The following is a 48094-nucleotide window of genomic DNA, read 5'->3' on the forward strand; positions in this document are numbered from 1 at the left end:
GTCGCGCAGGGGGTTCCAGTCCCTCGCCCGGGCGCGGCGCGCGCTCATGTGGGCAGCCGAGGCGAGTCGCGCACCTCGGCCACCACGCCCCCCATGAATGCGCCCACGATGACGCCCACGCCAGACACGGCGCTCACCACGCCCAGCGCCAGGACGGGCACGCTGTCGCCGCGCAGCAGGGAGAACAGCATCAACAGGAGCCACATCCCCAGCGCCACCCACAGCGCGGGCGCAATGGCCACGCTGCCGGCCCGCGAAGAGGACCCGACGCGATAGCCGCCGATGATGCCGCCGACGAGGCCGTTCACGGTGGGCAGGAAGAAGAGCAGCAGGCTCCACGCCACCATCCACGCCGCGCCCTCTCGGGCGGGGTCACCGGGTCTCTTTGGACTGACCATGCGCGTGCCCTCCTCTTCAGGAGGTTGCTCACCTGTCCGGGCGCGTTGAGTCCGCGTGGGGACCGGCGCCTGGTGTCTCCCTCGTGCGGCGAGCAGGCGGGACTGTTGGCCAAGCCATGCTTGGGCCGGGGGGCTTGCGGGGAGGGTGTGCGGGGCAGGTAGGCTCGGGGCGTGATTGCCTCGGTCCATTTCGAGCACTTCCGTGGCTTGCTCGGCGTGGAGCTGACGCTGGAGCCGCTCACCGTGTTGGTGGGGGTCACGGCCTCGGGGAAGACGTCGGTGCTGGACGGGCTGCAACACCAGCTCGCCTACGAGCCCACGGACTTCTGGCGGATGGACGGCTCGCGGCGCATCGCCATCGAGTGGACGTATGCCCATGGCGACCGCACCCGCGTGGAGTACCCCTTCTCCGTCATGGACACCCTGCCCGGGCAGGGCCACGCGACGCAGCAGCTCGCGCTCAACATGAGCGCCCTGCGCGCGGGGGCGCCGGCGGGGCGGGCCACGTGGCTGGAGCGCTCCGGGGGAAACCTCGCCAGCGTCTTCGCCGCGCTGCCCACGCCCACGCGCGCCGCCATCTCCCGAGAGCTGTCGCGGTGCCTCCCCTCGCTGAGCGAGGTGGACGTGGCGCAGGACGTGGATGGCAAGACGTACCGCCTGCGCTTCCGGGACCGCTGGAGCCCGGATGTCTGGTACGCGCCCGAGCAGGTGTCGGACGGCGCGCTGTGGCTGATGGCCTTCCTGGTGGTGCCGCACCAGCGCCCGTTGCCGGAGTTGCTGACGCTCGACGAGCCCGAGCGCGCCCTCCATCCCGCCCTGATGCGCGAGGTGATGGCGCAACTGCGGGCGCTGGCGCGCGGCGAGTCCACGGGGCAGCCGGTGCAGGTGGTGCTGGCCACGCACTCGCCGGACCTGCTGGAGCTGGTACGCCCCGAGGAGGTGCGGCTCCTGTCGCGCTCCGCGACGGACGGCTCGGTGAGCGTGCGCGCGGTGCAGGGCGGCAGGTCCGACTGGCGCCGCGAGTGCAGGGCCGTGCTCGACGCGCTGTGAGCCACGGGCCCGCGCGGGCTCAGGTGGGCGAGGTGTACTTCGTGGCCCGCCAGGCCAGCAGGTTGCGCTCGGCCGAGACGAGCGAGAAGCACACCACCAGGGCCCCCACGATGACGTCGTTCGCGGTGGCGCGCGTGATGTCGCCGTAGCCCAGCACGGGCGGAGACAGCACGAGCCACGCGCCCAACAGCGTGTTGACGAAGCGCAGCCCCATGACGAGCGACGAGAGCAGCGCGACCGTGGCAATCAACAGCCCGACGATGGCGTCATTCATTCGCGGCACGGGGTGGGGATAGTCGAGCACGACCGGGGCGATGATGAGCCAGACCCCCAGGAACAGATTGCACCAGCGAGCCCACATGGCGGACACCTCCACGCGCGTACCACCGCAAGGTGCGGCACGCTCCACCCGCCCCTCAAGCGGGGGCGGCGGACGGAGCGAGGGCTCGGTGCGTCAGCCTCGCCACAGCTGATGCCAGAGGAAGCGCAGGTTGGCGGGGCGCTCGGCCAGCCGGCGCATGAGATACGGATACCAGGCGCGGCCATACGGCACATACACCCGCACCGGATGGCCCTCGAGCGCCAGGGCGAGCTGCAGGTCGCGGCGGATGCCGAGGAGCATCTGGAACTCGAAGGCGTCCTTGGGCAGTCCGCGCGCCTCGGCGTGCGCGCGCGTGGCGTCAATCATTCGCTCGTCATGCGTGGCGATGCCATGGCGCACGCCGCTGTCGAGCAACACGCGCATGCAGCGCACGAAGTTCGCGTCCACGTCTGCCTTGTCCGGGAAGGCCACGTCGGAACGCTCCAGGTAGGCTCCCTTGCACAAGCGGATCCGCACCCCTTCGGCGCACAGGGCTCGGGCATCCGCCTCCGTGCGGCGCAGGGCGCTTTGAAGCACCGCGCCCACGTGGGTTTCGCCAGACTCCGCGCGCAGCGCGCGCACGATGTCCAACGTCACCTGCGTCACCGCCGCGTGTTCCATGTCCACGCGGACGAAGGAGTCGCGCGCGGTCGCCTCGGCCACCACCTCGCGCGCGTTGGCCAGCGCCAGCGCGGGGGAGAGCAGCAGACCGCACTGCGTGAGCTTCAACGACACGTGTGCCTTCACTCCGGACTCGTCGATCCGCCGCAGCAGGCGTTTGTATTCAACGACCTCCTCGTGGGCTTCGGCCTCGCTGCGCACCGCTTCGTTGAGGTGGTCCACGCTGGCCCGCAACCCTTGCTCCGCCAGGGCGCGCGCGGTGTCCACCGCGTCCTCCCAGGTCTCACCCGCGACGAAGCGCCGGGCCAGCTCCCGCAGGGGCCGCAGCTTGAGGGCGGCGCCCTTCAAACGCTGTCTCCGCGAGAGGAAGAGCAGGGTGGCGCGGGGCAGGGCGTGGGCGGTCATGGTGGAGCGCTCGGCTTCATTCCAGGTGCTGGGTGAGGAAGTCTCCAACGCAGGCGTTGAGGGCCTGCGGATGGCTCATGTACGGCAGGTGGCTGGCATGGGGGAGCAACTCCATGCGCGCGCCAGGGATTCGCGCCGCCACCTCGCGCGCGGCCCAGGTGGGCACGAGCAGGTCTCGCTGTCCTTGGATGATGAGCGTGGGCGCTTGGATTTCGGAGAGCCGGTCCCTGAGGTCCGCGGCCAGCACGTCCCGCAGCCGACGGAGCAGCTCCGTGGGAGACATCCGTCGCGACTCGCGGACAATCTCCGCTCGCGCCTCGGCGGGCAGCGCGGCCCCCCCGAGCGCCCGCGCGACCAGCGGCGCGAAGACATACGCCAGCGGCCGAGGCGCCCGGACCAGCGTGGACAACGTCAACGCCAGCCGCCGCACCCGCCGCACCCCACCCACCGGTGATACCAGCACCAGCGCCTTGACGCGCGAGGGGTGGCGCAGCGCGAAGGTCATGGCCAGCAGGCTTCCATAGGAAGACCCCAGCAGGGCGAAGCGCTCCGGAAGGCGCGCATCGGGATGGGCCAGGAGCTCCTGGTTCCATTGCAGCGGTGTCTGCCCCGTCGGTGTGCGCAGGGGTGGGGTCCACAACAGCAGCCGCAGGGTGCTCGCCAGCGGCGCCAGGGGGGCGAAGGAGCGGCCACTGGCGCCCAGGCCGGGCAGACACACCACGGTGCGCGCCGTGTCCTCGCAGCCCCCGGGGAAGGTGAACAGCCGCACAGGTGAGCCCCGCACCTCGCGCAGCTCGCAGGGCAAGGCATAGCCGTGCTGGATGTCTTCGACATCCGGGACCCAGTGCGGCCGCGTGACCAGGTCAGTCATGGCGGGCTCTCAATAGCAGCAGCCGCGAGCAGCAGCCGCACGCTGGTCGCCAAGCGTTCGCGAAAGGCTCGCAAGCGCGGCTCGGGGGCATTCTCCGGCGGCGGCGCGTGGGGGGCGCCCACTGCGAAGGTCAGTCTCACGGGCCGGGGCAGGGGGCCCAGCCCCAGGAGGAGCGGCACCCGATACTTCTCGCCTGGCGCCAGCCTCACGCGCAGGCGCTCCGCCGCGGGCGGCCACCAGAAGGTGTCATCCACGCCGAATCCCGCGAAAGGAATGACGGGCACCCCCGCTCGCGCGGCCAGCCGGACAAAGCCCAGCGCCCGGTCCCAGCGCAATCGGTACCGGGCGCGTGGCAGCTTGAACGTCTCATGCGCCCCGCCGGGATAGCAGACCACCAACTGGCCCTGGCGCAGCGCCGCCAGTCCATTCTCACGCGTGCCTTCCACGCCCCCCAGCCAGGGGAGGACCGTGCGCACCACGGGAATGCGGAAGAAGCCTCGCTCGGCCAATCCCTGCGCATGGCGACCTGTGGCGGCATGTAGCAAATGAAAGAAGGCCGGCGTCTCGTACCCCCACACGCCATGGTTTCCCACCAGGAGCGCCGCCCCCTGCTTGGGCAGGTGTTCCACGCCCATCAACCTGGCGCGGTGATAGCTCGCGGACAGGGCGGCCCCCCACTCCGCGAGGCGGAAGACGGCGCGGCGCAGGGGCGGAAGTGTGGCGTCCACGGGCCATCATGATGGGGACGCTCCACACCCTTCGCATCCCGGAGCGACCAACGAGACGGGCGCACCACCCCCCTGCGCCACCCCTCACCACCCCACCCCCCCGGTTGTTTGACTCCGCCTGCCTCGCGGCGGCGCACGGCCTCACCCCTCACATTGATGGCATTGCGAGAGGAGTTGGCCCAAGCCCTGGCCTCGTGTTGGAAACCCGGCGTTGGACTGGCGCCCCAGGCCTTCCCAGTCGCCAATATCCCCAGAATTCCCGGAAGTTCCCGAGACGACAGAACGGGTGATACGTCGCTCAGTCACAACTTTTTATCGCTTCCTTCGACAAATCCTTTTTTGGAAGGTATTGGTAGGGGCGGCAGTAATTGATGCCTCCCCCCTCCCTCTAGACGAGGAAAAGTCGAATATGTCGGTTGACAAGGCGTTCCGAGAGATGATTCGTAACGAGATCGAGGTCCAACTCAAGCCGCTGCGCGATGTGGTTTCGCGCCTGGAGGCTGGGACCTCGGACCTGGACGCGCTGCGCAGCGTGGCCGAGCGGCTGGCGCCCCTGGCGCAGGTCGTGGGCCCCCTGTTCGGCGGCAACGCCTCGGCGGCGGCCGCGGCCAAGCCGGTGAAGCGTGGCCCGGGTCGTCCGGCTCGCACGGCGGCTCCGGCTCCGGTCGCGGTGTCGGGCAAGCGGCGCGGCCGCAAGCCGGCGACGGCGGACGGCGCTCGCTCGTGCGCCATCATGGGCTGCGGCAAGCCCAGCCGGACCAAGGGCTACTGCGCGGCCCACTACCAGAAGCTCCGGATGCTGGAGAAGACCAACCGCCGCCCGTCCGCGTGGGTGGACTACGCGCCGGCGGACAGCGTGGAAGACATCAAGCTGCCGCGGGGTCGGGCCGCCTCCAAGGCGCTGGCCGCGGCCGCTCAGGGTAACGGTTAGTCTTCGGACTGCCCTGGCCCGGGCAGACCTGGCGGTGGACCGCGGCTCCCCTCCGGGAGTCCGCGGCAGGTACACCCGCGCGGAGGCGCTTGCGCCGCGAGGGAGTGGCGGGCATGAATGCCCGGGCCATGAACAAACGCGAATTGGAACCAGGCATCATCACCGACCTGGCCGGCCGGACGACGTACGGCGACTATCTTCAGCTCGACCGGCTGTTGTCCGCGCAGGTGCCGCGCTCACAGCCGCCGCATCACGACGAGCTGTTGTTCATCGTTCAGCACCAGACAAGCGAGCTGTGGATGAAGCTGCTCATCCACGAGCTGAGCGCCTGCATTCGCTATATCCAGGCGGACCGCCTGGAGCCGTCGTTCAAGATTTTCGCGCGCGTGGCGCACATCCAGCGGATGCTTTTCGAGCAGTGGAGCGTGTTGGAAACGCTCACGCCCAATGAGTACCTGGAGTTTCGCGACACGTTGGGCAGCGCCTCGGGCTTCCAGAGTTTTCAGTACCGTGCGCTGGAGTTCCTCCTGGGCAACAAGGACCCGCATGCGCTGGGGCCCTTCCGTCACGTCCCGAGCGTGCATGGGGAGCTGGAGCGGCTGCTCGTGTCTCCCAGCATCTATGACGAGTTCTTGCGACACCTGGCGCGCACGGGCCACGCGGTGCCGGCGGACCGCGTGGAGCGGGATTGGCGTCAGCCGTATGAGAAGAGTTCCCAGGTGACGGAGGTCTTCCGGCGCATCTACGAGGACATCGAGCAGCACTGGGATGCGTATGAGATGTGCGAGAAGCTGGTGGATACCGAGGAGCGCTTCCAGCTCTGGCGCTATCGCCACATGATGACGGTGATGCGCATCATTGGCTTCAAGCAGGGCACGGGCGGCTCGTCCGGGGTGGGCTTCCTGCGCAAGGCGCTGGACCTGCGCTTCTTCCCCGAGCTGTGGGATGTGCGCACCGAGCTGGCGCCGCCCGCCGCCCGGCCACCGCGGGGCCACGAGGGCGGGTGACGGACGTGTGACGCGGCGCGCTCGGTGGGAGGTCCCCAGGGCCTCCTCCGCGCGGAGTGGGCCCGCCACCGCAGACCCGCGATGTCTCTCCTGGGAGGCGGCCCCGAGCGGGCCGACCGTTCCCTGGCGGATGGCACGGGAACTTCCCGCGCGCCGCGTGGGGAGGGCGGACTAGGCTGGCGCTCACCATGGCTGCCGAGGCACCGCTGCTCTTCGACCAGGCCTACATCCTCTGCTACCGCACCTTTGACGTGGCGGAGGAGATTGACCTGGAGCGGGCGCGACGGGTGCTCACCGAGGACGCACGCCGACTGAAGCTGTCGCGTGAGAACAGTCAGTACCTCCAGCTGCCCAATCCTCCCGTGGCGTATGAGCTGGGGCGCCGGCCGCTGGCGCTGCGCGGCGGGCCTGTCACGGTGGACGCCACCGCGCGCCTGTTCGACCACGGCGCCGTGTCCATCATCCTGCGCGTCCCCGTGGTTCCTGGCACCACGTGGGAGACGCTCACCCAGGTGGCGGACGAGCTGTATGACAGTCAGGCGTTGGAGGACCTGGCGCTGGAGCTGGTGGAGGGGGTGCGCCGCACCATCGCTCCCGCGGTCCAGGCCTCGCACCTCTGGGGGCAGAATGAGAGCTACACCGTCATCTTCGCGGAGCGCATCCGGGGGGAGCCCACCGCGGATGAGCTGCTGACCCGGGCGAACATCGCGCGGCTCCTCTTGGGGGAGGTGGCGTCGGCGGACCTGTCCGCGCGCGAGGTGGAAGCCGTCACGCAGGTGCGCTTCAGCTATACCGTCAATGACCTGGTCGTCATTGATTGGAACAGCGCCTTTGTCTATGAGCCCTCGGGCTCGCGGGACATCCCAGACCTGTTGGAGATTGCCAACGCGCAATTGTTGGAGTTTCGCTACTACGACGAGCGGTTGGATGCACACATCGCCCGCATCCATGATGAGGTGCAGGCGCGACGCAATGGCTGGATTGCATTGCTGCGCAGTCCCTATCGCAACCTCGCGCGCCAGACATTGGGCACCCTGGTGGACCTCAACGAGTTCGTCGAGCGCGTGGAGAACAGTCTGAAAATCATCGGAGACTTCTATCTGGCCAAGGTCTACGAGGGCGCGGTGCGTCGAATGCGCATCTCCGCGTGGCAGGCCTCCGTGACGCGCAAGCAGCAACTGCTGGCCCAGACGTATGGACTGCTCAAGGGCGAGGTGGACATCGACCGCTCCCACCTGCTGGAGATGATGGTGGTGGCCCTCATTGTCTTGGAGTTGGCGGTCGCGCTCGCGCGGTTCATCGAACACTAGGCAACGCCTGACGCGGCGGCTGGGTTCCCCGGGGAGAGGGGCCATGGGACACTGAGGCTCCGCGGGCGACCCCTCCGCCCGGCGGGGGGAGCGGGGCATGAACATGCCCGAAAGTGATTCGATGGCCACGGCGGACCGCTTCGCGCGGTCCTTGGATGCGAGGGCCGGCGCGCCCGGTGTGACAGGGGTCGAGTCGTTGCTCCGGGGAGCGGCGGCCTCGCTGGAGGCCCCGGCGGCGTCGCTGGGCTGGTGGGACGAGGCGGGCCTCCTGCGCTCCTGGGTGACGCCGGGCCTGTCCGCCGAGGCGGGCGAGGCGTGCTCCCGTCGCCTCATGCTACGCGGGCTGGGGGCGCTGGGCTCGGTGGAGGCGCCCGGTGCCTACGTGGCCGAGGACCTGTCCACGGACCCGCTCCTGGCGGACGTCCCGGAGGTGCGGCGGGCGGTGGGCTCGGCGCTGCTGGCGCTCCCCCTCTTCCTGCCGACCCGGCCCGCGCCCATGGGGGTGCTCGGGGTGTACTTCGCCCAGCCCCGGCGCTTCCTGGCCCGGGACCTTCAGCGCCTGTCGCTCCACGCGACGCTGGCGGAGCGCGTCCTGGAGCGGGAGCGGTGGGTGGCGCTGGAGGCCGCCGCGCGCTTGCAGGCCGAGGAGTCCCGGCAGCGCTTCCAACTGCTCATGGACGCGGGCGCGCTGCTGGCCGGGCCCTTGGACTGGGAGGAGCGGGTGGCCGCCGTGGTGCGGCTGGCGCTGGGGACGTTCGCGGACGGCTGCGCGGTGGACGTCACCGCGGACGAGCCCGAGGCCCCGCGCCGGCTGGCGTCGCTCCAGGCGGACCCCGGGCTGGCGCCGCCGTCGCTGGAGGCGCTGCGGTGGCGCTCGGACGAGGCGCGGCCCGCGCTGTTGGACGAGGTGCTGCGCTCGGGGCGCTCGCGGATGGTGTCGCGCGTGGGGCCGGCGTTCGTGGAGGAGCGCAGCGGCGGCGAGGTGCTCTGGCGCAGCGCGTATGCGCAGGGCCTGTGCTCGCTCATCGTCGCGCCGCTGATGGCGCGCCAGCGCACCTTGGGCGTGCTCACCTTCGTGCGGGGCGAGTCGCGTCCTCCCTACGGCACCGAGGACCTGGCGCTGGCGGAGGACCTGGCGAGCCGGCTGGCGGTGGCGCTCGACAACGCGCGGCTGCTGCGTCAGGCGCGCGGCGCGGAGGATTCCAGCCGGCGCAGCGCGGCGCGGCTGCATGTGCTGGTGCAGGTCAGTCAGCTCATCGCCGAGGCGGGGTTGGACCTGGCGCAGGTGCTGGACGTGCTGACCCACAAGGTCTCCGAGGCCATTGGCGAGGCCTGCGTGCTGCAGCTCCTGTCGAGCGACCAGGAGCGGCTGGAGGTGGTGGCGGTGCACCACCCTCGGCCGGAGTCGCGGGCGCTCCTGGAGCAGGCCCTGCGCGACCACCCGGCGCTTCCGGGCGAGGGCGTGGAGGGGCGGGTGGCGCTCAGCGGTCAGTCCCTGGCGTTGCCGCGCCTGACGGCCGAGGAGCTGCGCCTGGAGCGCGCGCCCGCGGGGCTGGCGTACTTCGAGCGGCAGGGCCCGCAGAGTCTCCTGGTGGTGCCGCTGGGCGCGCGGGGCCGGGTGCTGGGCACGCTGACCGTCATGCGCGAGTCCCCGGGCCGCGAGTACAGCGCCGAGGAGCGCGCGCTGCTGGAGAGCCTGGGCGCGCGGGCGGCGCTGGCCATCGACGACGCGCGGGCCTACGGCGCCGCCACCGAGGCGGTGAAGGTGCGCGACGAGGTGCTCTCCATGGCGGGGCACGAGCTGAAGGCGCCGCTCAACGCGCTCCAGCTCCAGATTCACATGCTGGCGCGCACGGCCCGCGAGGCGACGGCGGCCGGCAAGCTGGCGGAGCGCGCGGAGCGGGCCGCTCGGGCCAGCCAGCGCATGGGGTTGCTCATCGACGACCTGTTGGACGTGTCGCGCATCAGCGCGGGGCGGCTGTGGCTGCGGCGCGAGGAGGTGGACCTGGCCGCCGTGACGCGGGACACCGTGTCGCGCATGTCCGAGGAGCTGGTGCGCGCCGGCTGCGAGCTGCGCCTGGAGGCGGACACGCCCGCGCCAGGGCTGTGGGACCGGCTGCGCGTGGAGCAGGTGCTGGTCAACCTGCTGTCCAACGCGGCGAAGTACGGCGCGGGCCGGCCCGTGGCGGTGAGCGTGTCCTGGGCGGACGGGTGGGCCCGGGTGGGCGTGCGGGACGAGGGCATTGGCATCGCGCCCGAGGACCACGAGCGCATCTTCGAGCGCTTCGAGCGCACCGTGGCCGCGCAGCACTTCAAGGGCCTGGGGCTGGGGCTCTGGATCTCCAAGCGCATCGTGGAGGCGCTGGGCGGCACCCTGCGCGTGCGCAGCCAGCAGGGCCAGGGCTCCACCTTCACGCTGGAGCTGCCGGTGAATCCGCCCGAGCAGGACGGCGCGCGCGCCACGCCGGGTGACTCGGTGCTGGAGGAGCGGGGGGGCTGAGTGCCATGGTCTGACTGTCCGTGCGAGCGCCCATGACCTCCGTCCCGCGACGTCCCTTCGTGCCGCTGGCTTCGCTGTGCCTCGGGCTCGTCCTCGGGGCCCCCGCCTGCGCGCCCACCCGCGTCCCCGCCGCCGCCGTGAGCGTGGCGCGTGACACCGACGGCGATGGCGTGGAGGACGCGCAGGACCGGTGTCCGCAGTACGCGGGGCCGGCCTCGCGCGGGGGCTGCCCGGTGCGCGACGTGGACGAGGACGGCGTGGAGGACGCGCAGGATGCGTGTCCCCGTGAGGCGGGGCTGCCCGAGCTGCGCGGGTGCCCCGTGGCCGACGCGGACCGCGACGGGGTGCAGGACGCGCAGGACCGGTGCCCCGAGGAGGCGGGACCGCGCGAGCGGGACGGCTGTCCGGTGCGCGACACGGACGAGGACGGCGTGCCGGACGAGGAGGATGCCTGCCCCACCGAGGAGGGGATCGCCGAGCTGCGGGGCTGCCCGGCCCGGGACAGCGACGGGGACACGGTGGCGGACCACCAGGACAACTGCCCGCGCGTGGCGGGCCCCGCGTCCAACCAGGGCTGCCCCGCGCGCGAGCCCCAGGCGGTGGTGCTGCGCAAGGAGCGGCTCCAACTGCTGGAGCGGGTGTACTTCGAGGGCGGCACGGCCACGGTGCAGCACCGCTCGTTTCCGCTGCTGGACAATGTGGTGGCGGTGCTGAAGGCCCACCCGGAGCTGCGCAAGGTGCGGGTGGAGGGGCACACGGATGACCTCATCGAGCCCGAGGCCAGCCGGGCCCTCTCGCAAGCGCGCGCCGAGGCGGTGATGTCTCGGCTGGTGGCCCAGGGGTTGGCACCCGAGCGGCTGGAGGCGCAGGGGTTGGGACAGGCGCAGCCCCTGGAATCCAACTTCACCGCGCCGGGCCGCGCGGCCAATCGTCGTATCGAGTTCATCCTCGTCACCGAGGAGCCCCTCCGCCCGGCGAAGGGCGGCACGCGGCGCTGACGCGGTGGTGGACAGTTCCGCGCCCGGGCGCTCCCCGGCGGAAGGGGCGTGGGGTACGCTGGTTCGGGCGCTCCTCGTGGTTCCACCGTCCCTCCGGACGCCCTTGCCGCCGCCTGTCCCAGGCCGCAGAGGCTGTTGAATGAGTGCTTCGAGCCCCCTGTTCGGCGATCTGCTCCTCAAGCTCGGCATCGTCACTCCCTCGCAGGTCCAGGAGGCGCTCGCGCTCCAGGCGCTCACCGGCCAGCGCGTGGGCGAGGCGCTGATTTCCCTGGGCTACGTCTCGCGCGAGCAGATCCAGGACGCGCTCGGCGAGGCGCTGGGCCTGCACCACGACAAGACGCACGCGCAGCCGGCCCTGGGCGAGCTGCTCGTGGGCCTCAAGTACGTGACGCTGGCGCAGTTGGAGGAAGCGCTCGCGCGCCAGCGCCGGGACGGGCGCCGCCTGGGCGAAATCCTCGTGGAGCTGGGGCACTGCACCTACAAGCAGATCTACGAGGGGCTCGGGCTCCAGAACCGGCTCGCCGGGCGAGGGGACCTGTCGCGCCCCGCCGTGGAGGGGCGCCGCCGCGTGGTGGTGGTGGACGACAGCCCCCTGGCCTGCGCCTTCGTGCAGGAGGGCCTGGTGGGGCTGGGCTACGAGGTCGTCTGCTTCCAGGACCCCTACGAGGCGCTGGAGCAGGTGGGGCGGCTGCAGCCGGCCATCGTCCTCAGCGACCTGGAGATGCCGGGCCTGGAGGGCGTGGAGCTGTGCCACCGGCTGAAGGAGGGCCCCAGCCGGGGCGTGCCCGTCATCATCCTCACCGCGAACGACCGCGAGGCCGAGCGCGTGCGCGGGCTGCGCATGGGCGCCGACGACTACGTCAACAAGACGGCCTCCATGGATGAGCTGGCCGCGCGCATCGAGAGCGTGGTGCGCCGCACCGGCGAGACGGAGCGCATCCGCCGCCTCTTCGCCCGCTACACGTCCGACGCGGTGGTGGACGAGATTCTCAAGAGCACCGACGCGGTGGTGCTCACCGGCGAGAAGCGCGAGGTGACGGTGCTGTTCGCCGACATCCGCAACTTCACCGGGCTGGCGGAGAGCCTCCCGCCCGAGCAGGTGGTGGCGGTGCTCAACCAGGTGCTGGGGCGGCTGGCGGACGCGGTGTTCACCTGCGGCGGCACGCTGGACAAGTTCCTGGGCGACGGGCTGATGGCCGTCTTCGGCGCGCCGGTGGCCCGGCCGGACGAGGCGCTGCGCGCGCTCCAGTGCGCGAAGATGATGATGGAGGCCATGGCGGAGCTGCGCCTCTTGGCGGAGGCCGAGTGGCTGGCCAACGGCCGAGAGGGACAGCCGCTCGTGTTGGAGCTGGGCATCGGCATCAACTCGGGCGTGGTGGTGGCGGGAAATATCGGCAGCACGGTGCGCGCGGAGTACACCTGCATCGGGGACGCGGTGAATGTGGGCTCGCGGCTGTGCGCGCTCGCGGGGCCCGGGGAAATCCTGGTGGGCGAGCGCACCCGGGAGCTGGTGAACGCGAGCGAGACGTCGTTCGAGGACCTGCCGCCCGTCCGGCTGAAGGGGAAGCAGCAGCCGGTCCCGCTTTACCGCGCGCTGTGAACGGATAGGGTGCCGGTCCATGTCCGCCGAGCCCCCGCCTCCCGAGCCCCCCCGCCGCTCTCCCATCCTGTGGGTGGGGCTCGTCTTCGCCGTCCTGCTGCTCATCGCCGTGGTGGTGACCGCGCTCAGCCGCCGCACGAGCGTGGAGGCCACGCGCGTCCACGACGACTTCGCCGTGCTGCTGGGCGCGCTGGAGCGCTACCGCGCCGACCACGGCGGCACGCTGCCGGAGGAGGGGGACCTGGAGGAGATGCTCGTGCCCCAGTACCTGCCCTCGGTGCCGTTGGACCCCTGGGGCCGCCCGTACAAGTACTCCAGCAACGGCAAGGACGTGTTCCTGGCCACCTTCGGGCGGGAGAACCAGCGCGGCGGCGCGGGTGAGGACCAGGACCACACCAACCACGACGGGCACGCGCAGCCCGTGCGCTGAGCCGCGCCCTTCGTGAAGCCGGCCCCGGAGCGACCCGCCGGGGTGCCCCGCGCGCCACGGAGGTTCGGCCATGGCCATGTGTCCTGGAGGTGGGGGCGCGCCACTCGCGCCCTCGCCCGAGGAGGACGGCGATGGCCATCGTCTGTGCGACCAATCTCTCCCCGGAGTCGGGGCGCGCGGCGGCGGTGGCGGCGGCCCTGGCGGGGCGGCTGGGAGAGCCGCTGCTGCTCCTGGACGTGTCCGAAGCGGCCCCTGTCCCCACCCCCGACACCCTGTCCTCCGAGGAGGCCCATCGAGAGCGGCTGGAGGCCGAGGCCGAGCGGCTGCGCGCCTCGGGCGTGACCGTGCTGCCCCCGGTGTTGGCGCCGTCCACGGAGGGCTCGCGCCGGGAAGAGGTGGAGTGCCAGCGCGCGCGGCTGGTGGTGGTGGCGGCGGATGGCTGGCCCCCCGCTTCATGGCCGCGCACGTCGTTGGCGGCGCGGCTGACGCGGTACGGCCGGGCGCCGGTGCTGGTGGTGCGGCGGGATGGCGCGCTGCTGGACTGGGCGCGAGGCCGCCGGCGGCTCCTGGTGCTGGCGGGGGTGGACCGGGCGTCCTCCACATCCGACGCGGCGCTGACGTTCCTGCGAGAGCTGCGGCGGGTGGGCGCCTGCGACGTGGTGGCCGCGTGCGTCTGCTCCCCGCTGGAGGAGCGCGAGCGGCTGGGCATGCGCACCCCCGTGCACGTGGAGCTGCTGGACCCCGGCGGCGGCGAGCTGTCACCGCTGGAGCCCGCCATGGAGCGCGTGCTGCTGCGGGAGCTGCGCGAGCGCGTGGGCGAGTTGGAGGGCGAGGGCGGGATGGAGGTGGTGGTGGAGCCCGGCTATGGCCGGCCCGCGGACCATCTGCTGCATGTGGCCCGGGCGCGCGGCGCGGACGTGTTGGTGGTGGGGACGCACCTGCGGCGCGGGGTGCGGCGGCTGTGGCATGGCTCGGTGTCCGAGGGGGTGCTGCGCCGCGCGGAGCAGTCGGTGGTGTGCGTGCCGCCGGGCCTGCGCGAGCCCCGTCACGCGCAGCCGCCGCGCACGGTGCTGGTGCCGGTGGACTTCACCGAGGCGAGCGTGCGGGCCGTGTCCCAGGCGCGCCTGCTGGTGGGCGCGGGCGGGCGCGTGCACCTGCTGCACGTGCACCGACGGCGGCTGAGGGACCCGTCGTGGTTGGACACGGTGGGCGTGCCGCCCGAGCCCGAGGGCGACGCGGTGCTGCGCCGGCTGTGGACGCTGGTGCCCTGGGAGGAGGGCGCGCGCGCGGTGCATTGGAGCGTGGAGGGCGTCACGAGCGAGGACGTCCCACTCGCCATCCGCCAGGCCACGGAGCGCGAGGGCGCGGACCTGGTGTGCCTGGGCCTCTCCTCCACGTCCGACGCGCCGGACACGCTCAAGGGCGCGGTGGCCCGCGAACTGGTGCTCCACGGCGCGAGGCCCGTGCTCGTGCTGCCGGACACGTGAGGGATGTGGCGTTGCCGGAGCGTGCTCGACGGCGGGTGGGCGCGCGGGCCTGAGCGGCGCCCGCGCGCCCTGGAACTCACTGACCCAGCTCCTGCACCTCGATGCGGCGGTTCTGCAGCCGGCCCTGCGGCGTGTCGTTGGAGGCGACGGGCTTCGCGTCACCCTCGCCCACGGCCTCCAGGCGGTTGCCCGCGATGCCCTCGCCCACCAGCGTCTGGCGCACGTTGTCGGCGCGCGACTGGGACAGCTGGCGGTTGGCGTCCGCGTTGCCCGTGGCGTCGGTGAAGCCCTCGATGCGCACGCGCGTGTCGGGCTTCTCCTTGAGGATGGCGCCCAGCTCGCTCACCGTCTGCTCACCCTTGGGCGTGAGCTTGGCCGAGCCCGTCTGGAACTCCACGCCCTCCAGGATGACGCCCTTGGCGGCGGAGCCATCCGAGAATGCCCGACGCAGCCCGGACGAGTCCTCGATGCGCTGCTTCTGCTCCCCCGTGCCCACGCTCCCCGAGCCCCCCGTGCCCATGTTCCCTGCCCCACCCGTGCCCTGCTGCTCCTGGGGCGCCGTGGGGGCGGGAGGTGGCGCCTTCGCGGTCTGCTGCGGCTCCGGCTGGGCGGGGGGCGGTGTGGCCTGCGGCGCGTTGCGCTGCGTGGCGGGCTGGGTGACGGAGGCCTGCGAGGGCCGTGGCTCATGCCGGCGTCCGCGCAGCGCCCACCAGCCCAGGGCCACCAGGGCCAAGAGCGCCAGCGGCAGCGCCCAGGACGGGCGGCGGTGCGGCTCGGACGCCTGCGGCGAGCGCACCACCGGCGTGCGCGACATGGGCTCGCGGTGGACGGAGGTCACCTCCCGACTGCGCACCTCCTGCACGTCGGGGCGCTCCGGCACGGCCTCGCGAATCACCTCGGCGCCCGCGTGGCGCCCGCCGCCCAGCAGGCTGCCCAGCCCCGCCGGGAGCGCCGCGGAGATGAGCGAGCGCTGGCCGCCCAGCATCTGCATCAGCCCGGAGGCGCCCATCCGCTGGTCGCGCACCTGCTTCCCCAGCACGCCCATCAGCGCCGGCGCCGCCAGCGACAACAGCCGCGTGGCGGAGCTCGAGTTGCGCAGCCCGCCGAAGCGCGAGAGCCCCTCGGTGACGGCGCCCAGCTTGCCGCCGAGCAGTCCGCCGAGCATCCCATGGCCCTGCTCCGCGGCCTCGCGCAGCCCCCCGGCGCCCTCGCCCAGGCCCGGCACATCCGCCTTGGTGAAGCCGCCCTCGTTGAGCTGCGACAGGAGCCTCCCCGCCCCCGCCTCCGTGCCGCTCTGCTCCACGACCCCCGAGGCCACCGAGGCGATGGTGCCCGGGAGCACCTTGGCCATGGACTGAGGGTCCTCCCCCGACTCCTCGCTGATTCGCCGCACCAGGTCCCCCGAGAACTGTGAGCGGACCGCTTCGATGAGATTGAACGCCATGTCTTGCCTCCGAGGGTGTGCCGCACCGGAACCCCCCGGTGCGCGAGGCCACGCCCCACCCCCGTGGGCCTGGGGCTGATGGCTTCCCGAAATCGTTACGGAGCGCTTCCGCCGTTGGTAACCCCTTGCGGTGCGGCCGGGAGCCAGAGGCCCCGCCGCCTCGCCTCCCCGGGGAACGGGCGCGGCGGACCCGCCAGGTGGGGCGTGCCCGCTCGCGCGCGAGTGTCCACTGGCGCGTGAAACCCGCCCGATTCCAGAGAAGTGGGGATTGAACGGGCGACCCATGAGGGCGTTAGACTTTGCCGGAACTGCTTTCCCAGACAGGAAGGGGGAGTCCGGTGACTCTGCGTGGCTACCGAGAAGAAGAGCTCGTGAGCAACCGTGCGTCGCTGTTGATTCATGGCGGCACGGAGGACGAGCGTCGCGCTTGGGCGGAGGAGGCCGCGCGCAGCTTCGACGTGCCTCTGGTCGAGGTGCGCCAGCAGGCGGACCTGGCCGGGGCGCTGCGCCACCCCAATGGGGTGGTGTTCATCCCAGACATCGTGAAGCTGGGGCTGGAGGCGCAGCAGGTGTTGCTGCACTGCCTGCGCACCCAGGAGGAGCGGCCCAAGGTGGTGGTGGGGCTGTCCGGCGGCGCGGACCTGGCCCTGTCGCGCGGCACCGTCCGCGAGGACCTCCACTACCGGCTCCACAAGGCCCAGGTGGACCTCCAGACGGAGGGCCTGCGCGAGGCGCTCAAGCACCGCTGGGCCCAGCAGGCCGAGGCGCTCGCCGCCAAGGCCGCGCAGGCCAAGGCCGAGGAACAGGCGCGCGCGGCGATGGACCCGCGCAAGCCCGGCTCCGTGACGCGCATCGCGCCCAAGCGCAAGGCGTCCGGTGCTCGCAAGGGCGCCTCCCGGAACGCGGTGCGCTGAGCGCCGCGCTTCGTGGGACTCAGGCGTCCGGCGGGGCCCGGACGCCCGCGGCGCGGGAGGGCGCGCTGGCTGTCACCCCGCCGTGGCAATGCGCGCCAGGGGGAGGGGGACAGAAGCCTTGCATGCGAGGCGCGGAGAGGGACCCCTGGCGTTCTGGGGCAGAGAATGGGGCTAATCGGAAAGTTGCGTTAGAGTCGCCGCCGTCCTCATCCCTCTCCGGAGTGACGAACATGTCGCAGCAGACCCCTGGCAAGAAGCGTGGGCTCACGCGCCCCATCGAGGTGGTGCGGGCAGAGCTTCTCAAGGACCCCGAGACCAAGCGCATCGCGGACGCGGTGGGCATGAAGCTCGAGGACTACGTCGAGCTGGTGCTCGACTACGCGCAGGACAAGGACAAGGAGCCCGAGCTGAACGTCGTCTCGGATGAGCAGGCCAAGGCGGCCGGCTTCCCGGTGCACAGCGTGGAGGAAGTGGGCGAGTTCTTCGTCGCCGCCGCCAAGGGTGAGCTGCCCGGCATGGGCAACCCCTTCGCCAAGTCCGAGTTCGAGAAGAGCACTTCCCACGCGGGCAAGCCGTCCCTGGATCCCGAGGTGAAGCCGGGCCCGAAGACGGGCGAGTCCAAGGCCGTGAACCCGGACCTGCTCGACCAGGTCAAAAAGGGTGGCGGCGGACCCCGCGGCTAGGTTCCCGGGCGCCCGTACGGAGAGAAAAATCACGATCGGAAATACCGGACGAAACTTCTTTCCGCTGCGCCCGAGAATCATTTCGAAGGTTCACTTCAGCATTCCTCTCCGGCTTCAGACTCCAATCTTTCAGCAGACTTAGGGGGTATCACCATGGGCAGCGTTTTCAAGGCGGTTGGCAACATTGCGAAGACGGTCAGCAAGGTTGCTGGCGGCATCGCGAACATCGCGGGCAAGGCGCTGAGCTTCATCCAGTCGCCGCTCAAGATGCTGACGGACCCCCTCAAGAAGCTGGCCGGTGGCGTCCTCGACAAGCTCCCGTTCGGCATCGGCAAGATGATCAAGCCGTTCGCCGACAAGTTCATCGACAGCGGCGCCAGCATGCTGCTGGGCGGCCCGCTGGGTGGTCTGGCCTCGCTGGCCAAGTTCGCCCCCACGGTGAAGTCCATCGGTGACATCGCCACGGGCGTGAAGGGCGTGGCGGACAAGGTCGGCGCGCTGAGCTCGCAGCCCGCGCAGCAGAACTTCCAGCAGCTCATGGCCTGGGGCCAGGCGAAGCTGATCAACTGAGATTTGGAGTCTCGGTAGGATTCACCTGCTGAAGCCAAGAGGGCCGGTCTCCACCGATGAGGTGGGCCGGCCCTTCTTCATTTCCGGCGCCAGATGGGCCCGGCCGGGTCCATGTCTGGCGGTCCGCGGCTACTTCGCGGCGCTGGCCAGACGCTGGGCGTCGCCCATGAGCCGCTCGGTGGCCTCGGGGTCGTTGCTGTCGTAGTAGCCGCGAATCTGGCCGGTGGCGTCCACCAGCACGAAGTGGGTGCCGTGGAAGATGGACGGGATGTCGTCCTCGCTGGCCCCGGCCTCGCGCCCCATGCTGATCTTGAAGCCCTGGACGATGGTGTCCTTCAGCCGCTCATAGTCGCCGGTGAGGAAGCTCCAGCGGGCGAAGTCCGCGCGGTACTTCTGGCCATAGGCCGCCAGGCGCTCCGGGGTGTCGTACTTCGGGTCCACCGAGAAGGAGACCAGCCGCAGCTTCGGTCCGAGCGCCGCGGTGCGCTCCTGGAGCTTCGCCATCTTCTGGGTGAAGACGGGGCACACGGTGGGGCACCGGGTGAAGACGAAGTTGGCCACGTAGGCCTGTCCCAACAGCTGCTCGCGCCCGAAGGGCTGTCCGTCCTGCCGGGTGAAGGTGAAGTCCGGGAGCGCGCCCAGCTGCGGCAGGGGCTGCGCGCCCCGCATCCCCGTCAGCGACAGGGTGGCCACCAGGGCGAAGCCGAGGGCGGTGATGGCGAGGCCCGCCCAGAAGGCGGGGCGCTGGGTGAGGCGGGGGGCGTGAGCGGTGGCGGACGAGGCGGCGGACATGGGGCCCCGACGTAACGGCAAGGGTGGGGGACGCACAAGCGCTGTGCGCCGGGCCGACGGGTGCCGGACGCATGCGAGGCATGAGCGGGAGTGGCTGCTCCGAGGGCGGCCGGGCCCGAGCCGGTGCCCCCGCGCCTTGAGACGGGCGCCGGACGCGTGCTAGCCGGGCGCCTGGACCATGCCGCGCGACGCCCACATCCCGAGTGACCCGGCCCACCCCGCGCATGTCCGGGGATGCGCCCTCCCCATGGCAGGTCTCGGAGCGTTCCGTCCGAGGCGCTTCGGGCGCCGCCTCCCGGCCGGGGTGGCGGTGCTCGCCGGGCTGGTGGCCTGGAGCGCCCAGGCCTGCCCCGCCTGCACCGCCCATGTGCCCGAGCCCGCCGGGCGTTCGCTGGGCTTGCTGGTGGCGTTGGGCATCGCGCCGCTCCTGCTCGTCGGGTTGGGGATATGGGCGGCGTGGTGGGCGGGGAGGCGCGCGTGACGCCGGACCTCTCACCCGCGCGGCTGATCCTCTCCGAGTCGACCCCAGCGCCCCAGCCGGTCCCCTCGGAAGCGGGGGGCGCGGGCCCTGTCCATCAGACCCCGGTGCGATCTGCGCCCCCGGCGAACGCAGTGACACCGCGTATGAGCGAGCAGGCGCGGGCGTGGACGCTGTCGCCGCCCGAGGGCGCGAGCACCTACGGCCCCCGAATCGACGCGCTGCTGGAGCGCAGCCACGTCTTCGAGGCAGGGCTGGCGGCGGTGATGCTGGCGTGGCTGGTGCTGGCGGTCTGGCGCTTCCGCGGCGCGCGGCCGGTGGTGGCGGCGAACGGCGGCACGCGGCGCTCGCGGGCGTGGGTGTTGGGTCTGGCGGTCTGCGTGTTCGTGGGGGTGGATGGCACGCTGTTCCTGGGCTCGGAGCGCTATGCGCGCGACGTGCTGTGGAACCTGGAGGTGCCCGCGAACGACCCGCGCACGGTGCGGCTGGAGCTGAACGCGCATCAGTGGTCGTGGGAGGCGCGTTACGCGGGCGAGGATGGCCGCTTCGGCACGCCGGATGACGTGGTGACCTGGAATGACCTGCGGGTGCCGGTGGGCGTGCCCGTCTGGGTTCAGCTGGTGTCCACGGACGTGGTGCACGGCTTCTCGCTGCCGGCGTTCCGCGTGAAGCTGGATGCGATTCCGGGCCGCGTGAACCAGACGTGGTTCCAGGCCGCGCGCGAGGGCACCTTCGAGGTGGCCTGCTACCAGCACTGCGGCACCAGCCACTACCGCATGCGCGGGCTGCTCACCGTGCTGTCGGAAGCGGACTACGCCCGCTGGTTGCACGAGGCGGGGCGGCTGGCCACGCAGTCCTACGACGCGGACGACGCGGCGGCCCATTGGGGCTGGGAGTGGAGGGCGCCATGAGGGCCAGCTGGGTGCGCGCGCTGTGGACCACGGACCACAAGCAGGTGGCCAGGCAGTACCTGTGGGGCGGCCTCGGCTTCCTGCTGCTCGGGGGACTGCTGGCCCTGCTCATCCGCTGGCAGTGGGCGTGGCCGGGGCAGCCGGTGCCGGGGCTCGCGTGGGCCCTGCCCGAGTCGCGCGGCGCGCTCACGCCGCCCACGTACACGGTGCTGTTCACGCTGCACGGCCTGGTGATGATCTTCTTCGCCGTGACGCCGCTGCTCTTCGGCGCGCTGGGGCACTTCGTGCTGCCCCTGGCCATCGGGGCGCGCGGCTTCGCGTTCCCCCGGCTCTCCGCGGCGGGCTTCTGGGCGTACGCGGTGGGCGGCGCGCTGGTGCTGGCCTCGTTCGCCGTGCGGTTGGGCCCGGCGAGCGCGGGGTGGACGTCCTATCCGCCGCTGGCCACGCCCGCGTTCACGCCCGGGGTGGGGCAGACGCTGATGACGGTGGCCATCCTGTGCGTGGGCGTGTCCGCGTTCTCGTACGGGCTCAACTTCGTCGTCACCGTGGTGCGCTGCCGAGCGCCGGGGATGACGTGGGGCCGGATGCCGCTGGTGGTCTGGGGCCTGTTCTACGGCGCGGTGCTCAACGTGCTGTTCGTCCCGGTGCTGGCGGCGGCCACGCTGCTGCTCCTCCTGGACCGGGTGGCGGGCACGCAGTTCTTCATCGCGGGCGCGGCGGCGGTGGGCGGGGGCGGTGACCCCATCGTCTACCAGCACCTGTTCTGGTTGTTCGGGCACCCGGAGGTCTACATCCTCATCCTGCCCGCCTGGGGCATGGTGGGGGACTTCGTGGCGTACTTCAGCCGCAAGCCCGCGCACGGCTACCGGCTGACGGCGGGCGCCATGGGCGCGGTGACGGCGATGAGCGGCCTCGTCTATGCGCACCACCTGTTCACCAGCGGACTGTCGCCGGTGCTCGGGCGCGCGTTCATGGTCCTCACGCTGCTCATCTCCCTGCCCGCCGAGGTCATGTTCCTCAACTGGCTGATGACGCTGTGGCGCGGGAGCGTGCGGCTGACGTCGCCCATGCTGGCCGCGCTCGCGACGATGGTCGTCTTCGGTCTGGGGGGCATCACCGGACTGGCGCTGGGCGCGGTGGCCACCGACGTGCCACTGCACGGGACGATGTGGGTGGTGGGGCACTTCCACCTGACCATGGGGGCGGCCAGCTTCCTCGCCGTCTTCGCGGGCCTCTACTTCTGGTTCCCCAAGATGTACGGCCGCGCGCTGCACGAAGGGCTGGCCAAGGCCCACGTGCTGGCGAGCGCGGTGCTCTTCGTGGGCGTGTTCGGCGGGCAGCTCGCGGCCGGGTACGCGGGGCAGCTCCGGCGGCTGTACGACCCCTACCAGTACACGTACCTCAAGCACCTGCTGCCGCTGAACCAGTGGACGACGGGGTGCGCGTTCCTGCTGGGCGCCGCGCAGCTGCTCTTCGTGGGGAACCTGGTGTGGACGCTGTGGCGAGGCCGCGCCGCCGAGCCGAACCCGTGGAGCGTGGGCACGCTGGAGTGGACGTGCGCGACAAGCCCGCCCGCTCCGGACAACTACGCGACCGAGCCCGTGGTGCTGCGCGGCCCGCATGTGTTGTCGCAACCGGATGTACAACAGCAACTGGGTCGCGACTGGATTGGTCAGGCCGAGGCCGCCGTGCTGGGAGGGACAGAATGAACCCCGAGGCATCCCTGGCGTCGTCGGAGGCCTCCGCGCCTCGGCGGGCCGAGTCGACGCGTTGGTTCGCCGGAGTGCTGGCCCACGGCGCGGGCACCATGTTCTTCGTCGCGCTGGCCTTCGCGGCTGGCTGGTATCGGATGCGCGGGCTGTGGGTGCTGCCCGCCGTGGCGCCCAGCGTGCTGCCGCCGTGCGTGGCGGGCGCGTTCCTCCTCGGCGTGGGGCCGCTGCTCCTGCGCGCCAGCCGCGTGGACGCGAGCACGCCGCGCCGCGCGCTGCCGTGGCTGGGCGGGGCGCTGGTGTCCGGCGCGGGGTTCCTCGGGACGCAGGCGGCATGGCTGCACGTGATGTTCTGGTACCGCGACCTGCGCGTGCCCGAGGGCGGTGCCTTCGCGTCCGCCTTCTATGGCCTGTCCGCGTTGCAGGCGGTGCACGTGGGGCTGGTGCTGCTGGCGGTGCTCGTCGCGGCGGTGAGCACGTGGCGCGGCGGGGATGCTCGGGATGCGGCGCGGCGCGCCCTGGCCGGGTGGCTCTTCACGGTGGCGACGTTCGGGTTGCTCTTCCTGGCGGTGTACCTGCCATGAGCACCGCGGCGCGGTGGGCGCTGGTGCTGGGAATGGCGCTGGGGGCCGGGTGCCGGCGAGAGCCACGCCCGGTGCTCGCGCCGCTGGCGCTGGCGGATGGGCGCACGGTGTCCGTGGCCACGCTGGAGCGCGGCCGGGACGTGTACACGTACTACTGCGCCTCCTGTCACGGCGAGCGCGGTGACGGCCAGGGCCCGGCGGGCACGGGCATGCGGCCGGTGCCTCGCGACTTCCGCCAGGGCCTCTTCAAGTTCGGCGATGTCCCGGCGGGCGAGCTGCCCACGGACGCCGCGCTGAAGCGCACGCTGCGCCGCGGACTCCAGGGTACGCCCATGTTCGCGTGGGACGTCCCCGAGGCGGACGTGGAGGCCGTGGTGCAGTACCTGAAGACCTTCAGTCCTCGCTGGACGCAGGAGGCGCCGGGCCAGCCCCTCACCGTGTCCGAAGACCCGTGGCGAGGTCGCGAGGCCGAGGCCCTCGAGCGCGGGCGGACCGTGTACCACGTGGCCGGCGCGGGCAACGCGGGCTGCTCCAGCTGTCACGTCGCGTACCTGCCTCGCGCGGAGCTGGCCGCGCTGATGGAGAAGGTGACGGGCCGCAAGGTGAACCTGGCCGGCGCGGACCCCTACACCGCGCAGGCGCGCGAGTCGGATCACCCCGTGGCGTGGGACGCCAAGGGCGAGCCCGCGAAGATGGCGCGGGTGCTCCCGCCCGACTTCTTGTTCCAGGCGCCGCGCACCGTGTGGTCCGTGGATGCCACGGTGGAGGGCCGCCCGTACTCGGCGCAGGCGCAGCGCGAGGACCTCTATCGCGTCATCGCCTCGGGCGTGGGCGGCGCGGCCATGCCCACGTGGAAGGGCGCCATCCCCGAGGAGAACCTCTGGGCGCTCGCCTACTACGTGCAGACGCTCATCGACCTGCGGGACACCTCCGAGGCGCGCGCGCTGAAAGAGCGGCTGCGCGCGTCACCGGCGCGGTAGCGGCCGGGGCCCCGGTTGGGCTCACGGGCGCCGAGCGACCGGTCGACAGGGGCCGGGCTCGCCCCATCGCGCGTGCGCACCCTTTGTCGCGAACCCCTTCCCGACGAGAGAGGCGCGCATGGCACTGGAGCGAGCGCAGCGGTTCGTGGACGCACTGACGAGTCTGGAGGAGCGCGGCGACGTGGAGCCCCTCGTCGCGCTGTGTGCCGATGACGTGCGGATCAGCAACCTCGCCTCGGCGCGGGTGTTCACCGGCCTGGAGGGCGCTCGGTACTTCTGGTCCGAGTACAAGGCCACCCTGCGCCAGGTGAAGTCCACCTTCCGCAACCTGATTGAGTCCGGAGACCGCGTGGCATTGGAGTGGTCGTCGCGAGGCACCGCGCACAACGGGGCCGCCGTGGCGTACACGGGCGTGTCCATCATCGAGTGGGATGGCGCGCGGATCCGCCGCTTCATCGCCTACTTTGATCCGCACGCGCTGGGCCTGGAGCTGACGCACGGCCTGGCGCCGCGCTCGGAGGTTCCGGCCACGACGCCGGCGTGAGTCGCGCCCGCGGCCCGCCTGCCCCGCGGCTCACGTCTCGGGACAGACGCGGGGCAGCTCCAGCGTGAGCGTGGTGCCCACGCCTGGCGCGCTGTCCAGGCGGATGAGGCCGCCGTGCGCCTCCACCACCTGCTTCACCATCCACAGGCCCAGTCCGAAGCCGCCGTAGTTGCGCAGCGGCACGGCGCGCTCGAAGCGATGGAAGAGGCGGGCCTGCTGCTCGGGCGGGATGCCCATGCCCCGGTCGCGCACCACCAGCTTCACGGAGTCATCCACGTCCGTGGACAGCTCCAGGTCCACCGGCTGACCCTGGCCATACTTGAGCGCGTTGGCGAGCAGGTGCGCCACCACCTGGTGCAGCCGGTCCCGGTCCCACTTCCCCACGAGCGGGCCGGGCGCGCGCAGGTTCACCTCCGAGCCCATGCGCGCCAGGTCGTCGCCAAATCGGCCGAGCGTCTCGCGACACAGCTCCACCAGGTCCAGCGTCTCGGGGTGCAGCTGAAGGCGCCCGGCGGACAGGCGCGAGACGTCCAACAGCTCGCGCACCAGCTTGCCCAGGCGATCCGCCTGCTGCGTGGCGGCGGCGGTGCGCTCCTGCACGTCCGCGTCCTTGGACACGCGCTGCAGCCGCGCCAGGTGCAGCTTGAGCGCGGTGAGCGGCGTGTTCAGCTCGTGGCTCGCGATGGCGAGGAACTCGTCGCGCAGCTGGATGGCCTGCTGCGTCTGATGGAAGAGGTGTGAGTTCTGCACGGCGGTGGCCGCGCGCCGCGCCAGCTCGCACGCCAGCGCCTGGTCCTCCTCCGTGTGCCGGCGCCCGGACGTGCTGAAGCCCAGCGTCAGCGCGCCCAGCGTCCCCTCCTGCGAGGGCAGCGGCACGGACACGAGCGACGTGGCACCCAACGCGGACAGGAGCGCCCGCTGCTCGGCGCCGCTGGAGGAGCCCGCCAGGAAGGCCGCGTCCACGTGGGCGTGGAGCACGGGCTTGCCGGTGGTGAAGGCGCACAGGTCCGTGCCGCGGGGCTCGGGCGGGTGCCAGTGGCTCGCGGCGAGCAATCGCGCGGCCTCCGGGCCGCTCGCCCAGCTGACGCGCCGCATGTCGCCCTCCACCGTGAGGACGTCGAAGAAGCAGAAGTCCCCCAGGGAGGGCAGCATGGTGACGGCCGCGGCGCGCAGCGCGTGCTCCACATCCAACGACGTGGCGAGCGCGGCGGTGGCGCGCTGGAGCAACTCGGAGCGCTCCACCTGCCGGCGCTCGGAGGCCAGCAGCCGCGCGCGCTCCAGCGCCATGGCGCACTGGCGCGCCATCAGCACGATGAAGGACTGCTCCTCGGCGTCGAACGCGCGCGCGTGGTCGAAGCTGATGCACAGCGTGCCGCGGGGCTGGCCGTGCGCGGCCAGGGGGATGCACGCCACGGCCATTCCGCCCGGCGTGTCCTGCCCCAGCGGGGGGGTGTCCGGGTAGCGCGAGGCCTCGGCGCCCAGGTTCTCCATCCACACGGGGCTGTTGGTCCGGAAGGCCTCGGCCACGGGTTGCGCGGCGTCCAGCGGGACGCGGCGGTAGAAGGCCTCCTTGAGTGCGTTGTAGTGCAGGCTGTGGACGAGCTCGAGCGCGGTGGACTCGGTGTCCACGAGGAAGAGGCCGGCGGCATCCGCCTCGAGCGTGCGCACCGTCTCCTCCACCACGGCGCTCGCCACGTCCTCCGGCGTGCGCGCTCCCGCCAGGGCGAAGGTGAGGGACTGCAGGCTTTCCATGCGCAGGCTCGCGCGCTCGGCGCGCGCGCGCGCCCCGCGTTCCTCCTCATGGCGCATGGCCAACTCCAGTCCTCGCGCGGCCACCTCCACCACTTCCTCGGCCAGCGCGACAGCGGCGGCGTCCAGCCCGCGCCCGGACAGCAGCACCACGCCATGCGTGCGCCCGCCACAGCGCAAGGGCAGCAGGGCCGTGTGGCGACCTCCTGTCTCGGACTCCAGCAGCGAGGGCCCTCCCTCGCGCGCGCCGCGGCCTCCAGGTGGCTCGGCGTCGCCCGCGAGCACCAACCGCTGGAGGGCGCGAGCCAGGTGGCGGACCGCGGGCCCATTGGAGGCCCACGCGGTGTCGAGCAGCTCCACGCTGCAGGTCTCCACGAGGCGGGGAGCCAGGACGAGCGACAAGCGCCGCGCGACCTCGGCGGGAGGAGACACGCCCACGAGCTGTCGGGCGGCCTCGGCCAGCAACTCATGGCGAGTGCCCGGTTCCGTGGCGGGCGAAGGGGGTCGGACGGTGGCGAACGAGCGCTTCTCCATGGGGGATTCCGGGCCAGGCACCCGTCTGGTGCGGGGCCCAGTCAAACGCACATGCCGCCCGCTTGCCGATGTCCGGTTCGCGGAGTGTCCAGCGGGAATCATTCGCCGGACAACCGTGGGCCGCCAGCTGCCCCCCAGTCCGATTGCAGGGTGAGAAGGGACCCTTCTGGTGCCTGGGCGGCGGGGAAGTGGCTGAAACCCGGTGGCGGAGGGGCGCGCGAGTCCGCGGGGGCACGCGCCCGTGGCGGCGCTGTCACCGAGGGGACAGGGGCGGAAGTTCCTTCCGTGGGGCAGAGCGGGGCGATAGCGTCCTCGCACATCCCGGCCGTCGAGGCTGGGGCCGCCACCGAGGGCGGGTCCGCCTTCCCGCGAGAAGCCATGTCGAGCCGCCTCCCCGTCGCCTTCCTCAGCCTGTGCCTGCTGTCCACCGCCGTTCCCGCGCGCGCGCAACAGGCCACGAACCCTGACAGCGGTGCGGCGATGGACGCGCCGGTGGCGCCCAGGCTCCTGGAGGCGGCGGCGAACGAGCCTGTCCCCCCCGCGCAGGCGCCCGCCGGGCAGGAGCCGTCGCTGGACTTCGACCTGCTCCAGCCCGCGGAGGAGGCGGCCCAGGCGGATCCCGAGTTGGATCGCCGCATCAAGCGCCGCCGCACCATGCTGAAGCTGCACCAGGGCCTGGGGCTCGCGATGGCGGGCGGGTTGGCCACCACCACGGTGCTCGGCCAGCTCCAGTTCAGCCGCTCCTTCCGAGGTGGCGGGGACAACCGGGCGCTGCTCGCGTGGCACAAGGGCTTCGTCATCGGCACGTCCGCGCTGTTCGCCACGGTGGGCGCGCTGGGCCTGCTGGCGCCGGAGCCCATCGAGAAGAAGTTCCAGTGGGACACCGTGACGTTCCACAAGCTCTTCATGGGCCTGGCCACCGCGGGAATGCTGACGCAGGCGGTGCTGGGCATCCTGGCCGTGCATGACTACGGCAAGCTGTCGGAAGTGAACCTGGCGACCGCGCACCAGGTGGTCGGTTACATGACGCTGGGCGCGGTGGTGGCCGGCGTGGTGTCACTTACCTTCTGAGGGCGCCGCTGGTTCGAGAAGGTCCCCGTGCGGCCGCCGTGGGGCGGGCACAAGGTCTGTTTGGAGGTCTCACCGTGAACGCTCGACGATTCGCCCTGCTCGCCTTGCTGTGCGTGGCCCTGCCCTGCGTGGCGGCGGCCCAGGCCAAGTCCTATTCGGTGAACAAGGAAGGCAGCACGCTCTCCTACAAGCTGAAGCACAAGCTCCACGAGGTGGTGGGCACCGCGCATCCCAGCGAGGGCAAGGCCCGGCTGCTGCCGGACGGCACGCTCCAGGTGGCGGTGCGCGCCAACGTGAAGGACTTCGACTCGGGCAACTCCAACCGTGACGCGCACATGCAGGAAGTGACGGAGGCGGCCAAGTTCCCGCTGGTGGACTTCAAGGGCGTGGCCACGGGCGTGAAGGTGCCCACCACGTTCCCCTCCACGCAGCAGGTGACGCTCAAGGGCCAGCTCTCCTTCCACAACGTGAAGCAGAGCGTGGAGTTCCCCCTGACCGTCGTCTTCACGTCCGCGAAGGAGGTCCACACCGAGGGCTCCTTCGACATCAGCCTGGAGGGCTACCAGATTGAGCGCCCCTCGCTGCTGATGGTGAAGGTGGACGACAAGGTCGTGGTGGAGCCGAAGCTGACCTTCGTGCTGGAGGGGGCGTGAGCACCTCGCGTCGTGGCTTCCTGAAGGGCGTGTTGGGCACGGGCGCGGTGGCGGGCGCGGCGGCCGCGGCGTTGCCGGGATGCGCGCCGGACATCGACCCCGCGCCGGTGCTGGACGTGCCCGCGCCGGGCGATGACGGCAAGGTGTCCCTGGTGGTGCCTCGCTACCCGGACCTGTCGCGCGACGGTGGCGCCGTCACGCTGCGCATCCCGGGCATGGAGAACCTGCTGCTGGTGCACCCGGGGGGCGAGACGTTCGCGGTGATGTCCGCCACGTGCACGCACGTGGGCTGTCCGCTGGGCTTCAACGGGCAGGAGGCGGTGTGCCCGTGCCACCTGTCGCGCTTCGGCACGGACGGGCGGGTGACACATCCGCCCGCCAAGGTGGGGCTGAAGACGTTCCCCGCGCAGTACAACGCCGCCACGCAGGTGGTGACCATCGACCTGAAGGCCGGCGATGTCGGCTTCCCCTCGGTGGTGAACGGCAAGGTGGCGCTGACGTTCGCGCAGTTCCCCCAGCTTCAGACCTCGGGGGGCGTGGCGCAGGGCAAGCCGCAGGGCTACGGGAACACGCTGTTCGTCTTCCGGCTGGATGACGGCTCGTTCTCGGCGGTGGACGGCATGTGCACGCACCAGGGCTGCACGGTGACTTTCGACAGCGGGGCCAATGACCTGCTGTGCCCGTGTCACAGCTCCACGTTCACGAAGGAGGGCGCCGTCACGCAGGGGCCCGCCACGGTGCCGCTCAAGAAGTTCACGGTCACCTCGGATGCCAGCGGCGTCACGGTGACCGTGGCCTGAGCGCGGGCGCTACCGCAGGCGACTCCAGAAGGAGCGCCTCGCGGAGATGCGCTCCAGCGCGTCCTGGAGTTCCTCGTCGTAGTCCGCGCGGTGCGCGATGTCGCTCAGCGCGAGGATTCCGACGAGGGTGTCATCCCGCTCCACGACGGGGACGCGGCGAATCTGTCGGCGCCCCATGAGGTCGATGACGGCGGGAAGTGGCTCCTCGGGAGTGACGGCCTCCACGTCCTCGGTCATCACGTCCTGGGCGCGGAGCTGATCCGGTCGCCCGTTGCCGCCCGCGAACGCGCGCAGGGCCAGGTCTCGGTCCGTCACCAACCCCAGCAAGCGCCGCTGCGCGTCCACGATGGGGATGACGCCGCAGTCCTCGTCCTTCATGAGCTGCGCCACGTCGCGCAGCGAGCTGTCCCGGCGCGCGGTGCGCACGGCGCGGGTCATCAGGTCGCGAGCGGTGAGCGGCTCCCTGCGCCACCGACGCGCATGGCCCCGCGCGGCCAGGAAGCCCGCGATGCCTTCCCGCGCGTGCGGTCGGCCGCGAGCCTCGCCCCCGCGCCCCGCCTGGCGGTGTGCCGCCGGGTTGGGCTCCGCGTGAGGCGGGTCGCGTGGAGCCCACGCCGTGGGCTCGGGCGCATCACTCCATCCGGGCGGGCCGCCGGGTGCGGGATGCGGCGGCTCGATGGGATGGGTGGGCTCGGGTGCTCCGCCGTAGCCGTGCCGGTCCCACGGCCGATAGTCCGCGGGCTGGCGATGCAGCTCGCGAAGGTCATCGCCCTGGTGGGGATGGGGGCCTCGGCCGGTCGCGTAGGCGTCGTCTCGGTCGTCCGTGCCGTAGGGCCCTGGCGCGCGGACCCGTGACTCCGGTGCGCCGGGGTCGTCCACGTGGGTGCGAGGCTGGGCCATGCGCAGCAGCGCGGCGCGATGGAAGCGCCCCTCGCGGGCGGAGGGCTCCTCGTCACGAGCGGGGTTCCACCCACTGATGTCGGACTCGGAGCGTTCCCGTGAGCCAGGAGGCGCCACGTCCGCGCGCCGAGCGGGAGGCGACTCACCCGAGCCATTCGTCGAGGGCGAGGAATGAGGCTCCCGACCATTGTCGAACGTGCGTTGGGCCATGCCGCGAAGCTGGGGGCGCGTCCGCGCGTGACCAACCATGCGACCCCGCCGTGCGCGCGCGAGTGTCCTCCTCCGTGCGTCCGGGGCCGCGCCTCCGCCCGAGACAAGACACGGCCGATGCCGCACGGTGGACAGAGAACCCGCGCCGCACGGCGGAACAGGCGCGTGCCGACGCACCCGGCGCGGGAAGTCCTCCGAGCCCACGCCTCACGGCGGGACGAGCGCATCTCCCAGCCGCACCAGTCCCTCGAAGTCCTCCAGGCCAGCGTCCGCATCCGGCGACGCCACGGTCACGGCGCCCTTGGGCGACTGCTCGGCCAGCCGTGCGAGCAGCGCTCGATGCGCGGTGGCGCGCGCGTGTTCATCCGCGGCGAGCCGCGTGAGCGCCTCCAGCGCCTGCACCGCGGCCGAGTCCTGCGCATGCGGACGCAGGGCCTCGGGCGCGGGGAGTGGCTCGTCGCGGGCCCAGCTTCGGTTGAGGATGTAGCCCGCGAAGGGCAGCTCGCGCGCGGCGAGCGCCTCGCGGAAGAAGACCGCCTCGCGCAGGGCCGCGGCCTCGGGCGAAGTGACGAGCAAGAAGGCCGTGTCCGGCGAGGACAGGCGCGCGCGCAGCCGCTCCGTGTGCAGCCGGATGCCGGCGAACAGGCTCCCGAAGGCGCCCACGAAGTCGCGCAGCTCTCGGGTGAAGCCCTCTCCGAAGACGGGCCCCAGCACGCGCGCGACCAGGGCCTGCGCCCCCATCCACAGCCGCCCGCCGCGGGTCCCCTCCACCGGCCCGAAGAGCGAGACGATGCGGTCATCCAAGAAGCGCGACAGCCGGCCGGGCGCCTCCAGGAAGTCGAGCGCATGGCGGCTCGGCGGGGTGTCCAGGACGATGAGCTCGTAACGCTCGGACGCGAGGAAGCCATCGAGCGCCTCGGCGGCGGCGTACTCCTGCATGCCGGTGATGAGCTCGGACAGGAAGCGATACAGGCGGTGCTCCAGGACGGCGCGCGCGGCCTTCTCCGAGGGCGCCAGCCGCCGCACCATGCGCTCGAAGACGATGCCCGGCTCCAGCATCCACACGTCGAGCCGCCCCGCGCCTCGCGCGCCCAGCCGCTCGGGCGGGACAGCCGTGGGCTCGGGGCCGTGGTCCTTCATCCCCATGGCCTCCGCGAGCCGGCGGGCCGGGTCGATGGTCAGCACCAACACCTGTCGCCCCGCGCGCGCCGCGGCCACGCCCAGCGCCGCCGCCGTCGTCGTCTTGCCCACGCCTCCCGCGCCGCACAGCACGAGGACGCGCTTGTTCCGCACCAGCGGGCCCAGGCTCATGGCGTGGCCTCCCGCGCGCGCCGTGACGGGGGCGCGGTGACGAGCCGCCCCGCCAACTGCTCCACCAACTCGGGCCCCGTCGCGGACAGCTCGGGCAGGCACAGGTGAGGCGCGTCCAGGCCCACCGCGAACCGCTCCCAGGAGGCCTGGGCCCGCGCCAGTCGCCCCAGCGCGCGCTGCCCCTGGTGCGGCCCGTGCGCGGCGAGCAACCGCTCCGCCGCGGCCCGAGACGCGGGAGTGAAAGGGTCCTCGGGCATGCGGTTGAGGACCGCGGCCGCCAGCGGAAGTCCCAGCCGCCGCAGGTCCTGGCTCAGCGCGAGCGCCTCGCTGACCGGCAGCGGCTCGGGGAGGCTCGCGAGCAACACGCCCGTGCGAGCCGGGTCCTGGAGGAAGGCCAGCCCCTCGGCCATGGCGCGCCCGATGGGCCCGCCCGGCATCACCGACAGGACGCTGCGTGGCAGCGACGCGAGCCCCAGCGCGTGCCCCGTGGCCGGCAGGTCCAGGATGGCCAGCGGGTGCGTGGGCCCGCCCCCCGGACGGGTGAGCCGCAGCAGCGTGAGCATCTGGTACAGCAGCCCCATCTCCCGCAGGCCCGGGCCCGCATCCAGGAAGCGCCGCAGCGCCCGCGCGCGCAGCGCCGCGTCCGCCAGCCACCGCAGCGGCAGCGTCTCCTCCAAGAAGCGCCGGTGCCCCTCCAGCGCGGACAACCGCACGAAGGACAGGCCCGGCCTCGCCACGGTGACGCGAGGCCCCTCGTCGCGCGCGCCCACCAGCGCGGCCAGCGTGGACGGCCCGTTCTCATCCGGCGACAGCTCCACCAGCAGCACCGGCTGGCCTGCCCGCGCCGCGGCCACGGCGAGCGCCGCCGCGAGTGTCGTCTTTCCGACGCCACCCTTGCCCGACACGAGCACCGCCCGCTTGCTCCACAGGGACTCCAACACCACTCCCCCATCCATTCCGCCGCACCCGCTGGCGCGACCTTCGTGGCTTCGCGCCGCAGACTACAACTCGTTGGTGCTCTGAGGAGTGAGCGTCGCGCGCCTGCCCTCTCCCGAGGGAGGAATGGCGTGCCAGGACGGGCGAACGCGGGCGCGGCCCCTACCCGAAAGGTGGGCCCCCTTTTCCGCCACGCAGGAACGTGACACTCCGTCTGTTATCCAGGGGGCCGTTTTGAGTACCCTGCCGCCCTCTGCGTGGGAGACGGTATGGGACAGTTGCAGGAATGGGCCTTCGGCACACATCGGATCCGAAGTGAGCCACCCGACATGTTGTGGGCCACCTTCCGAGGACCGGTCTCGGTGGAGGACTCGAAGCAGATTGTGGACATCGCTCGGGCCACGGCCACGGGCGAGCCGCTCTATCTGGTGGCGGACTTGGGCGTCAGCTCGCTCTCGGTGGCGCCGCGCAAGTACCTGGCCGAGCACATCAACCCCGAGTGGTTCCGCGCCATCGTCTTCGTGGGCGGCGGCATGGCCCAGAAGGCCGTGACGAAGGCGCTCATGGTGGCGCTGCTCTTCACCGGGCGCACGCGCTTCGACACGGAGTTCCTGCACAGCCTGGATGACGCGCGCGCGTGGATTGACGCGCACCGCGCTCGGACGGCGCAGTCGGCGAAGGGGCGGTAGGCAGGCGGCTCCGGGGGGGGCATGTCCCGAGTCCCAGGCGATGGCCGGGATGCGCGGGACAGCAGCTCAGTGCAGTGCCCAGCGCTCGGCGATCTCCTCGCAGGCCAGCACCACGTCGCTCAGCCGTCGGATGTGCGCGCGCGGCGCGACGAAGATGGTGCCCGCGAAGACGTCCACCACGTACGTGAGGCGATGGTCCGCGGGGCCCAGCCGGCACAGGTGCTGCTCGGAGAAGCGCTGCAGCATCGTTCCGATGTACTGGCCCGAGCGCTCGTCCAGCGGGTGGTGCTTGGAGAAGTAGAGCTTCATCAGCCCCACGCGCGGGTTGCCGTGGCGATCCAACTTCTGCAACACCACCTCCGGGCGCACGCTGATGGTGACGCCCGCCATCTCGAGCACGGGCGGCTCCGCGCCCACCGCGCTGATGATGGCGTCATCCAGCTCCAGCCACGGCACCAGGTCCGCGAAGCGCTCCAGCGCCTCGGAGCACAGCTGCAGCCGCTGCGCCTCGAACTCGGACTGCGGCACGCTGCACGCGAAGCGCCGCTGGTGCTCGCGCAGCACGGACACGTCCAGGCCGCGGCAGAGGAACTCGGTGATGGCGAAGGACGCTTCGGGGTAGCGCAGGTACTGGGGCTCGGGCGGGTGCTTCTGGTCGTAGATGATGCGCTTGCGGCGGGCGGGAGTGGCGGTGAGGTATTCGCCCAGCTTGTTAACCGAGACGCGCGGCAGCTCGTGGATCTCCGGCATGGTGCATTCCCCCTGTGCTGTCGGAATGGGCACACAGTACAGAGGGGGGCTGACGTTTCCGGGGCTCGGACGTCAGGGTTTGCGTCCCACCGTGGGGCCGCGCCGGGTTGGGTGCCAGACAGTGACGCGCGATTCCGCCGTCTCCCGGGAGGTTTTACCGGCGGGGTGCATGCGCGCGCGCGGGGCACGCCTATCCTGATGGCCTGGCGGGCCGAGCAGGGAGGATGACCCATGGAGGAACTGCGAGAGTGGAGTTCCGGCGCGCATCGTCTGTGGTTCGAGCCACCCGACATGCTGTGGGGAACCCTGATTGGAAAAGTGAGTCCGCGGGATTCCCGATGGCTCCTCGAGGCCTGCGCGGAAGTGGCGACCGGTGGACGTTTCTATGTGATTGCGGACGTGGCGCAGGCGGTGCTCCCCACCGAGTCACTCAAATACCTGGCCGACCACGTCCACCCCGAGTGGGAGTGCGGCGTCGTCTACCTGGGCGTCAATCCCGAGCAGCGCGCCGCGGGGCGAGCCCTGGCCGTGGCGCTGCTCTTCACGCGCGCGACGCGCTTCGAGACCGTCTGCGTGGACTCCTTCGAGGAAGCGCGCGCCTGGGTGGACGCGCACCGGATGAAGGTGGAGGAGTCGCGGCGTCAGGTGGGCTGAGGCTTCACGGGTGACGCTCGGGAGGCTCAGCGCGAGGTGTCTGGGTAGGCGGACCAGTACACCTCGGGCAACGGGTTGGTGCCCGCGTCGCTGCGCGGGCCGTCCCCGTCGGGGATGTCGTCCAGCAGGGCGCCTGGGTTTCGCGCCGCGGGGTCCACCGGGCGCGAGAGGTCCTCCTGCGCGTCGAAGGCGGGGAGGACGTCCTCCTCGTCGGCCTCCGTGCGGCCGGGCGCTTGAGGCCCGGCTGTCATCGGAGCGTCCTCGGGCTCCTCGTGGCGGGGGCCGGTCTGGCGCCCATGGAAGTCCTCGGCGGGCTGGATGACCATGGTGTCTTCCTCTCTCCCGGGAAGGTCGGGACGGGCGGCCAGCGTGGCAAGGCCACCCGGAGCGCCGCGGGGGCGGAGGCCTACTCCTCGGGCTCGTCGATGACGCCGTCGTCGTCCTCGAGCGGCACGCGCTCGTCCAGGGCCTCCACGCCCACGGGCAACGGCTCGTCCTTGCCGGGCTCGGGGGCCACCGCGGCCTCGTCCGCGGTGAGCCCCTCGGGATGCAGGCCGCCCTCCAGCAGGTCCGCCTGGTTCCGGCGGGCGGTGGCCTCCACGGCGGCCTGGGACAGCTCCTCCGCCGCCGCGTGGCGGCTGTAGTCCGGCGCGTGGAGCCGCAGCCAGGCGCGCAGCAGCGTGGCGAACTCGTCGGCGGTGGGGATGCGTTGGGCGGGGTCCTGGTGCAGCGCGCGCACGAGCAGCGCGCGCAAGAGCTCGGGCACGTCGCCCGCGAGCCGCTGCACGTCGTCAGAACTCAGCTTCGCCATCCGCGCGGCGATCTCCGGCATGGGCATCCACGTGGGGCCCTGGGAGAGCAGGGGCGGGGCCTCGGGGAGCGGCGCGAGCGGCGCGTTGTCCTCGACGGAGAGCGGGTGCGCGCCGGTCAGCAACTCCAGGAGCACGAGCCCCAACGAGAACACGTCCGAGCGCGCGTCGAGGGGCTCGCGGCGCAGGGCCTCGGGGGAGGCGTAGGCGACGTCGCCTTTCACGAGGGGGCGGCTGGTGACCTCGCGGCCGATGAGCGACGAGGAGGCGGCGGTGAAGTGGAGCAGCTTCACCTCACCGTGGACGCCCACGCGGATGTTCCGAGGGCTGACGTCGCGGTGGACGATGTGGAGCGGGCGGTTCCACTCGTCGAGCAGGGTATGGGCGGAGTGGAGGGCCTCGGCGACCTCGGAGAGGACGTAGGCGGCGAAGGCGACGGAGAGCGGGCGCCGGCGCATGGCCATCAGGTTGAGGACGGTGTCCAGCGAGCGGCCTTCCACGTACTCCATGACCACGTGGGGCGCGCCTCGGTAGAGCTTGAGGTGGTGCACCTTGGCGATGCCGGGGTGGTTGAGTCGGAAGGTGAGCTCCACCTCTTCGATGAGCCGCTGCGCGTCGACGAAGGTGGCGGGGCTGCGCAGGCGCTTGATGACCACGGGGCCGCCGAGCCCGCCGCGGTAGCGCCGGCGCGCGAGCATGATCAGCTCGCCGGTGGCGCGGACCTCCAGCTTGCGAACGAACTCGAAGGCGGTGCCGCCCACGTTGAACAGCACGCGCGGTCTGCGAGGCACTCCAGGAATCTCTTCCGTCGTCGTATCGGGCGTCATGGGCGTGGGTGACCTGCCAGGGAGGGAGGAAGGCTCTCGACGCCACAGGTAGCACGGTCCGCGCTCGGATGAAACTCCCCGGGTCCTTGGTGATTCACAGGACGTCCAGGGTCTAATGGGCGGACGCGAGGGGGCGCGGGCCCGAGACGCGCGGGCGGGAGTCAGCGCTGCACGGCGAGGATGCGCCACAGGCGCGTATCGACGGCGTAGGTCGCGCCCATGTCGAGGATGGGTGGACCGTGGGCGTCGCACACGCCGTCGCGGACGGTGAAGCGGACGAACATCACGCCATCGGGGCCGGGGGCCGCGGTGGTGTCGAAGGAGTCGCGGCGGTAGAGGCACTGCTCGCGAGCGGTGGCACCCGCATGCGGTTGAACATCCCAGGGCAGGAAGTCATCCAGGGCGAGCTGGATGGCGCGGAGCATGGGGCCCTCGAGGGTCCGTCGTCCCTTCTCGGGTGGATCAAAGCGAGGGAACTGCACCTGCGCGGCCTCGGAGGCAGGCGCCCACGCAGGCTTTGGATACGGACGGAAGAGCGCGCAGGCCGGGAGCAGGACGCACGCGAGGGCGAGGAGGGGACGCTTCATGACGGTTCCAGCTCCCACGCGAGGGCTTCGCTGGGGCGCCGAGGGCTTCTCATTCATCGTCATCCACCGAGGTGACGAGTCCAGTGGCCTTGTCCTCGAGCTTGATGATGCCGACCCGCTTCCATTGTTTGCCTCGGCGTTCGTATACCTCTCCAGGACGGTTGTCGTTGGCGTAGGGAATGAGTTTCTGGATGGTGCATGCCGAGTCGAACTGGATTCGGATCAACCACACCTGCGTGCTGATCCGGCGATCCCGATCCGACATGGCGGATGGGGACCAGGGATGACTGTGGAAGTCCGCGATGGGAGAGGTTCGGCCGCGAGCGTCCTTGACCAGGCTGGGGGCATGACAGGACTTGCGCCGCGTTGCCCCCACGAGCTGAAGATCGCCGAGCGGGGATGGCATGCTCGCGAAGTAGCGCCCGTCTCCCAAGGAGTAGAGCGCGCCACAATACTCTTGGCCGTAGTCGCGCTGCGTTGCTGCGGGCAACCCCATGACGGCGGGGCAGAGCTGATCAATGACTTCGTCGATGTCGGTCGAGGGGGTGATGGCGCTCCAGGGGCCTCGCACCCATACGAAGTCGGAACCTGCCTGGAAGCCGTAGTCCGCTGTTTCGCGAGCATGGCGTGCGTTGCCAGCGCATCCCGCCCACACCAGCCAGGCCACCATGATGAGACGCCGCATGCTCTCAATCCCCGTCAAGGCGTGCGCACAGCTCGACACCTTGGATGCGGCAACGATACTTAGCTGCAAAACGAGATAAAGTTGCTAATCTTGTTTTGTTGAAAAGTGGCCCAGACGGCCTTCGCGCCGCATGCGCCATCGGCGCGCCCACGCGAGGAGTCGTCGCCCCCAATCGCGCACCCACGAGCGCTCGCTCCGCGCGGGTGCCAGCGCGGACGGCGGAATCAGCATCACGGGCATCAGCGCGACCTTGCGCGAACTCGCCCCCTGTTTGGATTCGCCACCGCGCATGGGGCGTTCGAGCGAGCGCACCCAGCGCCGCAGCTCGCGCGCCTCTTCGTTGCCGTCGAACATCGCCTCGTCCTCTTCGGTGACGGCGTCCTCGGGAGGCGGCGGGACGAAGAGGGGCTGCTCCCACGACGCGGACCCCTGCTCCAGCGCGGCGTTCAGCGCGGCATACAGCTCCGCGCCGGTCTGGTAGCGACTCGACGGGCTGCGCTCCAGCAGCCGCCTGCACACGCCGCTCAAGGCCCGGGGCACCTGCGGATTGATGCGATGAGGCAGGGGCGCGCGGGCGGACAAGATGCTGCCGAGCAGCGCGGTGGGCGGAAGCGTGGCGGGATACGGGAAGGTGCCGGTGAGCACCTCGAACAGCACCAGCCCCAGCGAGTACAAATCATCCGTGGGGCGGAACGTATAGCGGGGCCCGTGCTCGCGATGCTCCATCCAGTACTGCAAGGACTCGGGGCTGCGATAGCTGGGCGTGCCAGGCGGGAGTCGGCCGTCGGTGAGCACCGGCGCGCTCGCATGGTCTCCTGAGCCGAAGTCCACCAACACGGGCCGCCCATCCGAGGCGCGCACGATGATGTTGCTGCCCTTGATGTCGCGATGCCGCACGCCCTCGCGATGAATGGCATCCAACGTGAGCGCCAGGTCCGCGAACAACATCGCCACCTGTCGAGACGTGAGGAGCGGCGTTCGAGCCCACTCGGACAGCGTGGGACCGTCCACGTAATCCATCACGAGGAACAGGTAGCCCGTGCGCGGATGCGGCCACCGGTTGTAGCCACGCAAGGCCACCACGTTGGGATGGGTCACGCGTGAGAGCACGCTCACCTCCTTCATCGTGCGCGCATCCACACGGGCCGAGTCCGCCGCGTCCTCCGGCCCCTGGAGCGCGAACTTGAGCGCGACGGGATGGCCATCCGCCTCCGCGAGGAACACGGTCCCATAGCCTCCGGTGGCGATGCGCCGCACCAGCCGATAGCTGCCGACGACCTCGGAGGGCTGGAGGAGCAGGGGATGGAGTGCGTCGGGACTCATGGGGTGCCGCCCCCGGGGCCACGAGACGCCGCGAGGGCCTCGAACTGGCAACGGACCTGCACGAGACCTCCAGGGTTGAATCCACCTCGGGGAACAGGACTTCGCAAGCGCGTGGACCTCACGGAAATAGACCCGTGAGGTCCATAGCATGCGAAATGCCCTGTGAGGTAGTCTCTGGCCGTAGCAGGTAGGGTGTGAGAAACCCAACGCGTGGGAGCCCCTGTCGGAGCGGCGGAGAGCGCATGAACGAGGAGCTGGCCATCATCGTGGGGGAGGCCGCGCGCGAGGCGCGTGAGCGGCTTCACCTGTCGCAGGCGGATGTGGCTTCACGGGTAGGAATCGCGCTGGAGGTCTACGCGCGCATCGAGCGAGGCCGGGTCCTGCCCAGCGCGACCACCCTGCGGCGCCTCTGCCGGGTGCTGAGCGTGCGCGCGGACACGCTGCTCGGCTTGGAGCCCACGAGCCCCATGGCGGGGGCCGAGGAGGACTCCCCGAGGCTGCGCCGACTCCTGGGTGAACTGCGAGAGCTGGATGGCGAGCAGCTCGGCGCCGTGACGCGAATGGTGCGGGACGCGCTGGTCCTGGTGCGTCGGTGAAGACCTGAACTCCACCGGAAACTTGCACACCCGGGGTGAAATGAGAGTCTCGGGTTGTCCGTACTTCCTCTTCTCCCCGCGGCGTGTTGGATGGCGTCGCGCCCCTGATTCGGAATGCCCGCGCCCGTCAATGAGAAGCTGACCGTCATCTTCGGAGCCGCTGCCCGCGATGCCCGCCTGCGCTTGGGGTTCACGCAGGCCGATGTGGCCGAGCGGGTGGGGATTGCCATGGAGGTCTACAGCCGGATGGAGCGCGGGAAGATGTTGCCGCGTGCGCAGACGTTGCGCCGGCTGTGTGACGTGCTGCAGGTGTCGGCGGACGTGCTGCTGGGCGTGGGAGCGCCGGGAGCGTCAGCGCCCGTCAACGTGCCTCGCCGAGAGGGACGAGAGGAGCCCGCCGAGCTTCGGAGGCTGACGCGGACGCTGCGCGCGTTGGAGCTCGGGCAACTGCGCGCGGTGTCGAGGGTCGTGAACGCGGTCGTGTCGGTGATGCCCAAGCGGGCACCAACGCTGGTGACGCGAGCGACGAAGCGGCGCAAGGCAGGGTAGGCAGGTCGCGGGCGCGCGGCCGTCCCAAGCGGCCGCCAGGTGGCGGATGCCCACCGTCGGACAGGGCGCCGGCATGGGAGATGAGCGGCATCTGACAGCCAGATTAAAGGGCTCTCATCCAGCGAACGGGAGTCGCGGACTCCCAGCGGGTGGTCGAGCATGCGGCGCGGATTGCTCATGGCTGCGAAGCACACGAATGCGCGAGGGAGCAGAAGCCGGGGAAGTGGCTGGCTGATCATGCTGGGCCTGCTGCCGGGTGCATGGGCCCAGGCCGAAGCGCCGCACGCCCCCACCGCGGCTCCAATTCAATCGGCGAGCGCGACACTCACCCAGTCACCCGCGCGGCCAAACGCAGACACCGCCACGGCATCGCGTCCGGCTCACACCGAAGCCACCGCGCAACCAACTGGTGCGACCCAGAACGCAGACCCCCCCTTGCGCGAGGGCCGCGCCGTCTCGCCCGCCTCGGGACAGCTGCCCACCGACAGAGTCCAGCCAGCGGCAGCGATGCCCGTCGCGGCCGGGTCCTCGGACGCGGCTGGACCCGCTCGCACCGCGCAGCCCTCGAACGAGACACCCAAGAACAACGCGGGGACGCGACCCGACGGACCGCCGACGGATGCGGCACAGCCCTTCGTTGCGACCCGTGTCGAAGTCCCCTTGACGCTCGACGCAGCCTTGGCCGAGGCCGCGGGGCGCGCGCCTGGCATCGCAGCGGGCCGCGCCCGCGAGGCGATGGCACGCGGGGACATCGAAGTGGCCCGAACCTTCGCGCCGCTCACCGTCTCGCTCGCGGCGGGAGGGAATGATCCGCACTGGGCCGCGGGCGTGTCGCAACGCCTGTTCGTCCCCGGCGCCCGAGGCGCGCGGATCCACGCCGCCGAACTGGGCGCGGAAGGTGCGGAGGCGGACCGCCGAGCGAACGAGCTGACGGTGCGAGCCACCACGCGTCGCGCGTACTTCGCCTTGGTGCGAGCGCGGCAGCTCGAATCCAACGCCGAGCGAACGCTGCGCTTGGCCCAGGAGTCCGAAGCGGCGGTCCACCTGCGCTTCGAGACCGGCGCTGCCCCGGAGCTGGAGTGGGTGCAAGCCACGCTCGCGAGAGCCTCCGCTGAAGTCGCCGTATCGGAGCAGCACGCGGACACGGTGACGCTCTCGGCCGAACTCGCCGTGCTGTTGGGGCGAGACCCGCGCCGTCTCCTCGCTCCTGGGGAGGAGCCGGTCCCCCCACCGCCCTCGCTGGACGCCGCCGTCGCCCGAGCGGCTCAAGCCCCCCGCGCCAGAGCGAAACAGGCGGACGTCGACGCCGCGCGAGAGTCCTTGCGCGCGGCGAAGCGAGAGCGCTGGCCCACGCCCGTCGTGGGCGTGTCGCTGGAGGGAGACGGCCCGCATGGCGAGAGCGTGTTCTTGCGAGGCGCGCTCGACCTGGAGGTCCCCACGCCTGGGTTGGGGCGCGGAGAGCTGGATCGCCTCCACGCCGCGGTGTCCCTGGCCGAGGCGCAAGCGGATGAGGACCGCCGCCAGGGGCTCGCGGACATCGTCGTCGCGCATGCGCGACTTACCTCGGCACTCGCGACGTTGCGCAAGTACGAGGCGGACATCCTGCCGGGATTGGAGACCACGGAACGAATGGCCTTGGACTCCTACCGTGCGGGCCGCAGCCCGTTGCTCGCGCTGAACGAGGCCCTCAAGTCGGCCTCGGACCTGCGCGCCCAGTTCATCCAGGCGGCCTTCACCGCGCAGTCTGCCTTCGCGGACCTGGAAGTGGCCGTCGGGAGTGCCCTGCCATGAGATTCGGTGTCGTGCTCCTCGCGTGTGGACTCTCGGTGGCGTGCAAGCCCGCGTCGAAGGAAGAGGCGGTGTTGCCGCATCCGCGCGTGCGTGCCGCGACCGCGCATCTGGCACCCGCGGGAGTGTCGCTCGCGGTGTCGGGAGTGCTGGCGTCTCCTCCAGGAAGGGAGCTCAAGCTCGGGCCCTTGGTTCCGGGTCGCCTCGCCAGGCTGAGCGTCTCGGAGGGCGCGTCCGTCCGAGCAACCCAGACGTTGGCCGAGGTGGAGTCCGCCCCCGTCGCCGCTGAGCTGACGCAGGCGGAGGCCACCGCGAGGGAGGCCGCCGCGGCGGCCCGCGCCGCGGAGGCGAAGCGCGAGCGCACGGAGGTGCTCGTGCAGCGCGGAGTCGCGGCCCGTCAGGAACTGGAGCAGGACCGCAGCGCGGAGGTGGCCGCGGTCGCCGCCGAGCAGCGAGCGAAGTCCGCGGTGGAGTTGGCGCACCGAGGCGTCCGGCGCAGCGTCATCCAGGCGCCATTCGATGGCGTGGTGACGGCGGTGTTCGTCCAGCAGGGCGAGTCGGTGGACACGCCGGGCCAGCCCATCATCCAAGTCTCGGCCACGGAGCCGCTGGAGCTGCGCGCCTTCCTGCCCCAAGCGGAGGTCGCGAGAGTGAGGGTCGGCCAGAAGGTCACGCTCGGCCTGGATGCGCGAGCGGATCCACCGGCAGGAGAGGTGCTCGCCGTCTCGCCCACCATCGACGCGCGGAGCGGCAATGTCCTCGTGCGCATCCATGTCGCGAACCCGAACGGAGCCTTGCGCTTGGGCAGCCTCATCCGGGCGCGAATCCAACTGGAGGAGGTGGGGCGCGCGCTGCGCCTCCCCGCCTCGGCGCTGTTGCCCACGGGGGATGGGGGCGTGAGCGTGGCGCTCGTGGAGGAAGGGCGAGTGCGGGGCGTCGGGGTGACGGTGCTGTCGGAGGAGAACGGCGAGGCCTTGCTCGACGGCCCGGTCCCAGAGGGCGCCGTGGTCATCGTCGAGGGTGGGTACTCGCTGCCGGATGGCACTGAGGTGGAGGTGGTGCGTTGAAGTGGATGGCGTTGTTGCGGCGGCACGCGCCGGGTCTGCTGGTGTTGCTCGGGGCGCTGTGTGTGGGCGGTGCGGTGGCGGGGATGCATCTGCCGGGCGGGCTCTACCCGGAGGTGACCTTCCCCCGCATCGTCGTCGTGGCGACGGTGCCGGGCGCGAGCGCTCGGACCATGCAGCTGTCGGTGACGCGCCCGGTAGAGGAGGGGCTGTCCACGGTCATCGGGGTGCGTCGGGTGCGCTCGCGCACCATCCGCGCCGCGAGCGAAGTGTCGCTCTGGTTCGATCCGCGGTCGGACATGGACCGGGCCCTGGGGTTGATCAACGCGAGGCTGGCGGAGCTCCGGAGTTCGCTCCCACCGGACGTGACGTTGACCGCGGAGCGGCTCCTGCCCTCGTCCTTTCCCATCCAGACGCTCGCGGTGGCGGGCACCGCCGAGCCCGCGAAGCTTCGAGACTTCGCGCTGTACACGCTGCGACCGTTGCTCGCGGGCCTGCCGGGAGTGGGGCGTGTGGAGGTCATCGGCGGTGACGTGCGCGAGCTGCGCATCGAAGTGGATCCACGGAAGCTGGAGCAAGCGGGGCTGGACCTCTCCACGGTGGCCACCGCGGTAGGAGATGCCCTCAAGCTGGAGCCCGCGGGCCGGGTGGACGTGCACTACCAACAGGAGTTGGTGGTGGTGCGCGGGCCGGTGGATGACCCGGGACGGTTGGTGGAGCTGGTGGTGGGGGGCTCGGAGACCGCTCCGATTCGCCTGGGAGACGTGGCCCGAGTGGCGGAGGGGCACGCGGATCGACTGTCGCGCACGTTCGCGAACGGTCACCCCGCGGTGCTGGTGAGCATCGGTCGCCGGCCCCAGGCGGACGCCATCGCGCTGGCGAAGGACATCGAGCGCGAGCTGAAAACCCTGACGCCCGCGCTGCCGCCAGGCATCGAGGTCCGAGTGTCCTACGACCAGGTGGACCTCATCGCGCGCTCGGTGTCGCACGTGCGCGACGAGGTGGCGCTGGGAGGACTGCTCACGCTCGCGGTGGTGGGCCTGTTCCTGCGCTCCTGGCGGCCGATGTTGGCGGCGGCGGTGGCGCTGCCGGCCACGCTGTGGATGACGCTCGGCGCGCTCTGGATATCGGGGGGCACGCTGAACCTGATGTCCCTGGGCGGGCTCGCGGTGGCCATCGGGTTGGTGGTGGACGACGCGGTCGTGGTGGTGGAGGCCGTGCATCGCCGGATGAGCGAGGGCATGGAGCGCTGGGCGGCGACAGCCGATGCGCTTCGCGAGGTCGCGTGGCCCGTCACCAACTCCACGCTGACGACGGTCGTGGTGTTCGCGCCGCTGTCTTTGTTGTCGGGAGTGGCGGGGCAGTTCTTCTCCGCGCTCGCGTTCACGTTGTGCGCGGCGGTGGTGTTCTCCCTGGGCATCGCGGTGACGCTGACGCCACTGCTGTGCGGCACCTTGCTGCGCCCCCAACCAGGGAGCGGGCACGAGGCACCCGGCGCCGGGCTCTACGCCAGGACCCTGGCGCGAGTGGCCGAGCATCCCGCGAGGACGCTGGCGGTCGTGGCGCTGCTGACCGCGCTGCTGGGTGGGCTCGCCTGGGGCGTGGGGACGGGCTTCCTCCCCGAACTCGATGAGGGCGCCTTCGTGGTGGACTACTTCACGCCCACGGGGACCTCGGTGGACGAGGCGGAGCGCTTGGGTCATCAGCTCGAAGAGGTCCTCGCGAGCCTCCCCGAAGTCGAGGGCACGAGCCGGCGCCTCGGCGCGGAGCTGGGGCCGCCCGCGGCCACGGAGTCGTCCCTCGGAGACATCACGGTGTCGTTGAAGCCCTCGCGCGACCGTCCCGGTGAAGAGGTCATCGAGGAGGCCCGTGAGAAGGTCGAGGCCACCGTCCCGGGAGTCCGGGTGGAGTTCGTCGAACTGCTCCAGGACGTGCTCTCCGACCTGGAGGGCAACCCGGATCCAGTGGAGGTGAAGCTCCAAGGCACGGACCTGGACGCGCTTCGCGCCTTCGCGCCGCAGGTGGCGGAGCGCCTCAAGGACATCCCGGGGCTGGCGGACCTGTACGACGGCGTCGCGGGATGCACGCCCGAGGTCCATCTGGACGTGGATCTCCGTGCCGCGGGTCAGCTCGGGCTGACGGTGCAGGACGTGGCCACGCAGGTGCGCACGGCGATGTTGGGACACATCGCGGGCTCGGTGCCGAGGGAGGGACGTTGGATGGAAGCCCGCGTGAGCCTGCGGGACGCGGATCGCCTGGACGCACAGGTGTTGGAGCACCTGCGCGTGAGGACGCCCGCGGGAGCGGCGATACCCGTGCTGCAAGTGGCGCATGTGCGGCGAGAGTGCCTGCCCTCGGAGTTGTTGTCGGACAACCTGAGGCCGCTGGTGGCGGTGACGGGGCGCTTGGAGGGACGGGACCTGGGCAGCGTGACGGCGGACGTGCAGGCGCGGCTCGCGGGGCTGGTCCCACCGCCAGGAATTGATCTCCGCCTGGGAGGGCTCCGAGAGAGCCAACACGAGTCCTTCGTCTCCCTGGTATGGGTGTTGTTGCTGGCCGCATTGGGAGTGTTCTGGGTGCTGACGGTCCACTTCCGGAGCCTCGTCCTGCCGTGCCTCATCCTGGGAGCGGTGCCGATTGCGCTCGCGGCCGGAGTGGCCTGCTTGCGAGTGACGGGAGTCCCACTCAACGTCTCCTCGCTGATGGGCTGCATCCTCTTGGTCGGCCTGGTGGTGAAGAACGGAATCCTCCTGCTCGACCGAGCGGAGGAGGGCCGCGACGCCGGAATGGATGCAAGGAGCGCGGTGGTGCTCGCGGCTCAGGTCCGGCTGCGTCCAATCCTCATGACCACGCTGGCCACCTTGCTGGGATTGTTGCCGCTGGCACTGGGCCTGGGGGAGGGAGGAGAACTCCAGCGCCCCCTGGCGGTCACCGTCCTCGGAGGATTGGCACTCTCGACCTTGATGGTCCTGATTGCCCTACCAGCGGCCTATCTCCTCGTACGCCGAGCGGGCCAACCGCCACCGGCCACACCGCACGCGATGCCCTGATGCAGCAGCCCGGCCAGTGAGGCAGACACCAGCGCTCGCCAGCCCCACCGACAGACAGACCCAAGCACGGTCGAGTCACGAGGGGAGTCGGACGGTGAAGACGGTCGAATGCATCTCAAGCCGCGCGTAGCTCAGGGTGCCGCCATGGGCCTCGACGAGCGCGCGGGAGAGCGCGAGCCCCAGCCCAAGTCCCTCGCCGGAGCGGGCATCGTCCGCGCGAGCGAACCGCTCGAAGAGCCGAGGCAGGAACGCAGGCTCGACCCCCGGTCCATCATCCGAGACAGCAACCCGGGCGCCCGCGGGAGTCGAGTGAACCTCGACACGGACTTCGTTCCGACCATGCCGGAGTGCATTGGACAAGAGGTTGTCGAACACCCGTCCCAACAACACCGCATCGCCGCGAACCTGAACCGGCACGCCCGAGACGCGGAGCCGCGGGGCGTTCTCTCTCGGCACCCGCTCCATCCGGCGAGCAGACGCCTCCGCGAGCTGAAGCAGCTCCACCGGAGCCACTGCGGACACCAGCGCACCCGAATCAGCGCGAGCCAAGGTCAGGAGCGCGTCCACCAACGAAGCAAGTCCAAGGCTCTCCAGTTGGACGATCTCCAGCGCACGCCGGTACTCGTCCGGAGAACGCTCCCGGCGGAGGGCAAGCTCGGTCTCACCGAGGATGACCGTGAGGGGAGTGCGCAGCTCATGCGCGGCATCCGAGGTGAAGCCCCGGATGCGAGCCAGCGAGCTGCGAGTCTCCGAAAGCAGCCCATTGAGCGTGGATGCCAGTGTGTCCCACTCGTCACCGGTGCCGCGAACAGGCAAAGACAAGTCCAGCGCCGAGGCACGCGCGGCCCGAGCTCGACTGCTGGCCTCCCGCAAGGGAGCGAGCGCCCGATCCACGAACAGCCGCCCCAGCACCACCGCGCCGACCACGGCGAAGGGCGCCGTCAGCAGCACCGTGCCGAGTGCCTCGCGAGCATCATCAAAGAGCGCCTCCTCCTGTCCATGGGGACGAGGATGCCGCTGCTCCCACCAATCGCTCACGCCCAGGACGACGGTCACGAGCACCCCGTAGAGAAGCAGGGTGCTCAGCACGGCCCCAGCGAAGAAGCGAGTCATCCGCGAGCGCAGCGACTGCGGGCGAGTCATTCCTGGCTCCGCAGCACATAGCCCACGCCGCGCACGGTATGGATGAGCTTGTCGGGAAAGGGAGCATCCACCTTGGCGCGCAGGTATCGGATGTAGACCTCGACGACGTTGGAGAACGTCTCGAAGTCATGATCCCAGACCGCTTGAACGATCCGGGTCCGGGAGACGACCTCCCCCGAGTGCTCGAGCAAGAAGTGGAGAAGCGCGTACTCGCGAGCCGTCAGGGCCAGCGTCACCCCACCTCGAACCACCTTGCGAGTCACGGGGTCGAGTGACAAGTCCCCATGGCTGAGCACCGGACTCGCGCGTCCGGAGACACGCCGAAGGATGGCGCGGATGCGAGCGAGCAACTCCTCGAAGGAGAACGGCTTGACGAGGTAGTCGTCCGCCCCGGCATTGAGCGCGGCGATCCGGTCCGCGACCGCGTCCCGAGCGGTGAGCATCAGGACCGGGGTGATGTCCTGGCGGGCCCGCAGGGCCAGTAAGAGGTCGAGGCCGGAGAGCCCAGGAATCATCCAGTCGAGCAGCACGAGGTCGAACCGCCCCTCCCGCAGAAGCTCTTGGGCCTCATCACCGGTAGAGCAGGCGCGGACCTGAAAGCCCTCTTCGCCCAGACCCCGCTCGAGAAAGGCCCGGACCCGAACTTCATCTTCCACGACGAGGATGGGCACGGACCTGTTCTACGCTGAACCGTCCGGACGTGCCGCCCCACCAGGGCCCAACCACAGGAACGCCGAGCGCTCGTCCACCCGCTCGCGCATGGCGGAGGACCAGGGATCGGAACGAACCTGGGATGGTGGAGCGAAGAGTGGTTGACACCACACGCGGCACGGCGTTACAAGCCGCGCCCCTCGCCAAGAGGTCCCGACGCTGGTTGGGACGGAAGGACTTGGAGGAGGGGAAAAAGGAAATACGGCAGTCAACGGAGCGAGTTGACAGCGGAAGGGGCGGAGGAATAGAAGCTGCCCCCCTACCTCGGAAGAGAGCCCAGCAGGAGGGGCGGCGAGGGAGGAAGCTGAAAACGAGCGGTTGACAAGGGAGGCGGCGAAGCGGTAGAAGCCGCGCCCCCGACGAAGAAGACAGCGGAAGCCACTGGGCGGCGCTGGAGAC

Annotated in this window: 48 protein-coding genes (1 of these 48 running past the window's edge); 28 read left to right on the forward strand and 20 right to left on the reverse strand. The window is 71.4% G+C overall.

Annotated elements, in window-relative coordinates:
* On the reverse strand, positions 1 to 48 hold the 5' end (the start) of the coding sequence (locus KRR26_RS16910) for a hypothetical protein (protein WP_120206516.1). It extends 444 nt beyond the left edge of the window; the window shows 48 of its 492 coding nt (coding positions 1-48); it begins with the start codon at positions 46 to 48; the stop codon falls past the left edge of the window.
* The gene (locus KRR26_RS16915) at positions 45 to 398 is read right to left on the reverse strand and encodes a hypothetical protein (protein WP_147422971.1); all 354 of its coding nucleotides are present in this window, start codon (positions 396 to 398) and stop codon (positions 45 to 47) included. The genes KRR26_RS16910 and KRR26_RS16915 overlap by 4 nt, the downstream gene beginning before the upstream one ends.
* A 171-nt stretch (positions 399 to 569) precedes the next feature.
* Here KRR26_RS16915 and KRR26_RS16920 point away from each other — a divergent pair, with 171 nt between their 5' ends.
* On the forward strand, positions 570 to 1448 hold the full coding sequence (locus KRR26_RS16920) for an AAA family ATPase (RefSeq protein ID WP_120206514.1): 879 nt from the start codon (positions 570 to 572) through the stop codon (positions 1446 to 1448).
* Between the two features lie 19 nt (positions 1449 to 1467).
* Here KRR26_RS16920 and KRR26_RS16925 read toward each other — a convergent pair whose 3' ends face one another.
* The 4 genes from KRR26_RS16925 to KRR26_RS16940 all read right to left on the reverse strand — a co-directional run bounded on the left by KRR26_RS16925 (position 1468) and on the right by KRR26_RS16940 (position 4434).
* On the reverse strand, positions 1468 to 1809 hold the full coding sequence (locus tag KRR26_RS16925) for an SPW repeat protein (protein ID WP_147422970.1): 342 nt from the start codon (positions 1807 to 1809) through the stop codon (positions 1468 to 1470).
* A gap of 93 nt (positions 1810 to 1902) precedes the next feature.
* On the reverse strand, positions 1903 to 2835 hold the full coding sequence (locus tag KRR26_RS16930; RefSeq protein WP_120206512.1) for a proline dehydrogenase family protein: 933 nt from the start codon (positions 2833 to 2835) through the stop codon (positions 1903 to 1905).
* A 16-nt stretch (positions 2836 to 2851) separates the two neighbouring features.
* Positions 2852 to 3706 carry an alpha/beta fold hydrolase gene (locus tag KRR26_RS16935; protein ID WP_120206511.1) on the reverse strand — a complete coding sequence of 285 codons (855 nt, stop codon included), beginning with the start codon at positions 3704 to 3706 and terminating at the stop codon, positions 2852 to 2854.
* Positions 3703 to 4434, reverse strand: coding sequence for a lysophospholipid acyltransferase family protein (locus KRR26_RS16940; protein WP_120206510.1), 732 nt, complete (start codon positions 4432 to 4434; stop codon positions 3703 to 3705). The genes KRR26_RS16935 and KRR26_RS16940 overlap by 4 nt, the downstream gene beginning before the upstream one ends.
* Before the next feature lie 409 nt (positions 4435 to 4843).
* On the opposite strand from KRR26_RS16940, the gene KRR26_RS16945 reads away from it, so the two are divergent.
* The 8 genes from KRR26_RS16945 (at position 4844) to KRR26_RS16980 (ending at position 14697) form a co-directional block, all read left to right on the forward strand.
* Complete coding sequence (locus tag KRR26_RS16945; protein WP_120206509.1) at positions 4844 to 5365, forward strand: cell wall protein; 522 nt, start codon at positions 4844 to 4846, stop codon at positions 5363 to 5365.
* A gap of 128 nt (positions 5366 to 5493) precedes the next feature.
* Positions 5494 to 6372, forward strand: coding sequence for a tryptophan 2,3-dioxygenase (locus KRR26_RS16950; RefSeq protein WP_120206508.1), 879 nt, complete (start codon positions 5494 to 5496; stop codon positions 6370 to 6372).
* Between the two features lie 188 nt (positions 6373 to 6560).
* The gene (locus tag KRR26_RS16955; protein WP_120206507.1) at positions 6561 to 7682 is read left to right on the forward strand and encodes a hypothetical protein; all 1122 of its coding nucleotides are present in this window, start codon (positions 6561 to 6563) and stop codon (positions 7680 to 7682) included.
* A 97-nt stretch (positions 7683 to 7779) separates the two neighbouring features.
* Complete coding sequence (locus tag KRR26_RS16960; RefSeq protein WP_217080319.1) at positions 7780 to 10182, forward strand: sensor histidine kinase; 2403 nt, start codon at positions 7780 to 7782, stop codon at positions 10180 to 10182.
* A 32-nt stretch (positions 10183 to 10214) separates the two neighbouring features.
* Complete coding sequence (locus tag KRR26_RS16965) at positions 10215 to 11180, forward strand: OmpA family protein (protein ID WP_217080320.1); 966 nt, start codon at positions 10215 to 10217, stop codon at positions 11178 to 11180.
* Positions 11181 to 11319: 139 nt separating this feature from the next.
* Complete coding sequence (locus KRR26_RS16970; protein WP_120206504.1) at positions 11320 to 12780, forward strand: adenylate/guanylate cyclase domain-containing protein; 1461 nt, start codon at positions 11320 to 11322, stop codon at positions 12778 to 12780.
* A gap of 19 nt (positions 12781 to 12799) precedes the next feature.
* Positions 12800 to 13210, forward strand: a complete 411-nt coding sequence (locus tag KRR26_RS16975; protein WP_120206503.1) for a type II secretion system protein GspG — start codon at positions 12800 to 12802, stop codon at positions 13208 to 13210.
* Positions 13211 to 13341: 131 nt separating this feature from the next.
* On the forward strand, positions 13342 to 14697 hold the full coding sequence (locus KRR26_RS16980) for a universal stress protein (RefSeq protein ID WP_217080321.1): 1356 nt from the start codon (positions 13342 to 13344) through the stop codon (positions 14695 to 14697).
* 76 nt (positions 14698 to 14773) lie between these two features.
* On the opposite strand, the gene KRR26_RS36870 is transcribed toward KRR26_RS16980, so the two are convergent.
* Positions 14774 to 16141 carry an OmpA family protein gene (locus KRR26_RS36870; protein WP_236068693.1) on the reverse strand — a complete coding sequence of 456 codons (1368 nt, stop codon included), beginning with the start codon at positions 16139 to 16141 and terminating at the stop codon, positions 14774 to 14776.
* A gap of 338 nt (positions 16142 to 16479) precedes the next feature.
* Here KRR26_RS36870 and KRR26_RS16990 point away from each other — a divergent pair, with 338 nt between their 5' ends.
* From KRR26_RS16990 to KRR26_RS17000, 3 genes are all read left to right on the forward strand, one after another.
* Positions 16480 to 17055 carry a Fis family transcriptional regulator gene (locus KRR26_RS16990; RefSeq protein ID WP_120206500.1) on the forward strand — a complete coding sequence of 192 codons (576 nt, stop codon included), beginning with the start codon at positions 16480 to 16482 and terminating at the stop codon, positions 17053 to 17055.
* 230 nt (positions 17056 to 17285) lie between these two features.
* Entirely contained in the window at positions 17286 to 17738 is a 453-nt protein-coding gene (locus tag KRR26_RS16995; protein ID WP_120206499.1) for a hypothetical protein, read from the forward strand.
* A 153-nt stretch (positions 17739 to 17891) separates the two neighbouring features.
* Entirely contained in the window at positions 17892 to 18308 is a 417-nt protein-coding gene (locus KRR26_RS17000) for a hypothetical protein (RefSeq protein WP_120206498.1), read from the forward strand.
* A 129-nt stretch (positions 18309 to 18437) separates the two neighbouring features.
* Here the strand turns inward: KRR26_RS17000 and KRR26_RS17005 are convergent, their stop codons facing one another.
* The gene (locus KRR26_RS17005) at positions 18438 to 19100 is read right to left on the reverse strand and encodes an SCO family protein (protein WP_120206497.1); all 663 of its coding nucleotides are present in this window, start codon (positions 19098 to 19100) and stop codon (positions 18438 to 18440) included.
* Between the two features lie 247 nt (positions 19101 to 19347).
* Between KRR26_RS17005 and KRR26_RS17010 the strand changes: the two genes are divergently transcribed.
* The 6 genes from KRR26_RS17010 (at position 19348) to KRR26_RS17035 (ending at position 24306) form a co-directional block, all read left to right on the forward strand.
* Complete coding sequence (locus tag KRR26_RS17010) at positions 19348 to 19581, forward strand: hypothetical protein (RefSeq protein WP_147422969.1); 234 nt, start codon at positions 19348 to 19350, stop codon at positions 19579 to 19581.
* 143 nt (positions 19582 to 19724) lie between these two features.
* Entirely contained in the window at positions 19725 to 20489 is a 765-nt protein-coding gene (locus tag KRR26_RS17015; protein WP_233576967.1) for a cytochrome c oxidase subunit II, read from the forward strand.
* Complete coding sequence (locus KRR26_RS17020) at positions 20486 to 22198, forward strand: cytochrome c oxidase subunit I (RefSeq protein WP_120206741.1); 1713 nt, start codon at positions 20486 to 20488, stop codon at positions 22196 to 22198. The genes KRR26_RS17015 and KRR26_RS17020 overlap by 4 nt, the downstream gene beginning before the upstream one ends.
* Positions 22195 to 22782: a hypothetical protein gene (locus tag KRR26_RS17025; RefSeq protein ID WP_120206494.1), complete on the forward strand. Its 588-nt coding sequence runs from the start codon at positions 22195 to 22197 to the stop codon at positions 22780 to 22782. The genes KRR26_RS17020 and KRR26_RS17025 overlap by 4 nt, the downstream gene beginning before the upstream one ends.
* Positions 22779 to 23762 carry a c-type cytochrome gene (locus KRR26_RS17030; protein WP_217080322.1) on the forward strand — a complete coding sequence of 328 codons (984 nt, stop codon included), beginning with the start codon at positions 22779 to 22781 and terminating at the stop codon, positions 23760 to 23762. The genes KRR26_RS17025 and KRR26_RS17030 overlap by 4 nt, the downstream gene beginning before the upstream one ends.
* Positions 23763 to 23880: 118 nt before the next feature.
* Positions 23881 to 24306 (forward strand): nuclear transport factor 2 family protein, encoded by a 426-nt coding sequence (locus tag KRR26_RS17035; RefSeq protein ID WP_217080323.1) that lies wholly within the window; start codon positions 23881 to 23883, stop codon positions 24304 to 24306.
* A gap of 30 nt (positions 24307 to 24336) precedes the next feature.
* On the opposite strand, the gene KRR26_RS17040 is transcribed toward KRR26_RS17035, so the two are convergent.
* Positions 24337 to 26589 carry a GAF domain-containing sensor histidine kinase gene (locus KRR26_RS17040; RefSeq protein WP_217080324.1) on the reverse strand — a complete coding sequence of 751 codons (2253 nt, stop codon included), beginning with the start codon at positions 26587 to 26589 and terminating at the stop codon, positions 24337 to 24339.
* A gap of 378 nt (positions 26590 to 26967) precedes the next feature.
* On the opposite strand from KRR26_RS17040, the gene KRR26_RS17045 reads away from it, so the two are divergent.
* From KRR26_RS17045 to KRR26_RS17055, 3 genes are all read left to right on the forward strand, one after another.
* Positions 26968 to 27660, forward strand: a complete 693-nt coding sequence (locus tag KRR26_RS17045) for a hypothetical protein (protein ID WP_120206490.1) — start codon at positions 26968 to 26970, stop codon at positions 27658 to 27660.
* Between the two features lie 74 nt (positions 27661 to 27734).
* Positions 27735 to 28313, forward strand: coding sequence for a YceI family protein (locus tag KRR26_RS17050; RefSeq protein ID WP_120206489.1), 579 nt, complete (start codon positions 27735 to 27737; stop codon positions 28311 to 28313).
* On the forward strand, positions 28310 to 29113 hold the full coding sequence (locus tag KRR26_RS17055; protein WP_120206488.1) for a QcrA and Rieske domain-containing protein: 804 nt from the start codon (positions 28310 to 28312) through the stop codon (positions 29111 to 29113). The genes KRR26_RS17050 and KRR26_RS17055 overlap by 4 nt, the downstream gene beginning before the upstream one ends.
* Positions 29114 to 29122: 9 nt before the next feature.
* Here the strand turns inward: KRR26_RS17055 and KRR26_RS17060 are convergent, their stop codons facing one another.
* From KRR26_RS17060 to KRR26_RS17070, 3 genes are all read right to left on the reverse strand, one after another.
* The gene (locus KRR26_RS17060; RefSeq protein WP_120206740.1) at positions 29123 to 30223 is read right to left on the reverse strand and encodes a CBS domain-containing protein; all 1101 of its coding nucleotides are present in this window, start codon (positions 30221 to 30223) and stop codon (positions 29123 to 29125) included.
* Positions 30224 to 30430: 207 nt separating this feature from the next.
* The gene (locus tag KRR26_RS17065; RefSeq protein ID WP_120206487.1) at positions 30431 to 31534 is read right to left on the reverse strand and encodes an ArsA family ATPase; all 1104 of its coding nucleotides are present in this window, start codon (positions 31532 to 31534) and stop codon (positions 30431 to 30433) included.
* A complete protein-coding gene (locus tag KRR26_RS17070) occupies positions 31531 to 32490 on the reverse strand; it encodes an ArsA-related P-loop ATPase (protein WP_233576965.1) in 960 nt (319 codons plus the stop codon). Before KRR26_RS17070 ends, KRR26_RS17065 begins: the two co-directional genes overlap by 4 nt.
* Before the next feature lie 309 nt (positions 32491 to 32799).
* Here KRR26_RS17070 and KRR26_RS17075 point away from each other — a divergent pair, with 309 nt between their 5' ends.
* Positions 32800 to 33159: a SpoIIAA family protein gene (locus tag KRR26_RS17075; RefSeq protein WP_120206486.1), complete on the forward strand. Its 360-nt coding sequence runs from the start codon at positions 32800 to 32802 to the stop codon at positions 33157 to 33159.
* Positions 33160 to 33225: 66 nt separating this feature from the next.
* On the opposite strand, the gene KRR26_RS17080 is transcribed toward KRR26_RS17075, so the two are convergent.
* Complete coding sequence (locus KRR26_RS17080; RefSeq protein WP_120206485.1) at positions 33226 to 33909, reverse strand: hypothetical protein; 684 nt, start codon at positions 33907 to 33909, stop codon at positions 33226 to 33228.
* A 231-nt stretch (positions 33910 to 34140) separates the two neighbouring features.
* Here KRR26_RS17080 and KRR26_RS17085 point away from each other — a divergent pair, with 231 nt between their 5' ends.
* Positions 34141 to 34563: a hypothetical protein gene (locus tag KRR26_RS17085; RefSeq protein WP_120206484.1), complete on the forward strand. Its 423-nt coding sequence runs from the start codon at positions 34141 to 34143 to the stop codon at positions 34561 to 34563.
* Positions 34564 to 34589: 26 nt separating this feature from the next.
* Here the strand turns inward: KRR26_RS17085 and KRR26_RS17090 are convergent, their stop codons facing one another.
* The 5 genes from KRR26_RS17090 to KRR26_RS17110 form a co-directional block, all read right to left on the reverse strand.
* Positions 34590 to 34889 (reverse strand): hypothetical protein, encoded by a 300-nt coding sequence (locus KRR26_RS17090; protein ID WP_120206483.1) that lies wholly within the window; start codon positions 34887 to 34889, stop codon positions 34590 to 34592.
* An 80-nt stretch (positions 34890 to 34969) separates the two neighbouring features.
* Positions 34970 to 36163 carry a protein kinase domain-containing protein gene (locus tag KRR26_RS17095; protein WP_233576963.1) on the reverse strand — a complete coding sequence of 398 codons (1194 nt, stop codon included), beginning with the start codon at positions 36161 to 36163 and terminating at the stop codon, positions 34970 to 34972.
* Positions 36164 to 36360: 197 nt separating this feature from the next.
* Positions 36361 to 36786, reverse strand: a complete 426-nt coding sequence (locus KRR26_RS17100; RefSeq protein WP_217080325.1) for a hypothetical protein — start codon at positions 36784 to 36786, stop codon at positions 36361 to 36363.
* Between the two features lie 49 nt (positions 36787 to 36835).
* A complete protein-coding gene (locus KRR26_RS17105; protein WP_199723790.1) occupies positions 36836 to 37471 on the reverse strand; it encodes a hypothetical protein in 636 nt (211 codons plus the stop codon).
* An 84-nt stretch (positions 37472 to 37555) separates the two neighbouring features.
* A complete protein-coding gene (locus KRR26_RS17110; RefSeq protein WP_217080326.1) occupies positions 37556 to 38794 on the reverse strand; it encodes a serine/threonine-protein kinase in 1239 nt (412 codons plus the stop codon).
* A 242-nt stretch (positions 38795 to 39036) separates the two neighbouring features.
* Between KRR26_RS17110 and KRR26_RS17115 the strand changes: the two genes are divergently transcribed.
* The 5 genes from KRR26_RS17115 (at position 39037) to KRR26_RS17135 (ending at position 45841) form a co-directional block, all read left to right on the forward strand.
* Positions 39037 to 39390, forward strand: a complete 354-nt coding sequence (locus KRR26_RS17115; protein ID WP_120206480.1) for a helix-turn-helix transcriptional regulator — start codon at positions 39037 to 39039, stop codon at positions 39388 to 39390.
* A 114-nt stretch (positions 39391 to 39504) separates the two neighbouring features.
* Entirely contained in the window at positions 39505 to 39939 is a 435-nt protein-coding gene (locus KRR26_RS17120; RefSeq protein ID WP_120206479.1) for a helix-turn-helix domain-containing protein, read from the forward strand.
* A gap of 660 nt (positions 39940 to 40599) precedes the next feature.
* A complete protein-coding gene (locus KRR26_RS17125) occupies positions 40600 to 41730 on the forward strand; it encodes a TolC family protein (RefSeq protein WP_158611478.1) in 1131 nt (376 codons plus the stop codon).
* The gene (locus KRR26_RS17130; RefSeq protein WP_120206477.1) at positions 41727 to 42794 is read left to right on the forward strand and encodes an efflux RND transporter periplasmic adaptor subunit; all 1068 of its coding nucleotides are present in this window, start codon (positions 41727 to 41729) and stop codon (positions 42792 to 42794) included. The genes KRR26_RS17125 and KRR26_RS17130 overlap by 4 nt, the downstream gene beginning before the upstream one ends.
* 5 nt (positions 42795 to 42799) lie before the next feature.
* Positions 42800 to 45841: an efflux RND transporter permease subunit gene (locus KRR26_RS17135; protein WP_236068717.1), complete on the forward strand. Its 3042-nt coding sequence runs from the start codon at positions 42800 to 42802 to the stop codon at positions 45839 to 45841.
* A 75-nt stretch (positions 45842 to 45916) separates the two neighbouring features.
* On the opposite strand, the gene KRR26_RS17140 is transcribed toward KRR26_RS17135, so the two are convergent.
* Together KRR26_RS17140 and KRR26_RS37650 are read right to left on the reverse strand one after the other, a co-directional pair.
* Positions 45917 to 46984 (reverse strand): sensor histidine kinase, encoded by a 1068-nt coding sequence (locus KRR26_RS17140; protein ID WP_120206475.1) that lies wholly within the window; start codon positions 46982 to 46984, stop codon positions 45917 to 45919.
* Positions 46981 to 47655 (reverse strand): response regulator, encoded by a 675-nt coding sequence (locus KRR26_RS37650; RefSeq protein ID WP_120206474.1) that lies wholly within the window; start codon positions 47653 to 47655, stop codon positions 46981 to 46983. Before KRR26_RS37650 ends, KRR26_RS17140 begins: the two co-directional genes overlap by 4 nt.
* Between the last annotated feature and the right edge of the window lie 439 nt (positions 47656 to 48094).

Origin of the sequence: Citreicoccus inhibens (assembly GCF_019039035.1) — a bacterium.
Classification (GTDB): Bacteria; Myxococcota; Myxococcia; order Myxococcales; family Myxococcaceae; genus Citreicoccus; species Citreicoccus inhibens.

What these genes read in the sequence shown, in the direction of transcription:
- KRR26_RS17120 (WP_120206479.1), top strand. Translation starts at nt 39,505, where the DNA reads ATGCCCGCGCCCGTCAATGAGAAGCTGACCGTCATCTTCGGAGCCGCT.
- KRR26_RS36870 (WP_236068693.1), bottom strand. Translation starts at nt 16,141, where the DNA reads ATGGCGTTCAATCTCATCGAAGCGGTCCGCTCACAGTTCTCGGGGGAC.
- KRR26_RS17075 (WP_120206486.1), top strand. Translation starts at nt 32,800, where the DNA reads ATGTTGTGGGCCACCTTCCGAGGACCGGTCTCGGTGGAGGACTCGAAG.
- KRR26_RS16995 (WP_120206499.1), top strand. Translation starts at nt 17,286, where the DNA reads ATGTCGCAGCAGACCCCTGGCAAGAAGCGTGGGCTCACGCGCCCCATC.
- KRR26_RS17020 (WP_120206741.1), top strand. Translation starts at nt 20,486, where the DNA reads ATGAGGGCCAGCTGGGTGCGCGCGCTGTGGACCACGGACCACAAGCAG.
- KRR26_RS17040 (WP_217080324.1), bottom strand. Translation starts at nt 26,589, where the DNA reads ATGGAGAAGCGCTCGTTCGCCACCGTCCGACCCCCTTCGCCCGCCACG.
- KRR26_RS17130 (WP_120206477.1), top strand. Translation starts at nt 41,727, where the DNA reads ATGAGATTCGGTGTCGTGCTCCTCGCGTGTGGACTCTCGGTGGCGTGC.
- KRR26_RS16925 (WP_147422970.1), bottom strand. Translation starts at nt 1,809, where the DNA reads ATGTGGGCTCGCTGGTGCAATCTGTTCCTGGGGGTCTGGCTCATCATC.
- KRR26_RS17035 (WP_217080323.1), top strand. Translation starts at nt 23,881, where the DNA reads ATGGCACTGGAGCGAGCGCAGCGGTTCGTGGACGCACTGACGAGTCTG.
- KRR26_RS17140 (WP_120206475.1), bottom strand. Translation starts at nt 46,984, where the DNA reads ATGACTCGCCCGCAGTCGCTGCGCTCGCGGATGACTCGCTTCTTCGCT.
- KRR26_RS17045 (WP_120206490.1), top strand. Translation starts at nt 26,968, where the DNA reads ATGTCGAGCCGCCTCCCCGTCGCCTTCCTCAGCCTGTGCCTGCTGTCC.
- KRR26_RS16945 (WP_120206509.1), top strand. Translation starts at nt 4,844, where the DNA reads ATGTCGGTTGACAAGGCGTTCCGAGAGATGATTCGTAACGAGATCGAG.
- KRR26_RS17000 (WP_120206498.1), top strand. Translation starts at nt 17,892, where the DNA reads ATGGGCAGCGTTTTCAAGGCGGTTGGCAACATTGCGAAGACGGTCAGC.
- KRR26_RS17010 (WP_147422969.1), top strand. Translation starts at nt 19,348, where the DNA reads ATGGCAGGTCTCGGAGCGTTCCGTCCGAGGCGCTTCGGGCGCCGCCTC.
- KRR26_RS17085 (WP_120206484.1), top strand. Translation starts at nt 34,141, where the DNA reads ATGGAGGAACTGCGAGAGTGGAGTTCCGGCGCGCATCGTCTGTGGTTC.
- KRR26_RS16970 (WP_120206504.1), top strand. Translation starts at nt 11,320, where the DNA reads ATGAGTGCTTCGAGCCCCCTGTTCGGCGATCTGCTCCTCAAGCTCGGC.
- KRR26_RS17080 (WP_120206485.1), bottom strand. Translation starts at nt 33,909, where the DNA reads ATGCCGGAGATCCACGAGCTGCCGCGCGTCTCGGTTAACAAGCTGGGC.
- KRR26_RS17005 (WP_120206497.1), bottom strand. Translation starts at nt 19,100, where the DNA reads ATGTCCGCCGCCTCGTCCGCCACCGCTCACGCCCCCCGCCTCACCCAG.
- KRR26_RS17065 (WP_120206487.1), bottom strand. Translation starts at nt 31,534, where the DNA reads ATGAGCCTGGGCCCGCTGGTGCGGAACAAGCGCGTCCTCGTGCTGTGC.
- KRR26_RS17015 (WP_233576967.1), top strand. Translation starts at nt 19,725, where the DNA reads ATGAGCGAGCAGGCGCGGGCGTGGACGCTGTCGCCGCCCGAGGGCGCG.
- KRR26_RS16915 (WP_147422971.1), bottom strand. Translation starts at nt 398, where the DNA reads ATGGTCAGTCCAAAGAGACCCGGTGACCCCGCCCGAGAGGGCGCGGCG.
- KRR26_RS16960 (WP_217080319.1), top strand. Translation starts at nt 7,780, where the DNA reads ATGAACATGCCCGAAAGTGATTCGATGGCCACGGCGGACCGCTTCGCG.
- KRR26_RS17025 (WP_120206494.1), top strand. Translation starts at nt 22,195, where the DNA reads ATGAACCCCGAGGCATCCCTGGCGTCGTCGGAGGCCTCCGCGCCTCGG.
- KRR26_RS16980 (WP_217080321.1), top strand. Translation starts at nt 13,342, where the DNA reads ATGGCCATCGTCTGTGCGACCAATCTCTCCCCGGAGTCGGGGCGCGCG.
- KRR26_RS17100 (WP_217080325.1), bottom strand. Translation starts at nt 36,786, where the DNA reads ATGAAGCGTCCCCTCCTCGCCCTCGCGTGCGTCCTGCTCCCGGCCTGC.
- KRR26_RS17090 (WP_120206483.1), bottom strand. Translation starts at nt 34,889, where the DNA reads ATGGTCATCCAGCCCGCCGAGGACTTCCATGGGCGCCAGACCGGCCCC.
- KRR26_RS17030 (WP_217080322.1), top strand. Translation starts at nt 22,779, where the DNA reads ATGAGCACCGCGGCGCGGTGGGCGCTGGTGCTGGGAATGGCGCTGGGG.
- KRR26_RS16955 (WP_120206507.1), top strand. Translation starts at nt 6,561, where the DNA reads ATGGCTGCCGAGGCACCGCTGCTCTTCGACCAGGCCTACATCCTCTGC.
- KRR26_RS17135 (WP_236068717.1), top strand. Translation starts at nt 42,800, where the DNA reads ATGGCGTTGTTGCGGCGGCACGCGCCGGGTCTGCTGGTGTTGCTCGGG.
- KRR26_RS16950 (WP_120206508.1), top strand. Translation starts at nt 5,494, where the DNA reads ATGAACAAACGCGAATTGGAACCAGGCATCATCACCGACCTGGCCGGC.
- KRR26_RS17110 (WP_217080326.1), bottom strand. Translation starts at nt 38,794, where the DNA reads ATGAGTCCCGACGCACTCCATCCCCTGCTCCTCCAGCCCTCCGAGGTC.
- KRR26_RS17060 (WP_120206740.1), bottom strand. Translation starts at nt 30,223, where the DNA reads ATGGCCCAACGCACGTTCGACAATGGTCGGGAGCCTCATTCCTCGCCC.
- KRR26_RS17070 (WP_233576965.1), bottom strand. Translation starts at nt 32,490, where the DNA reads ATGGATGGGGGAGTGGTGTTGGAGTCCCTGTGGAGCAAGCGGGCGGTG.
- KRR26_RS17105 (WP_199723790.1), bottom strand. Translation starts at nt 37,471, where the DNA reads ATGCGGCGTCTCATCATGGTGGCCTGGCTGGTGTGGGCGGGATGCGCT.
- KRR26_RS16930 (WP_120206512.1), bottom strand. Translation starts at nt 2,835, where the DNA reads ATGACCGCCCACGCCCTGCCCCGCGCCACCCTGCTCTTCCTCTCGCGG.
- KRR26_RS16965 (WP_217080320.1), top strand. Translation starts at nt 10,215, where the DNA reads ATGACCTCCGTCCCGCGACGTCCCTTCGTGCCGCTGGCTTCGCTGTGC.
- KRR26_RS16935 (WP_120206511.1), bottom strand. Translation starts at nt 3,706, where the DNA reads ATGACTGACCTGGTCACGCGGCCGCACTGGGTCCCGGATGTCGAAGAC.
- KRR26_RS17115 (WP_120206480.1), top strand. Translation starts at nt 39,037, where the DNA reads ATGAACGAGGAGCTGGCCATCATCGTGGGGGAGGCCGCGCGCGAGGCG.
- KRR26_RS16975 (WP_120206503.1), top strand. Translation starts at nt 12,800, where the DNA reads ATGTCCGCCGAGCCCCCGCCTCCCGAGCCCCCCCGCCGCTCTCCCATC.